This window comes from Aeromicrobium endophyticum (assembly GCF_003586285.1).
Taxonomy (GTDB): Bacteria; Actinomycetota; Actinomycetes; order Propionibacteriales; family Nocardioidaceae; genus Aeromicrobium; species Aeromicrobium endophyticum.
Genome location: NZ_QUBR01000002.1, coordinates 1,463,686 through 1,518,533, shown reverse-complemented (window position 1 = coordinate 1,518,533; position 54,848 = coordinate 1,463,686). Strand labels below are relative to the sequence as shown.

Sequence of the window (54,848 nt, the reverse complement as noted above, 5' to 3'; positions counted from 1 at the left end):
TCCTGATCACCCACGACCTGCAGGTGGCCTTCGACGTCTGCGACGAGATCCAGGTCGTGTACGCGGGCTCGGTGATCGAGCGGGCCCCGGCCGACGAGCTGTCCAGACGTCCCAGCCATCCCTACAGCCACGGCCTGATGCTGAGCGACCTGGCCGGTGATGCCTACATCGGCCGGCTGGTCTCGATCCCCGGGTCGGTGCCGCCGGCGGACTCCGTCCGCGAGCGGTGCGGCTTCGCCGATCGGTGCGAGTGGGCCCGCGACGAGTGCCGCCAGGAGCGCCCGCCACTTCGTCCGGTCGCCGCCGGGCACCAGTCGGCCTGCCTGCGGATCGAGGAGATCGGCGCCGAGCTCGCCGGTCGCCGCGCCCAGGTGCTGGCCCCCGTGGACCCGCCCGCGGTGCCCGACGCCGGTCCGCTGCTGCGCGTCGAAGGTCTCGGCAAGACGTACAGGACCTCGTCGATGATGGGTCGTGCGACGTCGTCCGTGGCGCTCGGCTCGGTGTCGTTGTCGATCGCTGCCGGCGAGTCGCTGGGCGTGGTGGGCGAGTCGGGATCCGGCAAGACGACGCTCGCCAGGTCGCTGCTCGGACTGGTGACGCCGGATGCGGGCTCGATCGAGCTCGCCGGGCGCCAGATCGCCGACTATCGTCGGCTCTCGCGAGTCGACCTCGCGGCAGTCCGCCACGACGTCCAGGTCGTCTTCCAGGACCCGTACGCGTCGCTCAACCCCATGCGGACCATCGGGTCGGCGCTGTCCGAGGCCTTGCAGTACCGGCGGGACGAGGCGCGGCCCACGTCCGTCCCCGCGCTGCTCGAACGCGTCGGCCTCCCGGGCTCGTACGCGTCGCGGCGACCGTCCGCCCTGTCCGGCGGTGAGCGTCAGCGCGTGGCGATCGCCCGCGCCATGGCCGTGGCGCCACGGCTCCTGATCTGCGACGAGCCGGTAGCGGCGCTCGACGTCTCCGTGCAGGCGCAGATCCTCGAGCTGCTGCGCGAGGTCCGACGGGACGAGGGCGTCGCGCTGTTGTTCATCACGCACGACCTCGCCGTGGTGCGTCAGGTGACGGACCGGGTCGTCGTCCTGTACCGGGGCGACATCGTCGAGCAGGGGCGGACGGCCGACGTCCTCGACGACCCGGAGCACGAGTACACGCGCACGCTCGTGGACTCGACGCCGGGCCGTCACGCGATCGACCCGCGGTAGCCGGTACCGCGGGTCGATCGCTACGTCTCAGACCGGGACGGGGGAGGGCGCCGTCGCGTAGCCGAACAGATCCTTGGGGTCGTCCGGCTGCGCGACGAGGTCGATCGTCGTGGAGAAGTCCGTGTGAGCCGTCGAGTCCCGGACGAACCGCAGAGCGGCGAAGTCCTCGATCGCGAAGCCGACCGAGTCGAACACCGTGATCTGCTCACGGCTCGTGCGCCCCGGGGCGTCGCCGACGAGCACGCGCCAGAACTCCGTCACGGGTGAGTCGGCGGGCAGTGCCTGGATCTCGCCCTCGACACGCGTCTGCGGCTCGTACTCCACGAACACGTCTGCGTGGGTGACGATGCGAGGGTCGAGCTCGGTCTTGCCGGGGCAGTCGCCGCCGATCGTGTTGACGTGCGCCCCTTGCGGGATCATGTCGAGGTCGAGCACCGTGGCACGGGTCTTGTCGGCCGTGCACGTGGTGATGACGTCAGAGCACTGGGCGGCCTCGCGGGCCGAGCCGGCGATCGTCACGTCGAAGCCACGCGGCTCGAGGTTGCGGGCGAGCTTGAGCATCGCCGCCGGATCGGTGTCCCAGATCCTCAGGTCCTCGATCCCCAGCGCGCCACGCATCGCCAGGGCCTGGAACTCGGCCTGGCTGCCCGTTCCGATGAGCGCCATGGTCGCGGACCCCGGTCGGGCCAAGGCCTTGGCGACCATGGCCGAGGTGGCAGCCGTGCGCAGGGCCGTCAGGATGGTCATCTCGGACATGAAGGTCGGGTACCCGTTGTGCACGTCGGCCAGCACGCCGAAGGCCGTCACGGTCTGGAACCCGCGCTCGGGATTGTCCGGGTGCCCGTTGACGTACTTGAAGCCGTAGGTCTCGTGATCGCTGGTCGGCATCAGCTCGATGACGCCGAAGGGGGTGTGGCTCGCGACTCGGGCCACCTTGTCGAAGCGCGGCCAGCGTCGGAAGTCGTCCTCGATGTACGTGCGCAGGCCCTCGAGAACGTTCTCGACCTGCATGCCGGCAACCCACCGGCGCATGCGGTGGACATCGACGAACTGGGTCATGCGGTGACCTCCTCGGCCGTGGCATCGAGTGCCAGCATCTGGATGGAGCCATCGGTGAGGCTGATCGCCATCACGGTGTCGGTAGGCAGGGGCGCCCACGACTCCTCGGACAGCCCGCTCGAGGCGACCAGCACCGTGCCGTCCTCGGTCCGCGACCAGCGCAGCGCGAAGTAGTCCTCGGCGTGCTCGTCGGGCAGCTCGAACTGGGCTGCCTCGACGAGGTCGATCTCGTCGAGGGCGCTGCGGGCGCTCGAGTGCACGACGATCATGTGCTCCGGCGTCAGCAGCATCGCGTTGAGGCTCGCCACGGGGAACTCCTGGCGGATGGTGCGTGCCGCCCGGGCGACCGCGGCGGGCACCGAGGCCTCGTGCGGGACGAGCTCGAGAATCAGTGCGAAGTACATCTCGCTGTCGGTCGCCCCGGTCAGGGCCGCGCGACTGCGGGGGGACAGCAGGGCGCGCATGGTGTCGATCGGCTTGAGGGCGCCATTGTGCTCGAACGTGATGTCGCCGGCCACGAACGGGTGGGTGTTGGTCTGCTCGACGCCGATGCCGACCGTGGCCCATCGCAGGTGGAGCATCGCGGCGTGGCGAGACGAGTCGAGCGCCGCCTGGAACGAGGCGTCCTGCTCGGCCGGCATCATCGACTTGACGACCTCTGGCCGTTCGCCGGGTCGGCCGATGCCGGCCCATCCCCAGCCGTCAGCGTGCAGCTGGGCCAGCGCGTGGAGGTCGGTGAGACCCCGGGCGCCGAGCGAGTCCGCCACACTGGACGCGCCAGGGGAGACAAAACCGAACATCCTGCACACGGACGAGCCGCCTCTCGCTAAGAAACTGTAGTAACACTTTTCGATCTCTGTCACAAAAGTGTAATGTATGTTTCGTTCGTAACCTAGTCCTCACACCCCGGGAGCGCGCGCATGCGGTCATCGCCACCATCAGCCGACCAGCGCGGAAGGACACTCGTCGTCGGCTCGCTGGTCGACTACGCAGGGGTCGCCCGCGCCAAGACGGTCCCGGCGGCCCGCACGGACGTCTTCGCCACGTCGGGGATCGGGGCGTCGCCCACGTGGGTGACCTTCTCGGCCGACAACACCGTCGTGTTCACCGACGACATCGGCGTCGCCGGCGACCTCAGGCTGAGGATCGACCCCGACGACCTGGTCGACATCGGTGACGGTCTGGCCTGGGCGCCGGCCGATCTGTGCGAGCAGGACGGCACGGCATCGCCCTTGTGTCCTCGCCGGGCGTTGCGCGCCGTCGCCGCGCAGGCGAACGAGCGCGGGCTCGAGACCTTGATGGGCACCGAGATCGAGTTCGTCGTCATCGATCCCGACCGGGGACCCTCGGCGGGCGCCGAGTGGGCCGCCTACGGCATGCGGTCGCTGACCCGTCACCGCGCCTTCCTGGCCGATCTCGCCGATGCGCTGACCGACGCAGGACTTGCACCGGAACAGCTGCACGCCGAGTTCGGCCACGACCAGTACGAGGTGTCGCTGCCTCCCGCTGCGCCGATCCGCATGGCCGACGCGGCGGTGCTCGCTCGCACCGTGATCGGTCTGGTGGCGGCGCGTCACTCGCTCGAGGTCTCGTTCTCGCCCCTGCCGTGGGTCGGTGCGGCGGCCAACGGGGCACATCTGCACCTGTCGCTGGCGCGCGACGGGCACAACATCTTCCACGGCGGGGACGGGCCGCACGGGCTCACCCCTGAGGGGGGCGCGGCGATCGGCGGTGTGCTGGGCGGTCTGCGCGACCTGCACGGCGTCTATGCCGGGTCGGTCGTCTCGTCGCAACGGCTGAAGGCAGGGTCCTGGTCAGGTGCCTCGGTCGGCTGGGGACTCGAGAACCGCGAGGCAGCGGTGCGTCTGCTGGCCGGGACCGCGGGCAACCCGCACGGCGCCAACATCGAGCTCAAGATCGTCGACGCGACGGCCAACATCTACCTCGCTGCTGCCGCCCTCCTCGGCTCCGCGCTCCGCGGGGTCGTCGAAGGTGCCCCGTTGCCGGACGAGCTCGCCGCCGATCCTCAGCAGTCGGGAGCGGCCACCTTGTCGCAGGATGCCGGCGAGGTCCTGGACGAGCTCGCCGCATCGACGTTCGCCGAGCAGCTGTTCGGGCCGATGGTGGTTGCCGGCCTGGTGGCCGTGCGCCGCCACGAGGTCGAGGTCTTCTGCGACGCCACGGCAGCCGAGATCGCCGAGACGCTCAAGATGGCGTGGTCATGACCTCCGGCACGGTCGACGTCTTCGCCGGGGTGGAGCACGAGGTGCCGTCGATGCTCCGCGAGGCGCTCACGGGGCTCGAGCTCGTCGACCATCACGTGCACGGCACCTACGCGGACGACATCACGCGCAACGTCTTCGAGCAGTCCATCAACGAGGGCTCGCCGGACCCCGTCCCCGCGTTCATGAGCATGTTCGACTCGCAGCTGGGCTTCGCGATACGTCGTTGGGTCGCTCCTCTGCTCGGCCTGGCACCGCACGCGTCGGCCGACCAGTACTGGACGAGGCGTGCGTCGATGTCGTCCCAGGAGCTCGACTCGCTGCTGCTGCCCGCTGCCCGCGTGACCGGGTGGATCGTCGACGAGAGCATCGGTCTCGACGCCCTGCGGTCGCCCGGCGACCTGGCGTCGGCATCGGGCGCGGACAGCAATCGGCTCGTGCGGTTGGAGAGACTGGCCGAGTCCGTCGCCGCGGAGTGCGCGGATCCTGCCGAGTTCGTCGACCGCGTCCGAGCAGCTGTGGCCGCAGAGTCGGCCGATGCGGCCGGCTTCAAGTCGATCGCCGCCTACCGCTGCGGTCTCGACATCGACTGGTCGCGCCCCTCCGACGACGCGGTCACGGCCGCCGTGTCGGCGTGGCTCCGCACGACGCCGGCCGACCGCCTGAGGACGGTCGATCCCGTCATCATCGCGTTCCTGGTGCACAGTGCCGTGGACCGTGGCCGCCCTCTCCAGCTGCACATCGGACTGGGCGATCGTGACCTGGATCTCGATCGCACCAACCCGCTGCACCTGTTGCCGCTGCTGCGCAGCACCGCCGAGAGCGGTTCGGCGGTGATGCTCCTGCACTGTTGGCCGTTCCACCGAGAGGCGGGTTACCTCGCGCAGGCGTTCGACCACGTGCACTTCGACATCGGGCTCGCCATCAACTTCGTCGGCGCCCAGTCGGCGCAGGTCGTGCGCGAGTCGTTCGAGGTGGCACCTTTCGCCAAGCAGCTGTACTCGTCGGACGCCTACGGGCTCCCCGAGCTGCACCTGCTCGGATCGGTGCTGTGGCGACGCTCGATGGGGCTCGCCCTCGGCGAGTGGGTCCGTCGTGGGGACTGGTCGGCGGACGATGCCGTCCGGGTCGCGCAGATGATCGGCGCCGAGAACGCACGCAGGGTCTACACCCTGAGGTGAGGACCGCCGCAGAAGCGGCCCAGCCGATCTTGTTCCGCACGACGCCCTCCCGATCGCCAGCCACCAAGGACTCGCCATGACTCAGAGCATCTCGCAGCACCTCCCGGACGAGGGGGCGGCCGGTACGGACGTGCTGCGGCAGGTCGCGGAGCGGGTGAGGTGGATCTCGACGGCCATCGTCGACGCGGCGAACCGAGGACGCCCCAACGAGTCGGGTGTCAAGGTGGGTGGGCATCAGGCGTCGAGTGCGTCGATGGTGGAGATCATGGTGTCGTTGTGGTTCTCGGAGCTGACGAGCATCGACCGGGTGTCGGTCAAGCCGCACGCGTCGCCGGTCCTCCACGCCATCAACTACCTGCTGGGCGACCTGGATGAGAAGTACCTGTCGACGTTGCGGGCGAAGGGTGGTCTGCAGTCGTATCCGAGCCGTCGCAAGGATCCGGACACGGTCGACTTCTCGACCGGCTCGGTCGGCATCGGCGCGACGGCGGCGTTGTGGGCGGCGATGTCGCACCGGTACGTGAGCTCGCACTTCCCGACTGCCCCTCCGGCAGGCCGGTTCGTGAGCCTGTTGGGCGACGCCGAGCTGGACGAGGGGGCGATTTGGGAGGCCGTCGCTGATCCGTCCGTCGCCCGGCTCGGCGAGCTGTTGTGGATCGTGGATCTCAACCGTCAGTCGTTGGACCGAGTCGTGCCCGACGTCCAGATCCATCGTCTGATGGGCATGTTCGAGGCGGCCGGATGGCAGGTGATCACCCTGAAGTGGGGTCGCGCGATCGCGGAGCTCTTCGGCCGGGGCGGAGGCGACGAGCTGCGGCGGCGCCTGGAGGACATGCCGAACGAGGAGTACCAGCGGCTGCTGCGCGTGGACTCGTCCGAGATCGCCGACCGCATCGTGGGGCAGCACGGGAGCGACCAGCTGAGGAAGCTGCTCGGTTCGCTGCCGACGGCCGAGCTGGCCCACGCCGTTCGCGACCTCGGTGGCCACGACATCGGGTTGCTGCTGGACACGTACCGGACGGTCGACTCGACCCGCCCGACGATCATCTTCGCCTACACCGTCAAGGGTCGCGGGCTCCCGACCGAGGGGCATCCCAACAACCACTCGGCGCTGCTGACCGGTGAGCAGATGCTGGAGCTGGCACGGGTCACGGGCACCGACCTCGACGATCCGTGGGCCACGTTCGCGGCCGGATCGCCGGCGGCGAGACTGTGCGACGCGCGAGGCTCCGACATGGCGCGCGCCCCTGTCGTCACGCAGCCGACGGGGCAGGTTCCGGTCCGGTTGGGACGTGCTCACAAGGCACCGGTCTCGACGCAAGCCGCTCTAGGTCGCTTCCTGGCGGACTTCAAGCGGTCGGCACCCGAGATCGCGGCCCGCGTCGTGACGTGCAGCCCCGATGTGGCGTCGTCGACGAACCTGGGCGGCTGGATCAACAAGACCGGGGTGTGGTCGGTGCAGGACCGGTTGGACTGGTTCGCCGACGACGCCGAGAGGGTGCTCAAGTGGTCGGAGGTCACCAGTGGCCAGCACATCGAGCTGGGGATCGCCGAGGTCAACCTCGTGAGCCTGTTGGGTGAGCTCGGCGCCACCTGGTCGCGCTGGGGCGAGCGGCTGATCCCCATCGCGACCCTCTACGACCCTTTCGTCTCTCGCGCACTCGAGCCCTGGTCGTACGGCATCTACGCGGGCGGTCAGTCGATCATCGTCGGCACCCCGTCGGGGGTGACGCTGGCCCCCGAGGGTGGGGCGCACCAGTCGATCACCACTCCGTCGATCGGGTTGGAGCAGCCCGAGTGCATCGCCTGGGAACCGGTGTTCGCCCAGGACCTGGAGTGGTGCATGCTCGCCGCGATGGCCCAGGTCGGCATCGAGGGCGGCACGTCGTCGTACTTCCGCCTCTCGACCCGCCCGGTCGACCAGGGGTTGTCGTCGCTGCCCGAGGACGACGTGATGCTGGAGCGCCGTCGCCGGCAGGCCGTCGCCGGTGGGTACCGCATCACGACCCACGACCCGGCCGACGAGCAGGTCACCCTGGTCGGGGTCGGCGCGATCCTTCCGGAGGTCATCGCGGCTGCGGATGCGTTGGCCGACCAGGGGATCACGGCGGGAGTGGTCTGCCTGACGAGCCCTGATCTGGTGTTCCGCTCGTTCAACCAGCGCGGAACCATCGGCCAGACCCGCGGCGACGACATCATCAGCACCCTGTTCCCCGCCGAGCACCCGACACCACTCGTGACCGTCCTGGACGGCCACCCGCACACGCTGTCGTTCCTCGCCGGAGCCCGCGGCGACCGCATCCGCTGCCTCGGAGTCACCGACTTCGGCCAGTCCACCGGCCTGGAGGACGCCTACCGACTCCACGGCATCGACCCCGGCGCGATCGCCGACGCAGCCCTCACCCTGATCGGCCGATGACGCGCGGCGCGGTCGAGCCACCCACCACGTGAGAGGGGTGGTCGCGGCCCGTCCAGGCCACGACCACCCCCATGGATCGACTAGCGGATGCGGATCTTCTTGAGCTTGCTGGTCTTCTTCTTGCCGTAACCCGTCTGCGTCACCTTGATCTTGCGGGTGCCGCTGGACAGGCTCTTGGACCTGATCGACCAGGTGCCGTTCGAGCGCACCTTCGCGCTGCCCAGCTTCTTGCCGGTGGAGCTGCGCAGCACCACCTTGGTCCTCGGGTAGGCGATTCCGGAGATCTTCGGCCGGTGGGTCCTGAACTTCTTGTTCGACCTCGTCGTGATGGCCGGCTTGGCCGACACGACGCGGAACGTCCGGGCGGACGACTGGGGCGACGTGGCCCGACCGGGCGCGGTCTGCGTGGCGGTCACGGTGTACGCGCCACGCTTCAGCGAGCGCGAGGTCACCGTGAAGGCCCCGGTCGAGCTCACGGTGGCCGAACCCAGCACGACGCCCTTGCTGGTGCGCACGGTGACGGACGCGCCGGCTGCGCCGGTGCCTCGGATCGCCGGACGCTTGCTCGTCACGTAGGTCCCCGGCGAGGTGAGCCTGGGGGCGCTGGTGCTGATGGCGTTGTCGACGTTGTTGACCACCGGAGTGGCCGATGCGCCGCCGAGACCGGCCTGCAGGGCCGCCACGATCTGGTTGACGAGGTCGGTCAGGGTGGCGGGGGAGAGCCCCGACCCGCCGGGCAGCGACGTCAGCAGGCTCGACACCTGGGCCTGCAGCGCCGAGGCGTCACCTGCTGCCAGCGCCTTCAGCAGCTGGTCGACCAGCGCTTGCGCCTGCGCCGGGTCCGGGGTCTGTCCGCCGATGCCCAGCAGACCGTTGACCAGGCTCTGGACGGTCGCCAGCAGGTCGGGGACCAGGTCGCCGAGCGGGTTGGAGTCTCCTGCCAGCCCGCTGAGCACCTGGCTCAGGGCTGCAGGGCTCAGCCCTGCGCTCTGCAGCTGCTGCGCGATGGCCGCGGCTGCCTCGGGCCGGTCGCCGGACGGCAGGCCCTGCAGCGCCGCCACGATGGCCGTGGCGAGGTCTTGGGGCGAGCCGGTGTTGCCCAGCAGGGCGTCCAGGGCGTCCTGGACGTCGATCAGCAGGCTGCCTCCGGGCCCGGTGCACAGGGGCAGGAGATCGCAGAGGTCGAGGGGCAGCGGACCCGCTTGCGCGAAGGCTGCTGTCTTGATGTCGGGGCGTGCTTCGGCCGGGCCCGAGGCCAGTCCGAGCCCGCCGACGACGAGTGCTGTTGTCAGTCCGGTGGCAAGGATTTTTTTCATGCCAGACCGTAACTCTGTGGTGTGCGTCACGTCCTCGAATTGAGAAGATAGATGCACCGTGCACCTGTTTCTCCGGGAGTCGTCGTGTGCAGCGGGCCGTGCAGACGAGCTCGAGGGGTGCCGCCCCTCAGCGGTACAGCCGTCCGCTCCCTAGGCTGGTGGTCCACCCCTCAGAAGGAGCACCACCGATGCAGGCACGCACACTCGGACGCACAGGACGAGACGTATCGGTCGTCGGCCTCGGCACCTGGCAGCTGGGCGCCGACTGGGGCGACGTGACGCACGAGGACGCCATCGCGGTGCTCGATGCCGCCGTCGACGAGGGCGTGACGTTCTTCGACACCGCCGATGTCTACGGCGACGGCCGCAGCGAGCAGATCATCGGCGAGTACCTGCGCAGCCGCCCCGAGATCGACGTGTTCGTGGCGACCAAGATGGGTCGCCGCGCCGAGCAGGACCCCGTCCACTTCACGATGGACAACTTCCGCACCTGGACCGACCGCTCGCGGGGCAACCTCGGCGTCGAGACCCTCGACCTGGTGCAGCTGCACTGCCCGCCAACTGCGGTGTTCTCCGACGACCGCGTCTTCGACGACCTCGACACCCTGGTCGACGAGAAGGTCATGGCCGCCTACGGCGTCAGCGTCGAGACGGTCGACGAGGCGCTGACGGCGATCGCCCGCCCGAACGTCGCCAGCGTGCAGATCATCCTCAACGCCTTCCGGCTCAAGCCGCTCGACGAGGTGCTGCCGGCCGCGCGCGAGGCCGGCGTCGGCATCATCGCCCGCGTGCCACTGGCGTCCGGGCTGCTGTCGGGCCGCTACACCGAGCAGACGACGTTCGCCGACGACGACCACCGCACGTACAACCGGTCGGGCGAGGCCTTCGACGTCGGCGAGACGTTCTCGGGCGTCGACTTCACCACGGGCGTCCAGGCCGCCCGCGAGTTCGGGCAGCTGGTGCCGCAGGACGTGCGTCCGGCCGAGGCGGCCATCGCATGGATCCTCGCGCAGGACGGCGTCACCGCCGCCATCCCCGGTGCCCGCAACGTCGAGCAGGCCCGCGGCAATGCGGCCGCTGCGGCGGTCGCGCTGCCCGACGGCTTCGACGCCGGGGTGCGCGACGTCTACGACCGGCTGCTGCGCGGCGACGTCCACCCCCGCTGGTAGCCCTCGTCGGCGGGCCCGGGGGAGGGCCGCGGCGGTACTCTGGCTGCTCCGACGACGAGGGGAGAGCGGTCATGATCCTCTCGTCGCCCGACCCAGCCGCTGACCCGTACGTCGCCTCGATGGTGCTGGCGCTGCAGCGCAGGTCGTACGCCGTCGAGGCCGACCTGATCGGCGACCAGCGCCTGCCCACGCTGCACGAGGACGAGCGTGCGCTCGCGGCCTGGCGCGGTCGCTGGCTGATGGCCTGGGACGGCGTCGAGCTCGTCGGGGCCGCCGCGTGGTCCGAGCACGACGACCACGTCGACATCGCGAAGATGATGGTCGGTCCGCAGACGATGCGTCGCGGCATCGGGTCGTCGCTGCTGCTCGGGGTGCTGGCGGCGTCGGAGGGGCCGGTGGTCGTGGCCACCGGGCGCGACAACGTCCCGGCCGTCAGGCTCTACGCCCAGCACGGCTTCAGCCGCGAGCGCGATGTCGAGGTGCCGCCCGGCATCTGGGTCAGCCAGCTCAGGCTCGAGCGCTAGGCCCCGGGCGCTAGGACTGCTCGATGCGCAGGGCGCCCCACGCGTCGTCGAGCAGGATCGACTCCTCGGCGTACCAGCCGTAGTCGGCGACGAGCTCTTGGATCGAGTCCTCGTCGACGCCGGCGTCGCGCAACGGGAAGGCGATCCACACCACGTCGATCGAGCCCAGCTGCGGCAGCACGTCGTCGAAGCTGTCGGCGAGCTGCGTGCGGTCGTCGGCGAAGACGATCGCCGCGTCGACCGACTCGGGCTCCTCCTCGTCGCGGGCCTCGATCATCTCGGCACCCTCGGGCATCGGGTCGAGCAACGAGGTCTCCTCGACCGTCGTGCCGATGATCCAGACCACGAAACCGTCGGAGATGCGCAGCTTCTCGGCGTTCGTCACGTCGGTGCTCATGCGCACATCCTAGGGGGTCGTGAGGAGGGGTCAGCTGCTCCGGCGGACGGCCGAGAGGTCGCGGATGTCCCGCTCGACCTGCAGGCCCTTGTGCTCGAACCGGGTGAGCGGACGCCCCTCGAACCGGGGGGCCCAGTCGCCGCTGAACGCGAAGTCGGCGCTGCCCGCGAGGACGTCCCGCATCTGGTCGGCGTACTCCTGCCAGTCGGTCGCGAGCCGCCAGGTGCCGCCGGGCTCGACGACGCGCGCCGCGAGCTCGGCGAAGGCCGGTGTCACCAGCCGTCGCTTGTTGTGCCGCTTCTTGTGCCACGGATCGGGGAACCACACCCGCAGCTCGTGCACCGAGGCCGGCGGCAGCATCGTGCCGAGGGCCTCGGCCGCGTTGACGATCATGAGCCGGACGTTCTCGACGCCGCGGTGCCGCATCGTCACCAGGGTCTGGGCGACGCCGGGCACGTAGACCTCGAGACCGAGGAAGTTCAGCTCGGGGTGCTGGTGGGCGGCGTGGACGATCGCCTCGCCGCGCCCGGTGCCGATCTCGACGACGAGAGGCGCGTCGCGGCCGAACAGCGCTGTGGTGTCGAGCACGTAGGACGGGTCGATCGAGGTGGTCGGTCCGTTGTCGGGGGCCTCGGCCACGTACGTCGCCGACAGCGCGTCCCACGCCGCCTGCTGGCGCTCGGAGAGTCGGCCTCCGCGGCGGGTGAACGACACGGGCTCGGTGCGGTAGGGGGCAGGTTCCACCCGCGCTAGCGTAGACGCGTGCAGATCGAGCCCGACACCAAGGACTGGACGTGGGTGCTCGAGCAGCCGTGCCCCGAGTGCGGCTTCGTCGCCGCTGACGTGGTTCCCGACGACGTGGCGGGTCGCGTGCGCGAGACGTTGCCCCGTTGGCGGGCCGTGCTCGAGCGTGGCGACGCGGGCGAGCGTCCCGACCCCGGTACGTGGTCGTCGGCCGAGTACGCGTGCCACGTGCGCGACGTCTTCACGGTGTTCGCGGGCCGGGTCGCCCTGATGCTCGAGCGTGACGATCCGACGTTCGACAACTGGGACCAGGACGCCACCGCCCTCGACGACGACTACGCCTCGCAGGCGCCGTCCGAGATCGCGCCGCAGCTCGACGTCGCCGGACGCCTGGTGGCGTGGACGTTCGAGGCCGTCCCCGCCGACGCCTGGGCACGGACCGGACGCCGCAGCAACGGCTCGGCCTTCACCGTGGTGACGCTCGCGCAGTACTTCCTGCACGACGTCGTCCACCACCTCCACGACGTCCGGGGCTGAGGTCCGCCGCGCCGCCACGTGGCGCGCACCACGCGGTACTGCGTATTGCGTGGTACTGTCCCATACATGGATGCGACCCAGCTGCTGAAGGGAGTCCTCGACGTCGCGGTGCTCGCCGTCGTCGAGGACGAGGACGGATACGGCTACGACGTCGTCCGACGGCTGCGCGCGGCCGGGCTCGAGGACGTCGGCGACGCGTCGGTGTACGGCACGCTGCGGCGGCTGTACTCGGCCGGGGCCCTGACGTCGTACGTCGTGCCGTCCGAGGAGGGGCCGCACCGCAAGTACTACGGCATCAACGCCCAGGGCCGAGCGACGCTCGAGCTGCAGCGCAAGGTCTGGGCCGAGTTCGCCACCACGATGAGCGATCTGCTCGGCACGTCCACCACAGGGGAGGCAGCATGACCACGTCCACCGTCGCGCCGGAGATCGTCGCATTCGCGTCGGAGGTGCGCGCTGCACTGTCCGACCTGTCACGCGAGGAGGTCGACGACCTCACCGACGGCCTCGAGGCAGACCTGGCCGAGTCGCTGGCCGAGGACCTGCGCCGGACCCTGCCCGATCCGGTCGCCTATGCCGCCGAGCTGCGGACGGCTGCCGGGCTGCCCGGGCGTGAGCCCTCTGACGCGAAGCGCGGCCTGCTCGTTGCGATGCAGGAGCTCACGGAGCGGATCGCGTCCGTCAGTGAGCGCAACCCGGCGATCGCATCGCTCGTGGAGTTCGCTGACGCCGTGCGGCCGGTGTGGTGGATCGTCCGGGCCTGGGCCACCACCTGGATGCTGGCCGCGTTCTTCGGCATGGAGCGGGGGTTCGGCTTTGAGGGGGCGTGGTGGGTCGTGATGCTCGGCCTCACGGTGCTCAGCATCCAGTGGGGCCGCGGCCGATGGGGTTTCCCGTCGCAGCGTGAGCTGGTGACCGTCGGCAACATCGTGGTCGCCGTGGTCATCGTGCCGATCTTCGGAGCCGCCTGGTCCTGGGGTGGCAGCGGAGGCGACTACGAAGCCGGCTTCGATGCCGGCAGCGACTCGGGCTACGGAGCCGACAGCCCCCTCTCGATGATGGGCAAGCCCGTCACCAACGTCTACGCCTATGACGCGGCGGGTCAGCCGCTCACCGGCGTCCAGCTGTTCGACCAGGACGGGCGCCCGCTCGATCCCTTCGACGTGTCGTCCGGAGACGGTCGACCGTGCGTCGATCGCGACGAGGTCGACTGCACGTCGCTGTTCGTCCCGGCGCAGCTCGTGACCGGCAAGAGCGTCTACAACGTCTTCCCGCTCGCTGCGATCGCTTCGGCGCTGGACGAGGACGCGCAGAACGCGCCCGCTCCGGGAGCTGTTGCGACTCCGTTGCCTGCGCCTTTCGCGGTGGTGCCGGCCGTGCAGCCGGCGGCTGCGCCGACACCGCAACCGGTTGCACCACTCAACGAGTAAACCGGGATCAAACAGGCTGTCGAATGCGTTGGATAGGGTAGAGCCAACGACTCCATCTCGGAGCCGATCCCACGGAGGGAAACCATGAAGAGCAGCAACCCTGTCTTCGCCCGCAGCGCCGAGTTCAACGGCCGCGGCGGCGCGATCGCCAACGACCCGTCCCAGTGGCAGGTCGACCTGAACGGATCGCCCACGCACACCCAGCCGGGCACCGGACGCATGACGATCGACTCGGTCGTCGAGAAGACCGCGATCACGCTGGGTCTGCTCACCGTGGCCGCCGCGGTCACGTGGTTCGCGATCGGCGACGTCATCGACCCGACCACCGGCGATGCCGTGATGGGCAAGGCCGCGACGTTCGCGATGGTCGGTGCGCTCGTCGGCTTCGTCCTGGCGATGGTCAACTCGTTCAAGAAGGTCGTCAGCCCCGCGCTGGTGCTGGCCTACGCGGTCTTCGAGGGCGTCTTCATCGGCGCCTTCTCGAAGGTCATCGCGGCCTACGTGGGCGAGACCTCGATCGTCTTCCAGGCGGTCCTCGGCACGGTCGTCGCCTTCGGCGGCACCCTCGCGGCCTACAAGTTCTTCAACATCCAGGTCACCGACAAGTTCCGCAAGATCATGATGATCTCGGGCTTCGCGATCGTCGGCGTGCTGCTGATCAACCTGGTGCTGAGCCTCACGGGCGTCTTCGAGTCCGGCGGTCTGCGCGGCTTCAACACCCTCGGCCTGCTGGTCTCCTGCGCGCTCGTCGTCTACGCGACCTTCTGCCTGATCCTCGACTTCGACTACGCCGAGAAGGGCATCGAGGCCGGCCTGCCCGAGCGCGAGTCCTGGCGCGTGGCCTTCGGCCTCACGGTCACGCTGGTCTGGATCTACATCGAGATCCTGCGCATCCTCGCGATCCTGCGTGGCGACTGATCACTCGCACTGCATGACGATGGCCGGTCCCCTCGGGGGCCGGCCATCGGTCGTTTCCGGGACGTCACACGAAGCGTGGCCCCTGGGCCTCGGTTCCTATGACGCAATGGACGGAGAGGCCGACGGTCAGCCGGCGCGGCGGCGGCGCAGCACCGTGGCCCAGCGCCCGCCCTGCCCGGCGTCCTGGACGACCTGGGTGCCGGCGTTCTCGGCCGCCTCGGCCGCGGCGTCGCGCACCGACATGAGGTCGCGCGGACGCTCGCTCGACACGGGGCCCGCATAGGCCAGCGTGCGAGCCTTCTCGCGCAGCGAGGCGGCGACGGCCGGCACCAGCACCGAGACCATGTTGGCGTATCCGGTCTCGGACGGGTGGAAGCGGTCGAGGCCGAACATGATGTCGCGGTTCTCGGTGAACAGGTTGCCCAGCAGGTCGCCCAGCGACACGGCACGGCCGCCAGCACCGACGACGGCCATGGTCTGCTTGCGGGCCAGGTTGCGGCTCCAGCGCTGGGCCACCGAGCGCAGCGGCTGCATGATGGGGCGCACCGATCCGAGGTCGGGAGTGGTGCCGACGACGACCTCGCAGTCGGCCTCGACGAGGTGCCGCACGACGTCGCCCAGCTGCCGTGCGGAGGTGCCAGGCGGCACCTGGTGGGTGACGTCGTTGGTGCCGATGACGATGACCGCCACGTGCGGGTCCCAGCCGTCGACCTCGGCGATCTGCTGCATCAGCTCGGACGTCTGCGCGCCCACGACGGCGCGACTTCGCACCTCGACGGGGGCGTCCATGACGTGCGCGAGCCCGATGCCGAGCATCGCCGGCGGGGTCGCGTCGGCGCGGGTCATCCCGTAGCCGACGGCTGCGGAGTCGCCGATCACGAGCAGACGGATGGGGCGGCCGGGCAGGTCGTCGCCGTAGACGCCGTCGGGCGAGGGCGGACGCTCGTCGGTCGTGCCGATGGCGCGACGTGCCAGCATCGCCTCGCCGATCAAGAATCCGTAGAAACCGGTGATGGTGGCCCCGCTGCCGATGAGTGCAGTGGCGGCAGCTCTGCGGGGACGGACCATAACCCGATTTTACGATGCCGCCGATGGCCGGACGGACGCGGACGCCCCGACGTGACATGTCTCTCCCCGCGCCTAGAGTGGCCCCGTGACCCAGACGACGCCCAATCTTCGCGACATCGGAGGTCGTCCCGCGGCCGACGGACGTCTCGTCGCCACCGGTCGGGTGCTGCGCAGCGCCGTCCCGCACCCCGACGACCAGCACCCCGACGGGCACAGCTGGCCGCCCTCGCTGGTCATCGACCTGCGATCGTCCACCGAGTCGCGGTCGTCCCACCCGCTCGAGGCAGCCGGCTCCCGCGTCGTCAACCTGCCGCTGCTGGCGGCGCTGCGTCCCGGGGTCGCTCCCGCCGAGAGCCTCGCGGTGCTCTACCGCATCGTGCTCGACACCGCGGCCCCCGAGCTGGTCGAGCTGGTGGGCGAGGTCTCCCGCGAGCCCGGCACGACGCTGATCCACTGCGCGGCCGGCAAGGACCGCACCGGCATCGCCATCGCGCTGCTGCTCCGGCTGGTGGGGGTCCCGCGCGACGAGGTGCTGCACGACTACCGCCTCACCGAGCACGCCCTCGCCGAGATCGACCGGCGCCTGCGCCCGCCCGCCTCCGCGGCCCCGCCGCCGGTGCACACCTACCCGCCGGGCTTCGCGCACGTCTCGCCCGAGGCGCTCGATGCGGTGCTCGACGTGTGGGACGCGCACGACGACGGGGTCGAGGGCTGGTTCGTCGCGGCAGGAGGATCGTCAGCGGCGATCGACCAGCTGCGTCGTACCCTCCTTGCATGACCGATGACCTGACGCTCGGCGCCCGCGAGGTGCCCCTCGGGGGTCTGCGCGGCCTCACCGTCCATCGCACGCTGCCGCAGAAGGGGTTCCCGACCGTCGGGGCCTGGTGCTTCGTCGACCACTTCGGTCCCACGGTCCACCCGATGGCGGTGCTGCCCCACCCGCACACGGGGCTGCAGACCGTCACGTGGCCGATCGCCGGCGAGATCCGTCATCGCGACAGCCTCGGCAGCGACGTCGTGCTCAAGCCCGGCGAGCTCAACCTGATGACGTCCGGCGACGGCGTCTCGCACTCGGAGTTCTCGGTGGGTGACCTCGACGCCCCGATGCACGGCATCCAGCTGTGGGTCGCGCTGCCGTCCGGCGTCCGCGAGGGGGCGGCCGGCTTCGAGCACCATCCCGATCTGCCGGTCGCCGAGGGCGACGGATGGACGGCGAAGGTGCTGCTCGGCGAGCTCGGCGGCGCCGTCTCGCCGGCCACGACCTACACGCCCATCGTCGGCGCCGAGCTCAAGGTCGCTGCCGGCCTGTCGACGATCCCGCTGCGGGCCGACTTCGAGCACGCGCTCCTGGCCGTCGACGGGCCCGTCGTGGTCGACGGCATCGAGGTCGACCATCGCGAGCTTCGCTATCTCGCGCCGGGACGCACGCAGGTGGGCGTCCAGGTGCCCACCGGCACGACGCTGCTGCTGATCGGCGGCGAGCCCTTCGACGAGGAGCTCGTCATGTGGTGGAACTTCATCGGCCGATCGCACGACGACATCGTGCTGGCGCGCGACGACTGGCAGGCGGCGGCCGAGCGGTTCGGCCACGTCGAGGGGCACGACGGCAAGGTCATCCCCGCGCCGCCGCTGCCCGACGTGCGGCTCACCCCCCGCCGACGCTCTGTGACGTAGCCCGACGATCTGCTACCGTCGATTTCGGATACCGAGGGTATCTCGGATCGAGAGGATCGGCATGACGCACTTCACCGGCAAGGTCGCCGTGGTCACCGGCGCAGCATCGGGCATCGGACGAGCCCTGGCGCTCGAGCTCGCGCGAAGGGGAGCGCGCCTCGCGATCAGCGACGTCGACGTCGCGGGCCTGGCTGAGACCGAGACGATGGTCGCGCAGCTGGGCGCCCAGGTGCGCGCCGACCACCTCGACGTCTCCCAGCGCGAGCTGGTGCTCGCCTATGCCGACGACGTCGCCGAGCACTTCGGGGTCGTGCACCTGGTGTTCAACAATGCCGGCATCGCCTTCACCGGCAGCATCGAGCAGATGTCCTTCAAGGACATCGACCGGGTCATGGACGTCGACTTCTGGGGCGTCGTCAGCGGCACCAAGGCCTTCCTGCCGCACCTCATCGCATCCGGCGATGGCCACGTGGTCAACATCTCGAGCATCTTCGGGCTCTTCGCCGTCCCCAAGCAGAGCGCCTACAACGCCGCCAAGTTCGCGGTGCGTGGCTTCACCGAGGCCCTGCGGCAGGAGATGGTCAACGACCATCGCCCGGTCAAGGTCACCTGCGTGCACCCCGGCGGCATCAAGACCAACATCGCCCGCAACAGCGAGCAGGTCGAGGGGCTCGACCACGACCGGTTGGCCTCGTCGTTCGACAAGCTGGCGCGCACCTCGCCCGAGAAGGCCGCCGACGTGATCCTGGCCGGCGTCGAGAAGGGCAAGGCGCGAGTGCTCATCGGCACCGACGCCAAGGCGCTCGACCTCCTCGTACGGGTCACGGGGTCGGGATATCAGCGCATCGTGGCGGCGGCCAGCAAGCGCGGCGGGCTCTAGGTCGGTCGGGACACGTCATGCGCAATGACTGGGGAGGCCAGAAGTTCCCCCACCCAGCGGGACGCAAGCCCATCGCCGGCGACGCCCTGGGGGCCGACCCGCTCAAGCCGCTGCAGAGCACGCTGCGACGGTCGGTGGGCCTCGGACCGATCTTCGAGCTCAAGATCTTCGACCAGAAGTTCGTCGTGGTCGCGGGCGCCGAGCTCGCCGCCGAGCTGGCGGACGAGTCGCGGTTCGAGAAGGCGTTGTCGCCGGCGCTCGTGGCCCTGCGCGAGTTCGCCGGGGCCGGCTTGTTCACGGCCTACAACGACGAGACCGACTGGGCCCTCGCGCACGACCTGCTGCGTCCGGCGTTCACCCGTGACGCCATGCGCAGCTACCACCCGATCATGCTGGCGGCCGCTCGCGAGCTGTTCGACCAGTGGGACGCGGCCACCGGGCCGGTCGACGTGTCCGCCGACATGACGAAGCTGACGATGGAGACCATCAGCCGCACGTCCTTCAGCACCGACTTCGGCTCGTTCACCCGCGACGAGCCGCACCCGTTCATCCCCGCGATGATCGCTGCGCTGCGGGCCGGGCAGCGCAAGGGGACGCTGAACTCGATGCCGGGAGCGGCCGTCATGGCCAAGCGCATCGACAAGCGCAACGCCCACCACCTGGCGTACGTCGACAACCTGCTCGACGAGATCATCAGCGCGCGGCGGGCCTCGCCGGACGTCGACGACCACGACCTGCTCGGCATCATGCTGCACACGCCCCACCCCGAGACGGGTGAGCGCCTCGACGACGTCAACATCCGTCACCAGATCCTGACCTTCCTCGTGGCAGGGCACGAGACCACGTCGGGTGCCCTGTCGTTCGCGCTCTACTACCTCTCGCGCGACCCGGCCCTGCTGGCGCGGGCGCACGAGGAGGTCGACACGATCCTCGGGCCCGACCGCGACGTCGAGCCGACCTTCGAGCAGGTGCCCAAGTTCAGGTTCTTGCGCCGCGTGCTCGACGAGGGTCTGCGCCTGTGGCCGACGGCTCCGGCCTACGCGCGCAGCCCGCGCGAGGTGACGACGCTCAGCTCGGGCCACGTCATGCGTCCGCAGGACTGGGCGCTCGTGCTGCTGCCGGCGGTGCACCGCGACCGGACGGTCTGGGGCGACACGGCCGACGAGTTCGACCCCGACCGGTTCCTGCCCGAGAACTCACGCGGACGGCCGACTCACACCTACAAGCCGTTCGGCACGGGGGAGCGGTCGTGCATCGGACGGCAGTTCGCCCTGCACGAGGCCATCTTGGTGCTGGCCCGCATGCTGCACCGCTACGAGCTGACGCACGACCCGTCGTACGAGCTGTCGATCACCGAGCGCCTGACTCTGATGCCCGAGGGCTTCGAGCTGGGGCTGAGGTTGCGCACGCCGTCGGCCGGCGGCGCGGCCAGCGCGCCCGGCGCCGGTGATCAGTCGGAGCCGAGCCGGACGTGCCCGGCATCGTCGAGCGACCAGTCGGGGTTGAACGCGACCTCCCAGGGGTGCCCGTCCGGGTCGGCGACGTACCCCGAGTAGCCGCCCCACACCTGCTCCTCGGCGGGCTTGGTGACGGTGCCGCCGGCGGCCTCGACGGCGGCGAGCACCTCGTCGACCTCGTCGTGCGAGCGGGTGTTGAACGCGATGCTGATGCCGCTGAACGTGGCGCCGGAGTCGGCGACGCGGGCATCGGCGGCCAGCTCGTCGCGCGACCACAGCGCGAGCACCAGGCCGTTGCTGAGCTGGTAGAAGGCCACCTCGTCCTGCGGATTTCCCTTCGTCCACCCGAGGCCGTGCTCGTAGAACCGTCGCGAGCGGTCGAGGTCGGCGACGCCGAGGGTGATCAGGCTGATGCGTTGCTCCATGGCCCGACGGTAGCGGCGGAGCCCGACACCGTCAGGCCCCGCCGAGTCGAACGCTCAGACGGCCGCGCGCAGCGAGTCGGCCAGGGGCGTCGTCGGACGTCCGATCAGGGCGCTGAGGTCGTTGCCCGGGACCTCGAGCTCGCCGTTCTTGATGGAGGCGTCGGTCGCGACCGTGAAGTCGACCCACATCTGCGGGACGCCGGCCTCGGCGAGCGCCGTGGCCTGCTCCTCGGGCGACACCTCCGCCACGGTGACGGCGGTGCCGAGCAGCTCGCTCAGGGTGGCAGCGAGGTCGGCCTGGGACCACGCCACGTCGCCGCCGAGCTCGTAGACGGGCTTGAGCGGCTGGTCGGACGTCAGCACCACGGCCGCCGCCTCGGCGAAGTCGGCGCGCGCGGCACTCGACACCTTGCCGTCGCCGGCGCTGGTCAGCACGGCGCCGGTGTGACGGGCCGCGTCGACGCTCGAGAGGTAGTTCTCGTGGTACCAGCCGTTGCGCAGCACGACGACGTCCAGCTCGGTCGTCGCGAGGTACTGCTCGGTCGCGAGGTGCTCGGGCGCGACGGGCAGCGTCGACGTGTCGACGGCGGGAGCGCTGGTGTAGGCGAGCAGCGAGACGCCCTGGGCCGAGGCCGCGTCGATGACGTTCGTGTGCTGGGCGGTGCGCTTGCCGAACTCGTTGCCCGAGATCAGCAGCAGCTTGTCGACGCCCTGGAGGGCCTCGGCGAGGGCCGCCGGGTCGTCGTAGCTCGCCAGCCGGACGGTCACGCCCTTGTCCTGCAGCGGCTGCGCCTTGGCGCTGTCGCGGACGATGGCGACGATCTCGGAGGCGGGGACGCGGGTCAGCAGCGAGTCGATGACGAGGGTGCCCAGCTGTCCGCTGGCGGCGGTGACGGCGATGGTCATGGGAGGTCCTTTCAGGCGCGGGCGGACGTTCCGCTCGGTCGACGCCAGCATACGCTAACGATTCGTAAGTACCAACTATTAGTTAGTGCTAACCAGGTGATAGCATGGGGGAGTCGTAGGAGGTGCCCGTGTCCAGCGAAGACGACCGCCCGTTCGACGTGATGGCTGGCGCCTGCCCGTCTCGCGCCGTGCTGGAGCACGTCACCAGCAAGTGGGGATCGCTGACGCTCGCGGCGCTGTCTCCCGAGCCGGCCCGCTTCGGCGAGCTGCGCCGCGCCATCGGCGGCATCAGCGAGAAGATGCTCTCGCAGACGCTCAAGTCGCTCGAGAGCGACGGCCTCGTCGACCGTCGGGTGCAGTCGACGCAGCCCCTGCACGTCGACTACGCGCTCACGCCGAGCGGCGAGACGGTCGCTCGCGCTGTCAAGGCACTCGTGCTGGCCGTGTACGACGTCATGCCCGAGGTGCTGCGCACGGCCGAGAGCGCCTGACCCTCCCCGGTCAGACGATGCCCGCCGCCTCGGCCGCGGCCCGGTAGGCGGCCGCCAGCGACGCCACGGTCTCGTGGGCGTTGAGCGCGCTGGGGTTGGGCACCACCCAGACCTGCGCGCCGCTCAGGACCCGCGTCTGGGGTCCTGGCTTCGCCTTCTTCTCGCCGTACGCGATGCGGTACGAGGTGATGCCGGCGAAGGCGACGACGCGCGGACGTCGGTCCTCGACGAGCTCCTCGAGCCTCACGCGTCCGGACAGCAGCTCGTCGTCTTCCAGCTCGTCGGCACGGGCTGACGACCGCGCGACGATGTTGGTGATGCCGACGCCGCGGTCGATCAGCAGCGGGGCGGCCAGCTCGGGCGTGAGGGCATCGTCGGGCAGGATGCCGGCGAGGCGCAGCGCAGGGTAGAAGCGGTTGCCCGGTCGCGCGAAGTGCATCCCGGTGGCCGCGCTCACGAGCCCGGGGTTGATGCCGACGAACAGCAGGCGCAGGTCGCCCGGCAGCAGGTCGGGGATCGTCCGTCCGGCGTACGACTCGAGCTCGGCTCGTGTGAAGGCCATGACCTCGACGCTAGCGGGGCGGGCCGATGAGGGCGATCGGGGAAGCGCGCTGTCACCGGGTGACGGCGAAGTTCCCCGGTCGCTACGATCAGGCGTGATCTTCCTGGTCGATGTGCTGATCGAGGTGGCGATCGCGCTGTTCGAGCCGTTCGATCGGTCGGGCCGTACTAGCTCGTTGTACACCGCGTACCGCGCGGCCTGGCGGCGGCGGATCAAAGATCGGGATCCCGATCTCGGCCTGCTCGTCGCGGAGATGAAGCGCCGTTCGGTGCCGGGTGCCTACGACCCGCTCGACTCGCCGCGCATCGCGCCGGCGGTCGAAGCCTGGCTGAGCGGCACGGAGCCCCGTGAGGCCCGGGCGACACTCGCGAGTACCTCGGGCAAGCGAAAGCGCTGATCGTCGCGTCCGTCGACCGCGATCGGGGACGTTCGTCCGTGGCGGGCGTGGACGAGCTCCGGCAGGGTGGTGCCCGTGGAGTCGACAGCAGGGCAGCCGCTGCCCGACTGGGCCGGCACCGCGCGCGAGACGTTCCTGACCAGCTGGGGGCTGGTCCCGCTGGTCGCGATCCTGAACCAGCTGGACCTGATCGACTCGCGATCAGGCTTCTGGCTGCTGGTGAGCATCGTCCTCGCCTTCGTCTGGACGGTCTCGGGCCTCACGTGGGCCGCCGGTGTCTACCGCAGACGCCGGCGCGATGAATCCTGACCGACCGCCAGCGAGCATGTGGGCACTCTCTGCTGCTTCGACGTAGGTCGACCAGCAGAAAGTGCCCACATGGTGCGGGTAGGGCTCAGACGTCGGCGGGCTCGTACGCGACGCCCGTCGCGTGCAGCGGGCAGTAGCCGAAGGGGTTCTTGACCAGGTACTGCTGGTGGTAGTCCTCGGCGTAGTAGTAGCGCTCGAGCGGCAGGATCGAGGTGGTGATCTCGCCGTAGCCGGCCGCGGTCATCGTGACCTGGTAGGCCTCGCGCGACGCCTCGGCCTCGGCCTGCTGCTCGGGCGTCGTGGTGAGGATGACCGAGCGGTACTGCGTGCCGCGGTCGTTGCCCTGACGCATGCCCTGCGTCGGGTCGTGGTTCTCCCAGAACGTCTTCAGCAGGTCGTGGAAGGTGAGCTTGGCCGGGTCCCAGATCACGCGGACGACCTCGGCGTGACCGGTACGGCCGGAGCAGACCTCGTCGTACGTGGGGTTGGCGGTCTGCCCGCCGGCATAGCCCACGGACGTCGACCAGACGCCGGGCACCTCCCAGAACGTCTTCTCCTCGCCCCAGAAGCAGCCGAGGCCGAAGACGGCGGACTCGTAGCCGTCGGGGACCTGCGTCTCGACGGGGGTGCCGAGCACCAGGTGGGTGCCGCCGACCTGGAACTGACGGCCCTCGCGGCCGGGGAGGGCCGACTCGGGCGTGGGGAGCTCGGACTTGCTGCGGCCGAAGATCATGGTGTTCCGCCTCTCGTGAGATGTGGGGGAGTGCTCAGGATCGTGCACGCTCGAGGGCGTCGGCGATCTCGCCGAAGCCGAGGCGTCGGGCATGCTGCTCAGCGGTGATCCCGTCGCGGTCGGCGATCGACACGTCTGAGCCATGCTGCACGAGAGAGTCAACAATCCGCTGCCAGGGTTCTGTTCCCTTGCCCAGGATCACGGCCTCGAGCAGCGCCGTCCACCCCAGGTCGTTGACGTGGTCGACGGCGATGTCGGTGCGATCGAGGACGAACTCGACGTACGCGTCGTGCCCGCGCTCGCTGGCCGGGATGTGCGACAACCCGCCGAAGCGGTTGCGGATCGTCAGGTCGGGGTCGGCCGCGAGCAGCACCTCGGCCATCGGCACGCTGCCGGTGACGCCCGTGACGAGCCACGGCGTGTCGTGACGGTCGTCGAGCGCGTCGGGGTCGGCACCTGCGGCGACCAGCACGCGGGCCGCGTCGACGTGGTCGCGCGCCGACGCGATGAGCAGTGCGGTGCGCTCGCGCTCGTCGCGGGTCTCGAGGTCGACGCCTGCCTCGACGAGCAGCGAGATCTTGTCGGCGTTGCCGCTTCCGGCCGCGAGCAGCAGCTGACGGTTGCGGAACGCATCGGAGCGATCGGCGTACGGATTCGGGGTGGGCGACGGCTCGGTCGACGGGGTGGCGGCCGGCGTGCTGGTGGCGGTGGCCGCAGACGGCTCGGGGGCCGAGTCGCCGCCGGAGCACGAGGCCAGGACGGCCGCGACCAGCGGCAGGGAGACAGCGGCGAGCAGGCGGGACATCATCACGTCATGACAACTCTCGGCGAGCACGGCGTGTTCCGCTGCGGATAGTGTGACCGTCGAGGAGAGTGGCCCAGTGAGCGAGAGATATCAGGTCCCGCCCGGCGTCGAGATCGCGACGGCGTGGGCATGGCGGCTGCTGGTGATCGCCGCGGCAGGTGCCGTCGGCATCTTCCTCCTGCGGTACTTCTCCGAGATCACGGTGCCCCTCGCGGTCGCGCTGCTCGGCACGGCGCTGACGATCAACGCCGTCAACTTCATCGAGTCCCGCGGGGTCCCGCGGCTGCTTGCGACGTTCGCGGTCGTGATCTTCATGCTCGTGGCCTTCTTCGGCATGCTGACACTCGTGGGTCAGCAGCTGTCGACCCAGGTCACCGATCTTCGTTCCAACGTCGTCGAGGGTATCTCGCAGGTGCAGGACTGGGCCAAGACCGGCCCGCTCAAGCTCACCGACAGCCAGATCCAGGGCTACGTCGACACGGCGAAAGAGTCGATCGCGTCCAGCGACACGTCGGTCGTCACCCGCGTCAGCGAGCTCGGCTCCACGCTGACGCACGTGCTGGCGGGCTTCTTCATCGCCTTGTTCTCGTCGTTCTTCTTCCTCTACGAGGGCGAGCGCATCTGGAGCTGGGTCGTCGCCCTGTTCCCACGCGCCGCCCGCGACCGCGTCGACTCCTCCGGCCACACCGCGTGGGCCTCGCTCGTCGCGTTCGTCCGCGCCACGGTGCTCGTGGCCCTCACGGATGCCATCGGCATCGCCCTCGGCGCCTGGGTGCTGGGCGTGCCGCTGACGCTGGCGATCGGCGTGCTGGTCTTCCTCGGTGCCTTCATCCCCATCATCGGCGCGCTGCTGTCGGGCATGGTGGCGGTGCTCGTGGCCCTGGTGGCGCAGGGCCCGTGGACGGCGCTGTTCATGCTGCTCGTCGTCGTCGCGATCCAGCAGCTCGAGTCGCACGTGCTGCAGCCCTTCTTGATGGGGCGCCTGGTGGCCGTCCACCCGCTGGCCATCATCATCGCGATCGCGGCCGGCGTCACCGTGGCCGGAGTCGTCGGCGCCCTCATCGCGGTGCCGCTCGCGGCCTGCCTCAATGGCGTGGTCAAGCACCTCGTCTCGACCGCGCAGGAGTACCAGGACGAGCCCGAGGACGACGTGCCCTTGGAGCCCGAACCGGCATGACGGACGTCCACGCCCTGTGCGCGGCGATGCCCGGTGCCACGCTGACGTTCCCGTTCAGCGAGGAGACCGCGGTCTACAAGGTCGGGGGCAAGATCTTCGCCCTCACCGGCGTCGACCGGGCGACCAGCATCAACCTCAAGGCCGAGCCGCAGGACGTCACGGGGCTGGTCGAGACGTACGACGCGATCAGCCGCGGCTATCACATGAACAAGAAGCACTGGATCACCGTGCAGCTCGACGGCGGTCTCCCGGAGGGCCTGCTCGAAGAGCTGATCGAGGACTCCTACGACCTGATCGTCGACAAGCTGCCGGCTCGCGACCGTCCCTGACGCAGGCCGCTGTCGAGGGTTGGGTCAGCCGTCGCCGAGGTCGGCGGTCAGGCGCAGGAGGTCGTCGCGCAGGCGCGCGCGGTCGTCCGGCGCCCACCCGGCCATCGCCTCGGTGACGAAGGCGCGGCGCTGGTCGAAGGTCGCCCGCAGGGCCGAGCGGCCCTCGTCGGTGACGTCGACGATGCTGGCCCGGCCGTCGGCAGGGTCCTGGTCGCGGCGGATGAGACCGTGCTCCTGCAGCTGGTGCACGTGGCGGCTGACGGTGGAGGCGTCGAGGCGCATCGACTCGGCCAGGTCGCCCACGCGCACCGCTCCGCGGCACGACAGGGAGTACAGGATCGCCGCCTGGGACGGGTCGACGGTGTCGCCGTCGATGCGCATCCGGAAGCGTCGGCCCATCGCCATCACCAGGCGCAGCACGGCGTCCTCGGCAGTCGTGGACTCCTGGACGGGTACTCGTTGCATGACGCAAGCATATATCAGTTGCGCCGCGCAACCAAATAGACGTCGACACTGACGGTCTAGGCTGGCCGCATGGATCTCAGCGATGTGAGGGCGGCGCGGGGACTGCTCGACGGCGTCATCGAGACGACGCCGATGGCGCACTCCCGGTGGTTGAGCTCGCGCACCGGCCAGGACGTCTTCCTGAAGGCCGAGAACCTGCAGCGCGCCGGGTCGTTCAAGATCCGCGGCGCCTACGTGCGCATCGCCCGGCTGACCCCCGAGGAGCGCGCCAGGGGAGTCGTCGCGGCGAGCGCCGGCAACCATGCGCAGGGCGTCGCGCTGGCCGCCTCGATGCTGGGCGCGAAGGCCACGATCTTCATGCCCGTCGGTGCCGCGCTGCCGAAGGTGGCCGCGACCGAGGGCTACGGCGCCGAGGTGCGGTTCCACGGCGCCGGCGTCACCGAGGCGCTCGTTCCGGCCCGCGAGTTCGCCGAGCGCACGGGTGCCGTGCTGATCCATCCCTTCGACCACGAGGACATCGTCGCCGGGCAGGGGACGCTCGGCCTCGAGGTGCTCGAGCAGTGCCCCGACGTGCGCACCATCCTCGTGCCTCTCGGCGGCGGAGGCCTCGCCGCCGGGGTCGCGCTGCTGCGCACCGAGCGACCCGACCTGCGCATCGTCGGCGTGCAGGCCGAGGACGCTGCGGCCTACCCGGGGTCGATCGCCGCCGGACGGCCCGTCGCCGAGACGATGGGCCCGACGATGGCCGACGGCATCGCCGTGGCCCAGCCCGGCGACATCCCCTTCGAGATCGTGTCATCGCTGCTCGACGAGGTCATCACCGTCAGCGAGGACGCCATGAGCACGGCGCTGGTGCACCTGCTCGAGCGCGCCAAGATGCTGGTCGAGCCGGCGGGGGCAGCAGCGGTCGCGGCCCTGCTCGAGCGCCCGACCGAGTTCGAGGGTCCCGTCGTGGCCGTGCTGTCGGGCGGCAACATCGACGCGCTGGTGCTGCTCGACGTCATCCGGCACGGTCTCATCGCGGCCGGGCGGTTCCTCAGCTTCCGGGCGCGCATCTCCGACCGCCCCGGTGAGCTCATGCGGCTGCTGGGCGACCTCGCGGCCATGCAGGTCAACGTGCTGGACGTCAGCCACGACCGGTCGTCCGAGACCCTGCCGGTACGGCACGTCGACGTCGACGTCCGCGTCGCCACCCGCGGTCCCGCGGCGCGCGCGAACGTCACGCAGAGGCTGGGCGAGCTCGGCTACCAGCTGCTCTGACGCCGCTCAACCGGCGGCGGAGGTCAGAACGGCTTGGCGGCGACGATCTCGACCGTCAGCTTCTTGCCGTTGGGCGTCTCGTAGGCCGCGGAGTCGCCGACCTTCTTGCCCAGGATCGCGGCGCCCAGCGGTGAGGTGGGGGAGTAGACGTCGATCTCGACGCTCGAGTCCATGCTGAGCAGCTCGCGCGACCCGAGCAGGAACTCCTCGGTGTCGGAGTCGCCCTCGAAGCGGATCGTGACGATCATGCCGGCCTCGACCATGCCGTCGTCGGCAGGCTTCTCGCCCACCTCGGCGCGGCGCAGCATGCTCTCGAGCTGGTCGATGCGGGCCTTGGTCTTGCCCTGCTCCTCGCGGGCGGCGTGGTAGCCGCCGTTCTCCTTGAGGTCGCCCTCGTCGCGCGCAGCGGCGATCTTGGTGGTGATGTCGGTCCAGACATCGCCCTTGAGGTGCTCGAGCTCCTGCTTCAGACGGTCGTACGCCTCCTGGGTCACCCAGATGGTGTCGGTATCTGCGGGCTGAGTCATGTGAGCTCTCCTTTACGTGCGGCACCCCGGGAAACCGCCCGGGGTGAACTGACGAGGCTAGCACTCAATCAGCGGGCACACACGTTCTCAGCACACCGTTGACGCCTCTGCGCTCGGTCTCGATCTCGATCGGCACGCGCACCTTCTCGCGGTTCGACGGGGGGATGTCGACGGTCTTCTCGCCGACGATGGAGTGGTCGGCAGCCTGGGAGTAGACGGTGCAGGTCACGGCGATCGGATCGGGACGGATGACATCGAGCTTGACCGTGACCTGGGTGTCGCTGACGACGTCGTAGCCCCACAGCCGTCCGGTGACGGGGTCCTTCTGGAACCCGACCCAGGCGGCGAAGGCGATGCCGAGGGTGATGCCGATCGCTGCGATCGCAGGCCAGAACCATCGGGGACGCTGGCGGGATCCGTAGCGAGAGCTGAGGTCGGTCACGTCGTCCAGTGTCTCAGGCGGCACCCAGGCGTGCCGTGCGGCCTCGGTGGACGGCAGGAACACCCGGACCTCGCGCCGTGTTCGCACAGGTGCAAGGATTTGCGCACGCCTTCGAAGGAGAACCGTGGCCGAGAAGCTCCGCCTCATGCACGTGCACGCCCACCCCGACGACGAGTCGAGCAAGGGTGCCGCGTCGACCGCCAAGTACGTCGCCGAGGGGGTGGACGTGCACGTCGTGACCTGCACCGGCGGCGAGCGGGGCTCGATCCTCAACCCCCAGTTCAAGCACCCGGGCATCGAGGACAACCCCGAGCTGATCACCGAGATCCGTCGCGAGGAGATGGACCGCGCCCGCGAGATCCTCGGCGTGACGCAGGACTGGCTCGGCTTCGTCGACTCCGGCTGGCCCGAGGGCGACCCGAAGCCGCCGCTGCCCGAGGGCTGCTTCGGCCTGGTGCCGGTCGAGGAGGGCGCCGAACCCCTCGTGCGCCTGATCCGTTCGTTCAAGCCGCACGTGCTGACGACGTACGACGAGAACGGCGGCTACCCGCACCCCGACCACATCATGTGCCACAAGGTCAGCGTCGAGGCGTACGAGGCCGCGGCCGACCCGACGCGCTACCCCGACGCCGGCGAGCCGTGGCAGGTCTCCAAGCTCTACTACCACCTGGGCTGGAGCTGGAAGAAGATGGAGGCCATCGCCCGGGCCTGCGAGGAGCACGGCATCGAGAACCCGTACGCCGAGCGGTTCAAGGACTGGGAGCGCAAGCCCGAGGACGAGGAGCGCCTGACGACACAGGTCGAGTGCGCCGAGTACTTCGAGGTGCGCGACGCCGCGCTGCTCGCGCACGCGACCCAGATCGACCCGGACGGGTGGTTCTTCTCGATCCCGCGCGAGATCCAGGCCGAGGCCTGGCCCAGCGAGGACTACCAGCTCGTCGACTCCAAGGTCGAGACGTCCCTGCCCGAGACCGACCTCTTCGCCGGCCTGCGCTGACCGCGTGAACGTCACCGTCGTCCTGGCCTTCGCCGCCAACGCGCTGGTGGCGCTGGCCAAGTCGGTCGCGGCCGTCCTGACGGGCTCGGCATCGATGGTGGCCGAGGCGGCCCACTCGTGGGCCGACACGGGCAACGAGGTCTTCCTGCTCGTCGCCGACCGCCGCTCGAAGCGTCGTCCCGACCGTCAGCACCCGCTGGGCTACGGCCGCGAGGCGTACGTCTGGTCGATGTTCGCGGCGGTCGGACTGTTCGTGGCCGGTGCGGTCGTGTCGATCACGCACGGCGTGCAGCAGCTGACCGCCGACGAGGCGGCCGAGAGCTACACGATCGCCTACGCGGTGCTGGGCATCGCGTTCGTGCTGGAGGGCATCTCGTTCGCCCAGGCCTTGCGGCAGGTGCGCGGCGAGGCCAGCCGGGTCGACGACTCGGTGCTGCAGCACGTCCTCGAGACGTCTGATCCCACGCTGCGGGCTGTCTTCGCCGAGGACGCCGCTGCGTTGACGGGGCTGGTCATCGCCGCCGCCGGCATCGGGTTGCACCAGGCCACCGGCTCGCCGGTGTACGACGCGATCGGCTCGATCCTGGTCGGCGTGCTGCTGGCCGTCGTCGCCTTCGTGCTGATCGACCGCAACCGACGCTTCCTGGTCGGGATGGAGGTCGCCCAGCCGGTGCGCGACGTCGTGCGCGAGCGCATCGCCGCGATGGACGAGGTGTCGAGCGTCGGCTACCTGCACGTGGAGTTCGTCGGCCCGCACCGCGTGTACGTCGTCGCGAGCGTCGACCTGGTCGGGGACGCGGTCGAGTCGAGCGTCGCCGACCGGCTGCGCGAGCTCGAGCACCGGCTCGAGCGCGAGGACGCCGTCGTCGAGGCGGTGCTGACGGTCTCGCGCCCGGGAGCACCGCCGGACGCTGACCTGCCCACTGCCTGACGTGCCGTGGGCGCCGGACGGGGCGCGCGAAGTTGCTTGACAGTGAGTGCCGTCACACTTAATGTACTAACTCGTACGTACACGAGTGAGGACATGACGGCATGACGCAGCGCTCCACCCTCCGCTTCCGCGTGGGGCTCCTGGGCGAGGGGATCGGCCAGTCCTTGACGCCCGCCATGCACGTGATGGAAGGCCGGCGGCTGGGCCTGGACTACTCCTACGAGCTCTTCGACATCGCGGGGGAGACCCTCGACGACCAGGGTCTCGAGTCGTTCGTCCGCGGGCTCGCGGCAGCAGGTTTCGCCGGGCTCAACGTCACTCACCCCTACAAGCAGCGTGTCCTGTCGTTCATCGACGGCCTCAGCCGTGACGCCCGCAGCATCGGGGCAGCGAACCTGCTCGTGTTCGGAGACGACGGCGTGACGGGGCACAACACCGACTGGACCGGCTTCAGCAGCTCGTTCATGAGTCGTCTGCGTCATGCGCCGCGTCGTTCGGTGCTGCAGCTCGGGTCGGGCGGCGCCGGTGCCGCCACGGCCTATGCTCTCCTGCGACTCGGTGTCGAGAGCCTCGTCATCAGCGACCTCGACCCGATGCGTGCCCGCAACCTGGTGGACCGGTACGCCCCCATGTTCCTGGGCCAGACGATCCGCATGGCGTCCGGCGACCTGGACGGCGAATGGTCCGAGTTCGACGGGGTCGTCCACGCCACACCCACCGGCATGGCGATGCATCCTGGCCTTCCCCTCGAGCCGTCGAGGCTGTCGCCGCAGGCATGGATCGCCGAGATCGTCTACCGGCCCGTCGAGACCGAGCTGGTGCGAGCGGGGCGGTCGTCGGGACGGGACGTCATCGACGGCTCCATGATGGCGGTCGGCCAGGCCATCGACAGCCTCCGGATCCTGACCGGCATGGAACCGGACCAGGCTCGCGTGCGCGCCGACCTGCTGGCCCTCCTGGAGGCCGAGGAGGCCGCCGCCACCGAATGACTCGGGACGCACGGGCCGCGGCCGGTGCGACTTTCCTTCGAGGCTCCCGCTCCGAAGGGCAACACTGAGACGACCAGGCGCTCCTGCGCCGGAACGAAGAAGGAACGACATCATGATCCGCTGGAAGACAACGACCGACCGCGCCGACCGTCGGGCGGGACGTTCATGGAAGATCGCCGCGCTCGCGTCGGCAGCCGTGCTCGTGACGGCCATGTCGGGCTGCGCGACGAGCTCGGACGGTGCGGGGTCCGGTGGCGACGGTGATGTCGTCGTCGGCTACTCCGGCTACACCCTGTCCAACCCCTACTTCACGGGACTCATCAAGGGTCTCGAGAAGGGCGCCACGTCGCACGGGTTCAAGCTGTTGCAGACCAACTCCAACGGTGACAACAACACCCAGGTCAACGACATCCAGAACCTGATCACCAAGGGCGCCAAGTACATCGTGATCAGCCCGGCCGACGCCTCGGCGATCGTCCCCGCGGTCAAGGCCGCGAAGGCTGCGGGAGCCACCGTCATCGCGATCAGCGACACGATCAAGTCCGACGACGTCCAGTTCACGGTCGCCATGAATCACGTCACGATCGGCGAGCAGAGCGCCCAGGGCATCGTCGACTTCCTCACGAAGAAGAACGGGTCACCGTCCGGCAAGATCCTCGACATCCAGGGGATCGCGGGAAGCTCGGCGGCGACCGACCGGGAGAAGGGCTTCAACAACATCATCAGCAAGTACCCCGACATCGACGTCGTGGCGCGCCAGGACGGGGGCTTCGACACCGACAAGACGTACCGCGTGATGACCGACCTGCTCCAGGCGCACAAGGGGGTCGAGGCCGTCTTCACGTCGAACGACAGCGAGGCCCAGGGTGCGACCAAGGCCATCGAGGCCGCAGGCCTGCTGACGAAGGTCGGAGAGCCCGGACACATCTTCGTCACGGGCAACGACGCGCCCGCTCCGGCGATCGCGGACATCCGCGCCGGTCGTCAGGACATGACGGTCAGCTCGAACCCCATCAAGCTGTCCGAGCTCGTGATGGACAAGATCGCCGAGATCGAGGCCGGCAAGGACGTCTCGGGATTCATCGAGTGGCCCGGCATGATCATCACGCCGGCCAACATCGACTCGGCGGAGGTCAAGGACTACGGAATCTGGGCTGATCAGGTTGGCTGACATGCCCATCGTCTCGGTCCAGGGAGTCTCGAAGCGATTCGGAGCGGTCACGGTCCTCGACGGCGTCGACTTCGCGTTCCGCGCCGGCGAGGTCACCGGCCTCGTCGGCGAGAACGGTGCCGGCAAGTCGACGCTGATCAAGATCCTCGCCGGTGCAGAGACCCCGACGGCCGGATCCGTCGTGCTGGGTGGCGAGCAGCTGCCCAGCACGACGGGGGACGTGATCGCTGCCGGCCTCAGCGTGATCTACCAGGAGCTGACCGACGTTCCGGACATGACACTGCTCGACAACGTCCTGCTCGGCAACCTGTCGAGCCGCGGGGGCCTCACCCGCAGGGGGGAGAATCGACGTCGCGCGAAGGCCGGCCTGAGCCGCGTGGGGCTGGGCGAGCTCGACCTGCGCACACCGATCCGCGACCTGACGATCTCCCAGCGCCAGCTGGCCGAGATCGCTCGCTGCCTCGTCCGCGACACACGGGTCCTGATCCTCGACGAGCCGACCTCGTCGCTGCCGGAGCGAGACGTCGAGACCCTGCTCTCGGTCGTGCGGACCCTGCGGGACGAGGGGATAGCGATCCTTTACGTGACCCACCACCTCGACGAGCTCTTCGACGTGGCGGATCGGGTCGTGGTGCTGCGCGACGGAAACCTCGTGGGCGATCAACCCATCGGACAGTGGGACGAGCCGTCCCTGGTCCGGTCGATGCTGGCCAAGGAGCTCGAGCAGGCATACCCGTGGCGGCCGCGAGACGTCGGCGAACCGGCGTTGGTCACTCGAGGGCTCGTGGCCCGTGGCGTCAAGGACACGTCGATCCATGCCGATCGCGGCGAGGTCGTCGGTCTGGTGGGCCTCGCCGGGTCGGGTCGAACCGAGCTCATGAAGGCCGTGGGAGGGGTCGCTCACGTCGTCTCGGGCGAGGTGAGCGTCGCGGGTCGCCGCGTGCGCACCGGCAGCATCGCCGCCGCGCGCTCCGCAGGGGTCGTCTACGTCCCGGAGGATCGCAAGGCCGAGGGACTCGTCCTCGACGCCTCCGTCCGGTCCAACATCGCGATGGGCGACTACGCACCGGTCTCGCGGCGCGGTCTGCTGAGGTCGGGCGTCATGACGCGCAGGGCGCAGGAGATCACGTCGAAGTACGACGTCAAGCTCGGTTCGGTCCATCAGGAGATCGGCAAGCTGTCGGGCGGCAACCAGCAGAAGGTCATCGTCGGACGGGTCAGCGAGATGTCGCCGCGGGTGGTGCTGTTCGACGATCCGACGCGCGGTGTCGACATCGGCGCGAAGTCCGGCATCTACGAGCACGTGTTCACGCTGGCCGAGAAGGGGTCGGCCGTGATGGTCTGCAGCTCGGACACCGACGAGGTGCTCGCAGTCGCCGATCGGGTCTACGTCCTGGCTGCCGGCCGGGTCGTCGGGGAGTTCGCCCGCGGCTCGTTCGACCGCGAGAAGATCCTGCACCTCGCGGCGGGCGGCAGCGCCGTGAGCGAGCCTCCCGCATGAGCCGCACCTCCCACCCCCAGCCCACCCCCCAGCCACAGGAGCGTCCCGTGTCCACCGCAACCCAGTCCTCGCCCTGGCGTCACCAGGTCGAGCGAGCCCTCAGCAGCAACATCGCGCCGATCGTGGCCGCGCTGATCATCGTCTCCGTGGCGCTGTCCTTCATGTCGGACGTCTTCCTGACGAGCAGCAACCTGACGAACATCGTCACGCAGAGCGCCGTCGTCGGCATCGCGGCCGTCGGGGCGACGTTCGTCATCATCACGAGCGGCATCGACCTCTCGGTGGGCGCGACGATGGCCCTGGCCGGGTTCCTCGGCGCACAGCTGGCTCACCACAGCGACAGCGGTTGGCTGGGCCTGCTGGCGGTCATGGGCGTGGCAGTCCTGGTGGGAGCCTTCAACGGCTTCTCGGTCGCGTGGCTGGGGCTCGCACCCTTCATCGTGACGCTGGCCGTCATGGGGATGGCACGCGGTCTGACCCTGCAGTTCAGCCAGGGCGAGTCGGTCTACGACCTGCCGTCGACGCTCAACTGGCTCGGCAGCGCCGACCTCGCTGGGCTCAAGGTGTCGGCGATCGTGACGGTGCTCCTGTTCCTCGTCGGCCACCTGCTGCTGTCGCGCACCACCTTCGGGCACCGTGTGTACGCGGTCGGCGGCAATGCCGATGCCGCACGACTCGCGGGCATCAACGTCAAGGGCGTCATCTTCTCGACCTACGTCATCGCCGCGGTCTGTGCGGGGGTCGCGGCCATCGTGCTGGTGGGTCGCCTCGACTCGGCGACGCCCAACGCCGCGACCGGCACGGAGCTGCAGGTCATCGCGGCCGTGGTCATCGGTGGAACGAGCCTGTTCGGCGGCAAGGGCAGCATGATCGGCACACTGGTCGGTGTGCTGCTCATCGGTGTCATCAACAACGGCCTCACGCTGCTCAACGTCTCGTCGTTCTGGGTGCAGTTCGTCCAGGGCGCACTGATCTTCCTCGCCGTGCTGCTCGACTCGTTCAACACCGGCAGGCTCAAGCGAGCTGCCACGTCGTGAGCGACCCGGTGGAGGGCTTTCGCGACTGGGGTGCCCGGCTGTCCAACTGGGGACGCTGGGGTGCGGGCGACGGTCGCGGGACCCTCAACTGGATCACGCCCGAGCGTGTCGCGGCAGCCGCACGACTGATCCAGGTGGGTGAGGTCGTCTCGCTCGGACTTCCCCTGGACGCCGACGGCCCGCAGCCCTCCGACGGCGTGCGTCCCAACCCCGTGCACGTGATGACCCGGACGCCTGACGTCGAGCCGGAGCCAGGTGGGTTCCAGTGGATGGACGACATGCTCACGATGGCGCCGCAGAGCGCGACCCAGCTCGACGCGTTGTCGCACGTGGCGTACGACGGCTTCCTCTACAACGGCGTGCCGGTGGACTCCATCGGCCCGGGAGGGGCCTCGGTGCACGGGGTCGAGGCGCTTCGCGAGGGCGTCCACGGACGAGGGCTCCTGGTCGACCTTCCGCGGCATCTGGGCGTGGACCGTCTGAGCGCCGACCACGCCGTCACGGTCGAGGAGCTCGACGACTGCCTCGCGCGACAGGGGCTCGAGCCGTCGCAGGGCGACACGCTGCTGGTGCGCACCGGGTGGCTCCGGACCCTGCGTGACCAGGGTCGCTCGGCGTACATGAGTCGCGAGCCGGGCCTGTCGCTGCCGGTCACGGCCTGGTTGTCCGAGCACCGCATCGCCTTCGTGGCCAGCGATAACTGGGGACTGGAGATCGCCCCGTCACAGAGCCCCGAGAGCATGCCGGTTCACTGCGTCCTGGTGCGCGACATGGGCATGGCGATCGGGGAGATGTTCGATCTCGAGGGGCTGGCAGATGCGTGCTCCCGGCACCAGCGATGGGAGTTCTTCTTCAGCGCGCACCCCTTGCAGATCACCGGTGGCACCGGGTCGCCCCTCGAGCCGAAGGCGATCTTCTGATGTCCACCGTGCTGCTGGTCAACGGCCCCAACCTCAACCTGCTCGGGGTGCGAGAGCCCGCGATCTACGGGCGCGACACTCTTCAGGACGTCGAGGACCTGGTGCGGAGCACGGCGGGCGAGCTCGGGCTGTCCGTCGACGCGGTGCAGAGCAATCACGAGGGTGTGCTCGTCGACGCCATCCATGCGGCACGCGACACGTGCAGTGCGATCGTCATCAATCCCGGCGCCTTCTCGCACACCTCCGTGGCGATCCGCGACGCCTTGGCCGGTGTCGACCTGCCGGTCGCCGAGGTGCACGTGACGAACATCCACCGTCGGGAGCCGTTCCGCCACCACTCGTACGTCTCCGGCATCGCCGAGCTGGTCGTGGTCGGGGCCGGTGTCCGCGGCTACGAGCTCGCTCTGCGCGGGCTCGCCGACATCATCTCGGCGCGGTGACGAGGGGAGTGGCCACCCAGGCGGCGATGACGTCGCCGATCATCGCGCGGTGATGCGGCCGCATCGACTCGTCGCCCATGTCGCGACCGAACAGGTGCCCGAAGGTGTGCTGGTTGGCGACCTGGAAGACGCAGTACGAGCTGATCATCATGTGGACGTCGATCCGGTCGACGTCGTGACGGATGGATCCGTCGTCCCGTCCCCGCGAGAGGATGTTGTCGATGAGGGCTGCCGCCGGGTTCGCGATCGAACGCAGCGCGTCGATGCGCCGGATGAACTCGCCGCGATGGATGTTCTCGATCGAGACCAGGCGGATGAACTCAGGGTGCTCCACGTGGTAGTCGTAGGTGAGCTCCGCGAGTCGGCGGATGGCCGCCACGGGCTCGAGACCGGTGACGTCAAGACCCTGCTCGGCCGCGCGGATGCCCTGGTAGGCGTTCTCCAGCACGGCGAGGTAAAGACCTTCCTTGCCGCCGAAGTAGTAGTAGATCATCCGCTTGGTCGTGCTCGTGCGCTCGGCGATCTCGTCGACACGAGCGCCTGAGTACCCGTCCTGGGCGAAGACCTCGGTCGCGATCTGGAGCAGCTCGGCCTTGGTGCGCTCGGGATCACGCTGGCGTTCTGGTCGCGAGGAGCCGCTGGGCCGGCTCGTGGTGGTCTTCCCCGTCGTCACGGTGCGAGCGTATCGCGCGGCGCGGTCGCGAGGGGGAGGCGCGACGAGTAAGGTATGAACTAGATAGTTCAAAGGAGGGCGCATGCGTCGGTCGATCGCCACGGTCTGCCTGAGCGGGAGCCTGGTCGACAAGATGCACGCGGCGTCCGCGGCCGGCTTCGACGGTATCGAGATGTTCGAGCCGGACCTGGTCTCCTCGGAGCTGAGCCCCGAGGAGGTCGTCGCGCTGGCGGCCCGTCTCGGTCTGACGCTCGACCTGTACCAGCCGTTTCGCGACTTCGAGGGCGTCGGCGAGGAGGCCCTCGTCGAGAACCTGAGGAGGGCCGAGGCCAAGTTCCGGCTGATGAACCGACTCGGCATCGACACGATGCTCGTGTGCAGCAACGTGGCCACCGCGACGATCGACTCCGACCAGGTGTCGGCGGACCAGCTGCGTCGCATGGGCGAGGTGGCGGCCGAGCATGGCGTCCGCATCGCCTTCGAGGCGCTCGCGTGGGGCCGTTTCGTCGACGACTACCGGCGGTCGTGGCGGATCGTCGAGCTGGCCGACCACCCCAACGTCGGAGTCTGCCTGGACTCGTTCCACATCCTCTCGAGAGGCCACGACCCCGCTGACATCGAGCGCATCCCGGGCGACAAGATCTTCTTCCTGCAGCTCGCGGACGCGCCTGCTCTGTCGATGGACGTGCTGTCGTGGAGCCGTCACCACCGGGTCTTCCCGGGGGAGGGGTCGTTCGACCTGCCGGCCTTCCTGGCCCACGTGCTGCGAGCCGGCTACGACGGGCCGTTGTCGCTCGAGGTCTTCAACGACACCTTCCGGCAGACCGACGTGGACCGCACCGCCGTGCACGCCTTGAGATCGCTGGTGTGGCTGGAGGATCAGTCCCAGCGCATCCTCGACGGGTCCGAGGGACTCCTGCCCTGCGTCGAGCCGCCGACGGGCTTCGACTTCGTCGAGGTCAAGGCGGAGGACACCAGCGACGTCGAGGTGATGCTCGGACAGCTCGGCTTCGCGTTCCGGGGGCGGCATCGGTCCAAGCCCGTCAGTCTCTGGACGTCCGGCGACGCGCGCATCGTGCTCAACGAGCAGCATGCGCGTGACACCGTCGCTCATCTCAGTGCCATCGGCTTCCTCGTGGCGGAGCCGGACGCCGCGGGTCGGCGAGCGCAGGAGCTGATGGCTCCCGTCGTCCATCGCCGCACGTACGCCACGGAGGTGCCGCTCCAAGCGGTCGAGGCGCCCGACGGCACCGAGATCTTCTTCGGCGGACCTCCCACCAGCGCGTGGATCGACGAGTTCCACGGTGGGACCGGGACCCCGGGAGAGCTGGTGACGGCCGTCGACCACGTCAACCTGGCGCAGCCATGGCAGGACTTCGACGAGGCGGTGCTGTTCTTCACCAGCGTCCTCGGTCTGGAAGCCGAGGACGCCGGCGTGGAGCTCGCGGGCCCTCGTGGCCTGGTGCGCAGCCGTGTGATGTCGTCGCCGCTCAGTGACGTGCGGCTACCGCTCAACGTCGTCCCGCCCGCGGACGAGCAGAGCCCGTCGTCACAGCACGTCGCTCTGCTGTGCTCCGACACCCGTGCGGCAGTTCGCAGGGCCCGGGCCGCCGGCCTCTCGATCCTGCCGGTGCCGGCCAACTACTACGACGATCTGCAGGCGCGCCTCGGCCTGGATGACGAGTTCCGCCGCGAGCTGGAAGCGCTGGGGGTCATGTACGAGCGCGACGCCACCGGCGAGTACTTCAACGCGTACACCCGCACGATCGGGCAGGTCTTCTTCGAGCTGGTCGAACGTCGGGACGGCTACTCCGGCTACGGGGCGAGCAACGCACCGGTCCGGATGGCGGCGCAGCGGCGCTGATCCGCGGCGGACCGCACCGTCCTGAGGGGCGGATTCGGTGCAATACCCCGCACATCCGGGGTGGCCCGACCGGCGTACGATGAGGCCATGAGCGCTTATGTCGTCCTGGCGAACCTCGCTGCCGCTGGCACGCGCGACAAGCCGCTCGACCCCAACGACGTCAAGCCCGGCTACGTCGCGCTCGGCATCGTCTGCATCCTCATCGTGGCGACGTTCTTCCTGTGCCGCTCGTTCCTGGTCCACGCCCGCAAGGCGCAGAGGCCGTGGGAGGGCGAGGACGCCGACTCGGGCGTCAAGCGCACCACCCCGCACGACCGCACGCGCTGAGTCACCCGGCGGATGTCGCTCCGGCGGGGCCGGAGCTGCGACAGGTGGGCACAGACGTTTTGGTGGGATCTTCCGATACTGGGACGGAGCACCGGTCGCCGGTGCCGCACCACGTCGTCGAGGAGATCGCATGACCATCACGTTCCGCGCCACCGAGCTCGACTCGGCCACCGACTACGACGAGTCTCTGCTCGCTCCTCCCAGTGCCCAGCCGATCAGCGGCGACATCACGGTGCGGGCCTTCGTGCCATTCACGTCCGACGACGGCCGCATCCTCTCGGGGTCGTGGGAGTCCGAGCCGGGGCAGGCGCGGTGGGAGTTCACCGACCGAGGTGAGTTCATCCAGGTGATCTCGGGACGGATGACGGTCGAGCAGGACGGAGAGGCCCCCGTCGAGCTCACCGCAGGGTCGGCGGCTGTCTTCCCGATCGGCTGGAAGGGCACCTGGACGGTCCACGAGACTCTCCGCAAGGTGTTCGTCGTCTACAACGCCTGAGCGACGGGCTGCGTCGCGGGCATCTGCGCGGCGACCCCTGGCTCCGCCTCCTAGGGTGGGTGGAGGCACATCGCCGGGTTCACCCGGGCGCAGCACCACGTAAGACGCGTCGTTCGGTGGACCGATCCACTCGTCAGGAGCAATCGGTATGCCGAATCGACTCGCGAACGCCACGTCGCCCTACCTGCAGCAGCACGCCGACAACCCCGTCGACTGGTGGGAGTGGAGCCCCGAGGCACTCGAGCTGGCGCGGACGCTCGACCGTCCGATCCTGCTGAGCGTGGGCTACGCGGCCTGCCACTGGTGCCACGTCATGGCGCACGAGTCGTTCGAGGACCCGGCCACGGCCGCCTACATGAACGATCACTTCGTCAACATCAAGGTCGACCGCGAGGAGCGCCCCGACATCGATGCGGTCTACATGCGCGCCACCCAGGCCATGACCGGTCAGGGGGGCTGGCCCATGACCTGCATCCTGACGCCTGCCGGTGAGCCGTTCTTCGCGGGCACGTACTTCCCGCCCGAGCCTCGGCAGGGCACGCCGGCGTTCACCCAGGTACTGCAGGCGCTGGCCGAGGCCTGGACGGACCGCCGCGACGAGGTCATCACCGTCAGCAAGGACGTCATGGCGCACCTCGACACCTCGATAGACCCCTCGGGGGGTGCACTGGCGGCCGACGACCTCGACGCTGCCGTGGCCGAGCTGGCCCGCGGCTACGACGCCGAGGCGGGCGGCTTCGGCACCAGCCCCAAGTTCCCGCCGTCGATGGTGCTGGAGTTCCTGCTGCGCCACCACGCGCGCACCGGCTCGCAGCAGTCGCTCGACCTGGTCGCGGGCACGTGCGAGGCGATGGCCCGTGGCGGCATGTACGACCAGCTGACGGGCGGCTTCGCGCGCTACAGCGTCGACCGCTTCTGGCGCGTGCCGCACTTCGAGAAGATGCTCTACGACAACGCCCAGCTGATGCGCGTCTACCTGCACTGGTGGCGCCAGAGCGGATCGCCGCTGGCCGAGCGCGTCGTGCGCGAGACCGGGCGGTTCCTGCTCGACGAGCTGCGCACCCCCGAGGGAGCCTTCGCCTCCGCGCTCGACGCCGACAGCGACGGTCACGAGGGCACGTTCTACGTCTTCAACCCCAACCAGCTCATGCGCCTGCTGGGCGTCGACGACGGCGCCTGGGCCGCTCAGCTGCTCGGCGTCACCGGGCCGGGGACGTTCGAGCGCGGCTTCTCGACCCTCCAGCTGCGCGCCGACCCCGACGACGCCGATCGGTGGGAGCGCGTGAGAGCCCAGCTCGTCGCCGCTCGCGCCGCTCGCACGCGTCCGGCGCGCGACGACAAGGTGGTCGCCTCGTGGAACGGTCTGGCGATCTCGGCGCTCGCCGAGGCGGGCGTGCTGCTCGACGAGCCCGACTTCACCGCCGCAGCCGTCGCGGCTGCCGAGGTGCTGCACGACGTGCACCTGGCCGACCGCTTCTCGCGCACCTCGCGCGACGGCGTGGCCGGCGCCAACACGGCCGTGCTCGAGGACCACGGCTCGGTCGCCGAGGCCTTCGTGTCCGTGCTGGGCGTCACCGGCGACGCCGTGTGGCTCGACCGCGCACGCACGCTGCTCGACCGGGTCGTCGACCACTTCGCCGACCCCGAGGGCGGCTTCTTCGACACCGCCGACGACGCCGAGGCGCTGGTCGTCCGGCCCAAGGACGCCTCCGACAACGCGTATCCGTCCGGCACGTCCGCCGCGGTGCACGCGCTGCTGGCCGTCGCCGCGATCACAGGTGAGCACCGCTACCGCGCTGCGGCCGAGGCGGGCATCGGGTCGGCTGCGGCCATCGCGACCGGTGCTCCGCGGTTCGCCGGCTGGACGCTCGCTGCCGCCGAGGCCGTGCTGGCCGGGCCCCTCGAGGTCGCCGTGGTGGGCGACGTCGAGCATCGCGCCGACCTGCACCGGGCGGCGCTCGGGCTGGTCTCGCCCGGGGCGGTGGTGGTCGCGGGCGACGTCGGCCTGGACGTCCCGCTGTTCGATCAGCGCGGCCTGGTCGACGGACGTGCCGCGGCCTACGTCTGCGAGGGCTTCGTGTGTCGGCAGCCCGTCACGACCGTCGACGGGCTGGTCGCCGTCGTCAGTGGGTGAGCAGCAGCTTGAGCCCGACGATCGCGACCGCCGTCACGGCGAGCGCCATCGACTCGAACCAGGTGTGCGCCGTGACGGCCCGGCCCTGCAACCGGCTCACCACGAAGGCGGTGCCGCCGAGACGGACCACCACCGACACCTCGGCGATCCGCAGCGCCACCGCCGGTGAGATCCAGCCGATCGCGCCCGCGCCCATCAGCAGCGCTGGGAGCGCAGCCGACGAGATGATCGGGAGGCTGTCGCGCAGCACGACACGCATCCGGGCGTGCTCGCCCTCGCGGACCGCCGACCCGAGGCGTTCGGCGAAGGCGTGCGCCACGAACGTCGAGACAGCCGTCCCGGCGACGATCGCCAGACCGGCGCCGTGATCGATGTCGTCGTTGGTCAGGAGCACCAGGGCCGCGAGCACCAGGATGTTGCCGTAGACGTAGGCCGAGATCCTGTCTGCCGCCTCGTCGGTCGAGGGCGGACGAGGCGTCCGGACCATCAGTGCTGCTGGTAGGCGAGCAGGCTGACGCCGATGTAGTGGACGATGAACGCCGCGATCGTGAAGGCGTGGAAGATCTCGTGGAAGCCGAAGTACGTCGGCGACGGGTTGGGCCACTTGAAGCCGTAGACCACCGCGCCGATCGAGTAGAGCACGCCGCCGGTCACCAGCAGCACGATCACCGCCGTCGACGCGTTGTCGACGAACTCGGGGAAGTAGATGACCGCGGCCCACCCGAGCAACAGGTACAGCGGCACGTAGAGCCAGCGCGGCGCACCGATCCAGAAGATCTTGAACAGGACACCGAGCAGCGCGCCGCCCCACACCAGCGAGAGCATGATCGTCGCGTGCGCCGGCGTCAGCAGCAGCAGCGAGAAGGGGGTGTAGGAGCCGGCGATCAGCAAGAAGATGTTGGCGTGGTCGAAGCGCTTCCAGAAGCCCTTGACCCGGTCGCTCCAGGTGCCGCGGTGGTAGACGGCGCTGACGCCGAACAGCATCATCGCGCTGACCATGAAGATCGCGACGCCGATGCGCACGAGGATGTCGTCGGAGATCACGAGCATCACGATGAAGGCGAAGAAGGCCAGTGGCACCGTGACCGCGTGCAGCCATCCGCGCAGCTTGGGCTTGATCTCGTCGACCGTCTCACGGAGCCTCTCGGTCGCCTCCTGCACGACGCCCTCGTGCTCGTGATTCGTCATGCTCAGAGAGTAGGGCACCGGGTTCAAGGCCCCCGTCGGGCGACCAGGACGACAACGGTCGGCGATACGCTCTCTCCATGGGAGTCAGCGATCTTGCGTACGGCATCTACGAACGCCGCCTCGCCAAGAGCCTCGATCCCGCTCGTCTGCCGCGCCACGTGGGCGCGATCGTCGACGGCAACCGGCGCTGGGCCAAGCGCGGGGGCGCCAAGTACGAGACCGGCTATCGCGCCGGTGCCGACAAGATCATCGAGTTCTCGCAGTGGTGTGACGACCTCGGCGTCGAGATCGTCACGCTGTGGCTGCTGTCGACCGACAACCTTCAACGCCCGGCCGAAGAGGTCGCGAGCATCCTGGCCGCCGTCGAGACCCTGATGCAGCAGATCGCCGACGAGCGACGCTGGCCGCTCGCCGTCATCGGCAACCTCGACATGCTGCCGCCCGAGTCGGCCGCCCGCATGAAGCAGCTCGCCGAGTCGACGCACGACATCGAGCAGATGCGCGTCAACATCTGCGTCGGCTACGGCGGGCGCCAAGAGCTCACCGACGCGATGCGCTCGCTGCTGCTCGACCAGGCCTCGAAGGGGCGCACGCTCGAGGACGTCGCGCAGACGCTCGAGGTCGACCAGATCGCCGAGCACCTCTACACCCGCGGACAGCCCGACCCCGACCTCGTGATCCGCACCTCGGGCGAGCAGCGCCTGTCGGGCTTCCTGCTGTGGCAGAGCGTCCACTCGGAGTTCTACTTCAGCGACGCCCTGTGGCCGTCGTTCCGCCACGTCGACTTCCTGCGCGCCATGCGCTCCTACGCCGCGAGGGAGCGCAGATTCGGCGCGTGAGACGCGCGGCTTCGCCGCTCCAGCGGTTCGTTCCTCACCGCTGCCGGGCTTCGCCCGGGCGCCTGCCTTCGCTCGCTGGCGCTCGCTCGGCTTGTGGTCACCACATCGCTTCCGCGGGTTGTAGCGGGTGCGGCTGGTGGGGTGGATGTTCACGCGGGCGTCATATTTGCTCCGCGTGTCTTCCCATTCTTCGCTGTTCGCGAGTCGTACGTTCGACGTGTGTTGACGCTCGCGCTTGAGCCTGGATCACCTACCCACGAGTAGGGCCGGCGCAGGCGCGCGCGGGCCCGTTGAGGAGACAGCTGTGGCCGCACCGCGCACGTCGTCAGAGTCATCGGACCTGGGCACGACCCCCACCCGCCGCACGTACGTGCTGGACACCAGTGTCCTGCTCGCGGACCCCAACGCCGTCCACCGCTTCCACGAGCACGAGGTGGTCATCCCGGTCGTCGTCATCACCGAGCTGGAGGGCAAGCGGCACGATCCCGAGCTCGGCTACTTCGCCCGCAGCGCCCTGCGCTTCCTCGACGACCTCCGCGTGCTCCACGGGACCCTCGACGTCCCGCTGCCGATCGGCGACGAGGGCGGCTCGATCCGGGTCGAGCTCAACCACACCGACGCCTCGTCGCTGCCGTCGGGCTTCCGGCTCGGCGACAACGACACGCGCATCCTGTCGGTCGCCAAGAACCTGTCCGACGAGGGACTCGACGTCACGATCGTCTCCAAGGACCTGCCGATGCGCGTCAAGGCCTCGGCCGTCGGCCTGGTCGCCGAGGAGTACCGCGCCGAGCTGGCCCTCGAGTCGGGCTGGACGGGCATGCGCGAGCTCGAGATCGACAGCCTCGACCTCGACGACCTCTACGAGGCGGGCACGCTCGACCTCCCGGAGGCCCGAGACCTGCCGTGTCACACGGGCCTGGTGCTGCTGTCCGACAAGGGCAGCGGGCTCGGGCGCGTCACCGCCGACAAGCAGGTGCAGCTGGTGCGCGGCGATCGCGACGCGTTCGGCATCCACGGACGCTCCGCGGAGCAGCGCATCGCCCTCGACCTGCTGCTCGATCCCGACATCGGCATCGTCTCGCTCGGTGGCCGCGCCGGCACCGGCAAGTCGGCGATGGCGCTGTGCGCCGGGCTCGAGGCGACGATGGAGCGCGGTCAGCACAAGAAGGTCGTCATCTTCCGGCCCCTCTACGCCGTGGGCGGCCAGGAGCTCGGCTACCTGCCGGGCAGCGAGTCCGAGAAGATGGGGCCGTGGGGCCAGGCGGTCTTCGACACCCTGGGCGCGGTCGCGTCGCCGGCGGTCATCGAGGAGATCCTTGACCGCGGGATGCTCGAGGTGCTGCCCCTCACGCACATCCGCGGACGCTCGCTGCACGACTCGTTCGTCATCGTCGACGAGGCGCAGTCGCTCGAGCGCAACGTGCTGCTGACGGTGCTGTCGCGCATCGGTGCCAACTCCAAGGTCGTCCTGACCCACGACGTGGCGCAGCGCGACAACCTGCGGGTGGGCCGGCACGACGGTGTCGTCGCGGTGGTCGAGAAGCTGAAGGGGCACCCGCTCTTCGCCCACGTCACGCTGACCCGCTCCGAGCGCTCGCCCGTGGCGGCGCTCGTCACCGAGATGCTCGAGGACGTCTCGCTCTGATCTGAGCCACGACGGACGCGGACCCGGACGCCGGGCCGCGTCCGTCGTCGCGTCGGTGCGGCTACTCCAGGTAGCTCTCGACGACCGCTGCCGGACGCTCGGCAGCGTCGTCGGGCGAGCCGCCCGTCTCGCGCAGGGCGCGACGCTGGCGGAGCAGGTCCCAGGCCTGGTCGAGCTGCACCTCGAGCGCCTTCAGGCGCGCGTGCTCGTCGTCCGGGGTGATCTGCGCGGACGCCAGCTGGTCGCGGAGGGACTTCTCCTCGGCCACCAGCTCGGCGATGTGCTCGTGGATGCCTCGATCGGTCGTCATCTGCGCATTGTACGACCGTATGTCGCGCAGGAAGCGCCCCTGGGCTGTGGCAAAGTTGCGCCCGTGAGGGCACCTGGGAGACCCGCTTCACGGTGGCAGCGCCGCGTGGCGGGTGTGGCCGCCGCCGCGATGACGTGCGCTCCCTTGGCTGCGTGCGGCGCCGCCGACAAGGCCGTTCCCTACCTACCGGTGATCACGTGGCAGGTGGGCCCCGACCGCGTCGACGCCGAGGCGCTCGCCCAGACCTGCAACGACCAGGCCGGCGGTGACTACCGCATCGAGGTCGAGCAGCTGCCGACCGACGTGTCGGAGCGGCACGCGCTGCTGACGCGCCGGCTCCTGGCCCACGACGACTCGATCGACCTGATGAGCCTCGACTCGGCGCTCACCACCGAGTTCGCCGAGGCAGGTTTCCTGGCCCCCATCCCCGCAGCCCAGGCATCGGCGCTGTCCGAGGGCGTCACCCCGGCTGCCCTCGCTGCCGCGAGCCACGACGGCAGGCTCGTCGTCGCGCCGTGGTTCCTCGACCCGCAGGTGCTGTGGTCGAAGGGCAGCACGGCCGAGCGGGCCGGGCTCGACACCACCAAGCCGATCAGCTGGGACGACCTCGTTGCCGGTGCCCAGCGCCTCGGCGTCACGATCGAGATCGAGGACCGCGACGGCAGCGGCCTGCCGGAGTGGGTCAATGGCCTGGTCGCCGGTGGCGGCGGCAGCCTCGTGAGCGGCACGGGTCGCGCGGCCCGCGCCGGTCTCGACTCCGCGGGAGGCCGCGAGGCCGCCTCGATCGTCGAGCTCTACCAGGGCGCAGGGGTCGGTCCTGGCCCCACAGCCGACGCCGTGACGCGCTTCGCGGGGGCCGGCGGCGGGTTCCTGGTCGCCCCGACCTCCGCGATCTCCGATCCGGCGCTGTCGGCGGTGCAGGCCGACATGCGCGTCGCCGGCTACCCGACCGTGGCCGATGCGAGCGTCGCGCCGCTGGCCGGCGTCGGTCTGGCCGTGCCGGCGCACGCCTCCGACCTCGACCAGCAGGCGGCCTTCACCGTGATCGAGTGCCTGACGTCGCCGACGTCGCTGCAGGCGCTGGCCACCGTGTCGCAGCACACCCCCAGTCGCATCGGCCTGCTCGACGACCCCGCCGTCGCCGGGGGCTTCCGCAGCGCCGAGGTGGCGCGGGCGTCGGCCACGACGGGCGTCACCGTGCCGGCCGTCGCCGCGTGGGCGAACGTCGTCGACGCGATCGACGAGACGTGGCGCCCGCTGGCCGGCGTGACCCAGGACGCCACCCCTCGCACGTCGCAGGCCGAGGTCCAGGCCGCCCTCGACGGGACGATCCGATGAGGGGCTGGCGCTGGCTCGCGCCGGCCGTCCTGGTGCTGCTGGTCGTCACGGTCTGGCCGATCGGGCGCGCCGTGTGGCTGTCGCTGACGAGGTCGACGCTGACGGGTGCGGGCGACCAGCGCTTCGTCGGCATCGACAACTACACCGACATCCTCTCGAGCCGCTCCTGGTGGCTCGCGGTCGCCGCGACGCTGGCCATCGTCGCGGTCGCCGTCGTGCTGCAGCTCGTCCTGGGGCTGGCGTTCGCCGTCGCGCTGCGCCGCCTCACCGTGGCGTGGCCCGTCACGCGGGTGCTGGTGCTGCTGCCGTTCGGCCTGCTCGCGATCGTCTCGGCGGTCGTGTGGCGCGATGCCGTCACCTCGGGCTTCGCCGTCGACTGGTTCGGTCTCGACGACGTCGGCCCGACCGGTGCCCTGGTCGCGACGACGGTCGGCGAGGTCTGGCGTGGCACCGGCATCACCGCCGTCATCCTGCTGGCGGGCCTGCTGCGGGTGCCGACGACCCTGATCACGTCCGCGATCGCCGACGGCGCGACCGCCCGTCAGCGCCTCACCCGTGTCGTCCTGCCCGCCATGGCCCCCGCGATCGCCGTCGCGACGACCTACCGTGCCCTCGACGCCCTGCGCATCCTCGAGGGTCCGCTGGTCACCGACGCGCCCGGTGCATCGGTGCGCACGGCCTCGTTCGTCGTGTGGGACACGACGTTCAGCTCGTTCGAGACCGGGCTCGGAGCGGCGATGTCGGTCGTCCTGCTCCTGCTGGCCGGCCTGCTGGCCGCCTTCCTGGTGCCGGTGCTGCGCGTGAGGAGAGTCGTGTGACGCCATCGGTGCGGTCCCGTCTGTGGGCGTCGGCGACCTCGTTCGCGCTCGGCTTCGGCGTGGGCAACTACGGGGTGCTGCAGGTGCCCAGACCCGACCAGTGGGTGTGGATCGCCGTGGCGGTCGTGCTGATGCTGACCGGTGCCGCGGGCGTGCTGTTCGCCGACACCTCGCGGGCCGTCTCGTTCTGGGCGATCCTCGGGGTCGAGGTGTTCGCCGTGTTCACGCTCGTCCCGCTGCTGTGGACCTTCACGGTGGCCACGACCCCCGAGGGCGCCACGGCCCGCACGCTCCTGCCGCAGGACATCAGCTGGTCAGCCTTCGACGGTGCGATCTCGTCTGGCACCCTGCGATCGGCAGCCACGACGTCCCTGCTGGTGGCGCTGGTCGCCACGGTCGTCGCCGTGGCGCTCGCCGTGCCGGCCGCCTACGCGCTGGTCCGCCTGCAGGTGCGAGCGCGACGCCTCGTCTACGGGCTCGTCGTCGCGGCGCTGCTGATGCCGGTGCTCGCCCTCGCTGGCCCGTTCGCCGACCAGCTGGTCTCCCTCGGCGCCTACGGATCGCGCCTGGCCCTGGTCGTCCCGATGCTGGTCGTGACGCTGCCGCTGGCCACCTGGCTGTGCGTCACGGTCATGCGCGACGTCCCGTGGACGCTGCTCGACGCCGTGCGCGCCGACGGGGCGACGCGCCCGCAGCAGCTGCGGCGCTTCGCCGTGCCGCACCTCGGCCCCGGGGTCGTCGCGGCGGCCCTGCTGGTGTTCGTGGCCGCGTGCAACGACTTCGCGCTCGGCGCGGGCCTGGCCCCCGACCGTCCCAGCCTCCCGCTCCCGGCCACGCTGCTGGTCGCCTCGCGCCAGGTCGACGGATCGAGCGCGGTCGCCGCCGCGGGCCTGCTGTGGCTGCTGATCCCGCTGATCGTCCTGCTCGTGCTCCCGCGCCGGATCAACCACCTCCTCGGAAGGTCCTACCGATGACATCCATCGAGCTCCGCCACCTGACGACCGACGGCCCCGGTGAGCGTCCGCTGCTCGACGACATCACCCTCACGGTGCCGTCGGGCTCGACGCTCGCGATCACGGGCCCGGCCGGCGCGGGCAAGAGCCGGCTGCTGCGCACCATCGTCGGGCTCGAGGAGCAGACCTCCGGAGACGTCCTCATCGACGACATCGTCGTCAACGCCGTCGACCCGCGGGGCCGCGACGTCTCGATGGTCTTCGAGGACTACGCGCTGCACCCGCACCTCGACGTCTTCGACAATCTGGCGTTCTCGTCGGTGCTGCGCAAGGGCGTCGACAAGGACGCCGTCTCCGACCGCATCCACGAGGTCGCCGAGCTGCTCGCGCTGACCGACCTGCTCGACCTGCGCCCGGCCGACCTCGACGAGCCGCAGCGGCAGCGAGTCGCCCTGGGACGCTCGCTGGTGCGCGACGCCACCGTGTACCTGTTCGACGCTCCCTTCACGGCCCAGTCCGAGCGCGTGCGTGCGCACGTCCGCTCCGTCACGATGCAGTGGCAGGCCGAGGCGTCCCGCACCTCGATCTTCACCACCAACCACGTCGAGGAGGCGCTCAGCACCGCCGATCGCGTCGCGGTGATGCACCAGGGCTTCATCCACCAGGTCGGCACGCCCCGCGAGCTATACGACCAGCCGGCCAACATGTTCGTCGCCGGCTTCCTCGGCTCGCCGCCGATGAACCTGGTACCGGCGATCCCGATGGGGCAGCAGCTCGTCATGCCGCTGGCCACGATGCTGATCGACGACGACCTGGCCGAGCGCATCGGCGAGCGCAGCGTCGTGGTGGCGGGCATCCGTCCCGAGCACTGCCTCGACGCGACCGGTCCCGGCGGGCCCGCTGTGAGCGACCGGGTCGAGTTCACGACGCGCATCGACGACATCGAGTGGCGGGGCAGCTCGCAGTTCGCCTACCTCGGCTACGACATCGAGCCCGAGATCGAGGCCGTGATGGGCGAGGTCGAGGAGCTGCTCGAGTTCGACCTGTTCCAGAGCTTCCTGGTCGCGCAGCTGCCGGCCGAGAGCGCTCTGCGGCCCGGCATGTCGATCCGCGTCGTCGTGCCCCGGCAGCGCATCCACGTGTTCGACCCCGAGACGGGCGAGAACCTGACGCTTCCCCGATGACGGCGACCCGCACGCAGCACCTCCTGGCCGCCGCGTTGGCGCTGGCCTCGGCCGTCGTCTACGGCGCCGTCTCGCTGGTGCGCTTCGACCGGTTCACGATCGCCTCGTTCGACAACGCGATCTTCGAGCAGGCGGTGAAGAGCTATGCCGGCTGGGGCGCCCCGATCGTCGACATCAAGGGGCCGGGCTTCAACATCCTGGGCGACCACTTCTCGCCCGTCACGGCCCTGATCGCGCCGTTCTACCGGCTGCTCCCGTCGGCGCAGACGATCCTGCTGGCGCAGGTCGTGCTGATCGCGGTGTCCGTCTACGTCATCGCCGTGCTGGCGACACGCACGCTCGGCACCCTCGTGGGCGCCGCGGTCGGCGTCGCGTACGCGCTGTCGTTCGGCATCCAGTCGGCCGTCGAGGCCGACTTCCACGAGGTCGCGTTCGCGGCGCCGCTCCTCGCCCTGGCCGGCGCGGCATACGTCGACCGCCGCTACGGACGCGTCGTCATGTGGTCGGTGCCGCTCCTGCTGGTCAAGGAGGACATGGGCCTGACGGTCGCCGCGATCGGCGTCGTGCTGTGGCTCGCGGGGGAGCGGCGTCGTGGTGCGGCGCTGGCTGCCGGGGCGATCCTGGCGATGGCGCTGGTGCTGCTGGTGATCGTGCCGGGCTTCAACGCCGGCGGCGCGTACGCGTACTCGGGCACGCTCGGGGGCGATCGCGGGGTCGTCGCGACGCTGCTCGACGCGTCCGACCGCAAGCTGGCCACCGCGGTCCTGACCGTCGCGATCACGGGGTTCGCGGCCCTGGCGTCGCCGTGGGTGCTGCTGGTGCTGCCGACGTTCGCGTGGCGGTTCGCGGGGGACGTCCCGTTCTACTGGGGCACCGAGTGGCACTACTCGCTGGTGCTGATGCCGATCGTGTTCGTCGCCATGATCGACGCGATGCACCGCCGCCCCGTGCTGCGGTGGGCCACGCCCGTGGGGCTGGTCGTGGGGGCGTTCATGATGGTGAGCTCGCCGGTGGCTGCACTGGCCGATCCGGCCACCTACGACGATCCGCCGCGCGCCGATGCCGCGCGCATGGCGATGTCGCTGGTGCCGACGGGTGCGTCGGTCGAGACCGACATCGGGCTGATCGGGCACCTGGTGACCGACCACACGGTTTACTGGCTCGGCACGAGCGGATCGGCCACGCCCCAGTACGTCCTGTTCGACGTCGACGCGGGCATCGGCTCGCCGCGCGACGTCGCCGCCTACGCCGAGCAGGCCCATGGCGGCACGTACGACGTCATCTACGACCGTGACGGCTACATCCTCGCCCAGCGCCGCTGACCCTGCCCCACCGCTGACGCGTGGGTTGCGCCCTGCCGACGCGTGGGTTGCGACGGGCGCAACCCACGCGTCAGGGGGGCGAAACCCGCGCGTCAGCGAGGGTGGGTCAGGGGTGGGTCATGCTCATGACGTCGAGCGCGGTGTCGAGATCGGCCTCGGTGACCTCGCCGCGCTCGACGAAGCCCATCTCGACGACGACCTGGCGGATGGTCTTCTTCTCCTTGACCGCCGTCTTGGCGACCTTGGCCGCGTTCTCGTAGCCGATGTAGCGGTTGAGCGGCGTGACGACGGACGGCGACGACTCGGCCAGCTCGAGGCAGCGCTCCTCGTTGGCGGTGATGCCGTCGATGCAGCGGTCGGCCAGCACGCGCGAGGCGTTGCCGAGCAGGCGCATCGACTCGAGGATGTTGCGCCCGATGACGGGCAGCATGACGTTGAGCTCGAACGAGCCCGACGCACCCGCCGTGGCGATCGTCGCGTCGTTGCCGATGACCTGCGCCGCGACCATCAGCGTGGCTTCGGGCAGCACGGGGTTGACCTTGCCGGGCATGATGCTCGAGCCCGGCTGCAGGTCGGGCAGCGCGATCTCGCCGAGACCCGTGCGCGGGCCGGAGCCCATCCAGCGCAGGTCGTTGCAGATCTTGGTGAGGCTGACGGCGATCGTGCGCAGCTGCCCCGACATCTCGACGAGGCCGTCGCGTGCGCTCTGGGCCTCGAAGTGGTCGACGGCCTCGGTGATCGGCAGGCCGGTGTTCTCGGCGAGGATCTCGATGACGCGCTGCGGGAAGCCGATGGGGGTGTTGATGCCCGTGCCCACGGCCGTGCCGCCCAGCGGTACCTCGGCGGTGTGCGGCAGCGCCGACTCGACCCGGGCGATGCCGCGGCGGATCTGGGCCGCGTAGCCGCCGAACTCCTGCCCGAGCGTGACGGGCGTGGCGTCCATGAGGTGCGTGCGTCCGGACTTGACGACGGACGCGAACTCGGTGGCCTTGGCCTCGAGCGACGTCGCGAGGTGGTCGAGCGCGGGGATCAGCTCGTGGGTGGCAGAGGCCGTGGCCGCGACGTGGATCGACGTCGGGAAGACGTCGTTGGACGACTGCGAGGCGTTGACGTGGTCGTTGGGGTGGACGTCCTTGCCGAGGGCCCGGGTGGCGAGGGTCGCGATGACCTCGTTGGTGTTCATGTTGCTGGACGTGCCGGAGCCGGTCTGGAACACGTCGATCGGGAAGTGCGCGTCGTGGGCGCCCGTGGCGACCTCGTCGGCCGCGGCGACGATGGCGTCGGCGACGTCCTGGTCGAGGATGCCGAGCTCGGCATTGGCCTTCGCGCACGCGGCCTTGATCTGGGCCAGCGCACGGATCTGCGCCGACTCGATGGGGGTGCCGGAGATCGGGAAGTTCTCGACGGCTCGCTGGGTCTGGGCCCGCCACAGGGCGTGCGCGGGGACCCGCACCTCACCCATCGTGTCGTGCTCGATGCGCCATTCGCTGCTGTTCTCGGTCATGTCGGCACGATAGCGCGGCCCCGCGGACGTCGACCGCCGAGGATCCAGTAGCGCTCGTCGCGACCTTGCAGGCGGACGTCGACGGGCTCGACGCGCACCTGCTCGAACCGGTCGTCGAGCCGTTGCCGCAGGGCCTCGGAGTCGGCCATCGACCAGATGCTCAGCAGGCCGTCGCCGGCGAGCCGCGAGGCGCACGTCGCGACGAACTCGTCCCGGTAGACGTGTGCGTTGACGTCGTGGACGAGGAAGTCGGGTCCGTTGTCGACGTCGAGCAGGATCGCGTCGAGCGAGCCGGTCGGCTGCGCCACGACGACGTCGCGGACGTCGCCGACCACGACCTCGAGCCGCGAGTCGTCGAGCAGGTCGGCCCCCGGGATCGTCGCGGCGCGCATCAGCTCGACGATCTCGCCGTGCAGCTCGGCCACCACGACCCGCTCGACGTCGGGCGAGTCGAGCAGCTCGCGCGTCGTGAACCCCAGCCCGAGCCCGCCCACGAGGACCGACCGGGCACCGCCGTCGAGGGCCGAGCGGGCCAGCAGCCGCTCGGAGGACGTCTCGAGGTCGTCCATCACGAAGACGCCGTTGACCCGCAGCTCGAGGGCACCGTCGTCGCGCCGCCGCACCACCACCTCGTCCATGCGACCAGCCTAGGTCGGCCGCGCCTCACCCGAACGAGAAGGCGTAGACCTCCAGGTCGCCCTCGTAGCGGATCGTGAGCGTCTCGGGCCCGGACGTCCGTGAGGTGTGCACCGGCAGGAGACGAGCGCGCCCGCGCACCTGGACGCGCCGGGTCAGGCCGGCGGACGTCGTGACGGTCAGCGTGCCGTCGCCCGACACCAGCTGGTACGCCGCGCGACCGCGGTAGGCGACCCGCGCGACGGCGCCCGCGCGGGGCGTCAGCTGCTCGGTGCGAGTGCGCCACACGCCCCCGAGGCTGAAGGTCCCCTCGGGCTGGCCCGAGGGGAGGCGGAAGCGGGTGTCGTCGCCGACGGCCTCGTCCGACTCCCCGTCGACCCGCCGGCCCTTCGCGTCGGCCAGGTCGATCTGCGGGGTCGTGCCGGGCTCGGCGTCCTGCCCGTCGTCCAACGTGCCGACCGGACCGGGCAGGTCGGCCCGCGGATCGCGCTCCCCGAGCAGGGCGCGGACCTGCCGCTCGACCCGCCGGTGGCCACCCTCGCCGAACGAGATGGCCCGCACCGTCCCGCCGGCATCGACGAGGTAGGAGGCCGGCACCACCCG

At 70.2% G+C, this 54,848-nt stretch carries 60 protein-coding genes (2 of these 60 only partly in view); 39 read left to right on the top strand and 21 right to left on the bottom strand.

Annotated features, from left to right (window positions below; translation table 11 throughout):
- A protein-coding gene (locus DX116_RS17940; RefSeq protein WP_119705541.1) for a dipeptide ABC transporter ATP-binding protein crosses the window boundary here: on the top strand, nt 1–1,205 show its 3' portion. It extends 652 nt beyond the left edge of the window; the window shows 1,205 of its 1,857 coding nt (coding positions 653–1,857); its start codon lies off the left edge, out of view; it ends in the stop codon at nt 1,203–1,205.
- 27 nt (nt 1,206–1,232) lie between these two features.
- On the opposite strand, the gene DX116_RS17935 is transcribed toward DX116_RS17940, so the two are convergent.
- Both DX116_RS17935 and DX116_RS17930 read right to left on the bottom strand, forming a co-directional pair.
- A complete protein-coding gene (locus DX116_RS17935) occupies nt 1,233–2,264 on the bottom strand; it encodes an ornithine cyclodeaminase (RefSeq protein WP_119705540.1) in 1,032 nt (343 codons plus the stop codon).
- Complete coding sequence (locus tag DX116_RS17930) at nt 2,261–3,064, bottom strand: class II glutamine amidotransferase (protein ID WP_119705539.1); 804 nt, start codon at nt 3,062–3,064, stop codon at nt 2,261–2,263. The genes DX116_RS17935 and DX116_RS17930 overlap by 4 nt, the downstream gene beginning before the upstream one ends.
- Before the next feature lie 120 nt (nt 3,065–3,184).
- Between DX116_RS17930 and DX116_RS17925 the strand changes: the two genes are divergently transcribed.
- From DX116_RS17925 to DX116_RS17915, 3 genes are all read left to right on the top strand, one after another.
- Nucleotides 3,185–4,489, top strand: coding sequence for a type I glutamate--ammonia ligase (locus tag DX116_RS17925; RefSeq protein ID WP_119705538.1), 1,305 nt, complete (start codon nt 3,185–3,187; stop codon nt 4,487–4,489).
- Nucleotides 4,486–5,667 carry an amidohydrolase family protein gene (locus DX116_RS17920; RefSeq protein WP_119705724.1) on the top strand — a complete coding sequence of 394 codons (1,182 nt, stop codon included), beginning with the start codon at nt 4,486–4,488 and terminating at the stop codon, nt 5,665–5,667. Before DX116_RS17925 ends, DX116_RS17920 begins: the two co-directional genes overlap by 4 nt.
- 76 nt (nt 5,668–5,743) lie before the next feature.
- Nucleotides 5,744–8,086, top strand: a complete 2,343-nt coding sequence (locus DX116_RS17915; protein WP_119705537.1) for a transketolase-like TK C-terminal-containing protein — start codon at nt 5,744–5,746, stop codon at nt 8,084–8,086.
- 80 nt (nt 8,087–8,166) lie between these two features.
- Here the strand turns inward: DX116_RS17915 and DX116_RS17910 are convergent, their stop codons facing one another.
- The gene (locus DX116_RS17910) at nt 8,167–9,402 is read right to left on the bottom strand and encodes an Ig-like domain-containing protein (protein ID WP_119705536.1); all 1,236 of its coding nucleotides are present in this window, start codon (nt 9,400–9,402) and stop codon (nt 8,167–8,169) included.
- A gap of 188 nt (nt 9,403–9,590) precedes the next feature.
- Here DX116_RS17910 and DX116_RS17905 point away from each other — a divergent pair, with 188 nt between their 5' ends.
- Both DX116_RS17905 and DX116_RS17900 read left to right on the top strand, forming a co-directional pair.
- Entirely contained in the window at nt 9,591–10,571 is a 981-nt protein-coding gene (locus DX116_RS17905) for an aldo/keto reductase (RefSeq protein ID WP_119705535.1), read from the top strand.
- Between the two features lie 71 nt (nt 10,572–10,642).
- Nucleotides 10,643–11,095: a GNAT family N-acetyltransferase gene (locus DX116_RS17900; protein WP_119705534.1), complete on the top strand. Its 453-nt coding sequence runs from the start codon at nt 10,643–10,645 to the stop codon at nt 11,093–11,095.
- Between the two features lie 10 nt (nt 11,096–11,105).
- On the opposite strand, the gene DX116_RS17895 is transcribed toward DX116_RS17900, so the two are convergent.
- Both DX116_RS17895 and trmB read right to left on the bottom strand, forming a co-directional pair.
- The gene (locus DX116_RS17895) at nt 11,106–11,492 is read right to left on the bottom strand and encodes a DUF3052 family protein (RefSeq protein ID WP_119705533.1); all 387 of its coding nucleotides are present in this window, start codon (nt 11,490–11,492) and stop codon (nt 11,106–11,108) included.
- Between the two features lie 30 nt (nt 11,493–11,522).
- Nucleotides 11,523–12,236, bottom strand: coding sequence for a tRNA (guanosine(46)-N7)-methyltransferase TrmB (trmB, locus tag DX116_RS17890; RefSeq protein ID WP_233556884.1), 714 nt, complete (start codon nt 12,234–12,236; stop codon nt 11,523–11,525).
- An 18-nt stretch (nt 12,237–12,254) separates the two neighbouring features.
- Between trmB and DX116_RS17885 the strand changes: the two genes are divergently transcribed.
- From DX116_RS17885 to DX116_RS17870, 4 genes are all read left to right on the top strand, one after another.
- Nucleotides 12,255–12,773: a DinB family protein gene (locus tag DX116_RS17885; RefSeq protein ID WP_119705722.1), complete on the top strand. Its 519-nt coding sequence runs from the start codon at nt 12,255–12,257 to the stop codon at nt 12,771–12,773.
- A gap of 66 nt (nt 12,774–12,839) precedes the next feature.
- On the top strand, nt 12,840–13,178 hold the full coding sequence (locus DX116_RS17880) for a PadR family transcriptional regulator (protein WP_119705532.1): 339 nt from the start codon (nt 12,840–12,842) through the stop codon (nt 13,176–13,178).
- On the top strand, nt 13,175–14,203 hold the full coding sequence (locus DX116_RS17875; RefSeq protein WP_119705531.1) for a hypothetical protein: 1,029 nt from the start codon (nt 13,175–13,177) through the stop codon (nt 14,201–14,203). Before DX116_RS17880 ends, DX116_RS17875 begins: the two co-directional genes overlap by 4 nt.
- A gap of 84 nt (nt 14,204–14,287) precedes the next feature.
- Complete coding sequence (locus tag DX116_RS17870) at nt 14,288–15,121, top strand: Bax inhibitor-1/YccA family protein (RefSeq protein ID WP_119705530.1); 834 nt, start codon at nt 14,288–14,290, stop codon at nt 15,119–15,121.
- 126 nt (nt 15,122–15,247) lie between these two features.
- Here the strand turns inward: DX116_RS17870 and DX116_RS17865 are convergent, their stop codons facing one another.
- The gene (locus tag DX116_RS17865) at nt 15,248–16,189 is read right to left on the bottom strand and encodes an SGNH/GDSL hydrolase family protein (RefSeq protein WP_119705529.1); all 942 of its coding nucleotides are present in this window, start codon (nt 16,187–16,189) and stop codon (nt 15,248–15,250) included.
- An 85-nt stretch (nt 16,190–16,274) separates the two neighbouring features.
- Here DX116_RS17865 and DX116_RS17860 point away from each other — a divergent pair, with 85 nt between their 5' ends.
- The 4 genes from DX116_RS17860 to DX116_RS17845 all read left to right on the top strand — a co-directional run bounded on the left by DX116_RS17860 (nt 16,275) and on the right by DX116_RS17845 (nt 20,299).
- Nucleotides 16,275–16,967: a tyrosine-protein phosphatase gene (locus tag DX116_RS17860; RefSeq protein ID WP_119705528.1), complete on the top strand. Its 693-nt coding sequence runs from the start codon at nt 16,275–16,277 to the stop codon at nt 16,965–16,967.
- The gene (locus DX116_RS17855) at nt 16,964–17,863 is read left to right on the top strand and encodes a pirin family protein (protein WP_119705527.1); all 900 of its coding nucleotides are present in this window, start codon (nt 16,964–16,966) and stop codon (nt 17,861–17,863) included. Before DX116_RS17860 ends, DX116_RS17855 begins: the two co-directional genes overlap by 4 nt.
- A 61-nt stretch (nt 17,864–17,924) precedes the next feature.
- A complete protein-coding gene (locus tag DX116_RS17850) occupies nt 17,925–18,743 on the top strand; it encodes an SDR family NAD(P)-dependent oxidoreductase (RefSeq protein WP_119705526.1) in 819 nt (272 codons plus the stop codon).
- 17 nt (nt 18,744–18,760) lie between these two features.
- A complete protein-coding gene (locus DX116_RS17845) occupies nt 18,761–20,299 on the top strand; it encodes a cytochrome P450 (RefSeq protein WP_119705525.1) in 1,539 nt (512 codons plus the stop codon).
- Here DX116_RS17845 and DX116_RS17840 read toward each other — a convergent pair.
- Nucleotides 20,194–20,625, bottom strand: a complete 432-nt coding sequence (locus tag DX116_RS17840; RefSeq protein ID WP_119705524.1) for a VOC family protein — start codon at nt 20,623–20,625, stop codon at nt 20,194–20,196. The genes DX116_RS17845 and DX116_RS17840 overlap by 106 nt on opposite strands.
- A 54-nt stretch (nt 20,626–20,679) precedes the next feature.
- Nucleotides 20,680–21,531, bottom strand: coding sequence for an SDR family oxidoreductase (locus tag DX116_RS17835; protein ID WP_119705523.1), 852 nt, complete (start codon nt 21,529–21,531; stop codon nt 20,680–20,682).
- 128 nt (nt 21,532–21,659) lie between these two features.
- Between DX116_RS17835 and DX116_RS17830 the strand changes: the two genes are divergently transcribed.
- On the top strand, nt 21,660–22,022 hold the full coding sequence (locus tag DX116_RS17830) for a winged helix-turn-helix transcriptional regulator (protein WP_233556882.1): 363 nt from the start codon (nt 21,660–21,662) through the stop codon (nt 22,020–22,022).
- A 10-nt stretch (nt 22,023–22,032) separates the two neighbouring features.
- Here the strand turns inward: DX116_RS17830 and DX116_RS17825 are convergent, their stop codons facing one another.
- Nucleotides 22,033–22,584: a mismatch-specific DNA-glycosylase gene (locus DX116_RS17825; RefSeq protein WP_119705522.1), complete on the bottom strand. Its 552-nt coding sequence runs from the start codon at nt 22,582–22,584 to the stop codon at nt 22,033–22,035.
- Nucleotides 22,585–22,678: 94 nt separating this feature from the next.
- Between DX116_RS17825 and DX116_RS17820 the strand changes: the two genes are divergently transcribed.
- Together DX116_RS17820 and DX116_RS17815 are read left to right on the top strand one after the other, a co-directional pair.
- Nucleotides 22,679–22,981 (top strand): hypothetical protein, encoded by a 303-nt coding sequence (locus DX116_RS17820; RefSeq protein WP_119705521.1) that lies wholly within the window; start codon nt 22,679–22,681, stop codon nt 22,979–22,981.
- A gap of 75 nt (nt 22,982–23,056) precedes the next feature.
- The gene (locus DX116_RS17815) at nt 23,057–23,290 is read left to right on the top strand and encodes a hypothetical protein (RefSeq protein WP_147393710.1); all 234 of its coding nucleotides are present in this window, start codon (nt 23,057–23,059) and stop codon (nt 23,288–23,290) included.
- An 85-nt stretch (nt 23,291–23,375) separates the two neighbouring features.
- Here the strand turns inward: DX116_RS17815 and msrA are convergent, their stop codons facing one another.
- Nucleotides 23,376–24,023 (bottom strand): peptide-methionine (S)-S-oxide reductase MsrA, encoded by a 648-nt coding sequence (gene msrA / locus DX116_RS17810; RefSeq protein ID WP_119705519.1) that lies wholly within the window; start codon nt 24,021–24,023, stop codon nt 23,376–23,378.
- A gap of 34 nt (nt 24,024–24,057) precedes the next feature.
- Nucleotides 24,058–24,828, bottom strand: a complete 771-nt coding sequence (locus DX116_RS17805) for an ankyrin repeat domain-containing protein (protein ID WP_199716118.1) — start codon at nt 24,826–24,828, stop codon at nt 24,058–24,060.
- A 76-nt stretch (nt 24,829–24,904) separates the two neighbouring features.
- Between DX116_RS17805 and DX116_RS17800 the strand changes: the two genes are divergently transcribed.
- Both DX116_RS17800 and DX116_RS17795 read left to right on the top strand, forming a co-directional pair.
- On the top strand, nt 24,905–26,005 hold the full coding sequence (locus DX116_RS17800) for an AI-2E family transporter (protein ID WP_119705518.1): 1,101 nt from the start codon (nt 24,905–24,907) through the stop codon (nt 26,003–26,005).
- A complete protein-coding gene (locus DX116_RS17795) occupies nt 26,002–26,334 on the top strand; it encodes an MmcQ/YjbR family DNA-binding protein (RefSeq protein ID WP_119705517.1) in 333 nt (110 codons plus the stop codon). Before DX116_RS17800 ends, DX116_RS17795 begins: the two co-directional genes overlap by 4 nt.
- Nucleotides 26,335–26,358: 24 nt before the next feature.
- Here the strand turns inward: DX116_RS17795 and DX116_RS17790 are convergent, their stop codons facing one another.
- Nucleotides 26,359–26,799: a MarR family winged helix-turn-helix transcriptional regulator gene (locus tag DX116_RS17790; protein WP_119705516.1), complete on the bottom strand. Its 441-nt coding sequence runs from the start codon at nt 26,797–26,799 to the stop codon at nt 26,359–26,361.
- Between the two features lie 69 nt (nt 26,800–26,868).
- Here DX116_RS17790 and ilvA point away from each other — a divergent pair, with 69 nt between their 5' ends.
- The gene (gene ilvA, locus DX116_RS17785) at nt 26,869–28,059 is read left to right on the top strand and encodes a threonine ammonia-lyase (protein ID WP_119705515.1); all 1,191 of its coding nucleotides are present in this window, start codon (nt 26,869–26,871) and stop codon (nt 28,057–28,059) included.
- Between the two features lie 23 nt (nt 28,060–28,082).
- On the opposite strand, the gene greA is transcribed toward ilvA, so the two are convergent.
- Both greA and DX116_RS17775 read right to left on the bottom strand, forming a co-directional pair.
- The gene (gene greA / locus DX116_RS17780) at nt 28,083–28,586 is read right to left on the bottom strand and encodes a transcription elongation factor GreA (protein WP_119705514.1); all 504 of its coding nucleotides are present in this window, start codon (nt 28,584–28,586) and stop codon (nt 28,083–28,085) included.
- 64 nt (nt 28,587–28,650) lie between these two features.
- Nucleotides 28,651–29,028, bottom strand: coding sequence for a DUF4307 domain-containing protein (locus tag DX116_RS17775; protein ID WP_158592028.1), 378 nt, complete (start codon nt 29,026–29,028; stop codon nt 28,651–28,653).
- A gap of 124 nt (nt 29,029–29,152) precedes the next feature.
- Between DX116_RS17775 and mca the strand changes: the two genes are divergently transcribed.
- From mca to aroQ, 8 genes are all read left to right on the top strand, one after another.
- Entirely contained in the window at nt 29,153–30,025 is an 873-nt protein-coding gene (gene mca, locus DX116_RS17770; RefSeq protein WP_119705512.1) for a mycothiol conjugate amidase Mca, read from the top strand.
- 4 nt (nt 30,026–30,029) lie between these two features.
- The gene (locus DX116_RS17765; protein ID WP_119705511.1) at nt 30,030–30,956 is read left to right on the top strand and encodes a cation diffusion facilitator family transporter; all 927 of its coding nucleotides are present in this window, start codon (nt 30,030–30,032) and stop codon (nt 30,954–30,956) included.
- Between the two features lie 101 nt (nt 30,957–31,057).
- Nucleotides 31,058–31,945: a shikimate dehydrogenase gene (locus DX116_RS17760; protein ID WP_119705510.1), complete on the top strand. Its 888-nt coding sequence runs from the start codon at nt 31,058–31,060 to the stop codon at nt 31,943–31,945.
- 112 nt (nt 31,946–32,057) lie between these two features.
- The gene (locus DX116_RS17755) at nt 32,058–33,116 is read left to right on the top strand and encodes a sugar ABC transporter substrate-binding protein (RefSeq protein ID WP_119705509.1); all 1,059 of its coding nucleotides are present in this window, start codon (nt 32,058–32,060) and stop codon (nt 33,114–33,116) included.
- 1 nt (nt 33,117) lies between these two features.
- Entirely contained in the window at nt 33,118–34,617 is a 1,500-nt protein-coding gene (locus tag DX116_RS17750; protein WP_119705508.1) for a sugar ABC transporter ATP-binding protein, read from the top strand.
- A gap of 47 nt (nt 34,618–34,664) precedes the next feature.
- Nucleotides 34,665–35,654, top strand: a complete 990-nt coding sequence (locus DX116_RS17745) for an ABC transporter permease (RefSeq protein WP_199716117.1) — start codon at nt 34,665–34,667, stop codon at nt 35,652–35,654.
- The gene (locus tag DX116_RS17740; protein WP_119705506.1) at nt 35,651–36,574 is read left to right on the top strand and encodes a cyclase family protein; all 924 of its coding nucleotides are present in this window, start codon (nt 35,651–35,653) and stop codon (nt 36,572–36,574) included. The genes DX116_RS17745 and DX116_RS17740 overlap by 4 nt, the downstream gene beginning before the upstream one ends.
- Nucleotides 36,574–37,014, top strand: coding sequence for a type II 3-dehydroquinate dehydratase (gene aroQ, locus DX116_RS17735; protein ID WP_119705505.1), 441 nt, complete (start codon nt 36,574–36,576; stop codon nt 37,012–37,014). Before DX116_RS17740 ends, aroQ begins: the two co-directional genes overlap by 1 nt.
- On the opposite strand, the gene DX116_RS17730 is transcribed toward aroQ, so the two are convergent.
- The gene (locus DX116_RS17730; RefSeq protein ID WP_233556880.1) at nt 36,998–37,687 is read right to left on the bottom strand and encodes a TetR family transcriptional regulator; all 690 of its coding nucleotides are present in this window, start codon (nt 37,685–37,687) and stop codon (nt 36,998–37,000) included. The two genes, aroQ and DX116_RS17730, sit on opposite strands and share 17 nt — an antisense overlap.
- A gap of 82 nt (nt 37,688–37,769) precedes the next feature.
- Here DX116_RS17730 and DX116_RS17725 point away from each other — a divergent pair, with 82 nt between their 5' ends.
- The 4 genes from DX116_RS17725 (at nt 37,770) to DX116_RS17710 (ending at nt 42,508) form a co-directional block, all read left to right on the top strand.
- A complete protein-coding gene (locus tag DX116_RS17725; RefSeq protein WP_119705503.1) occupies nt 37,770–39,551 on the top strand; it encodes a bifunctional sugar phosphate isomerase/epimerase/4-hydroxyphenylpyruvate dioxygenase family protein in 1,782 nt (593 codons plus the stop codon).
- 87 nt (nt 39,552–39,638) lie between these two features.
- Nucleotides 39,639–39,878: a hypothetical protein gene (locus DX116_RS17720; protein WP_119705502.1), complete on the top strand. Its 240-nt coding sequence runs from the start codon at nt 39,639–39,641 to the stop codon at nt 39,876–39,878.
- Nucleotides 39,879–40,008: 130 nt separating this feature from the next.
- Complete coding sequence (locus DX116_RS17715) at nt 40,009–40,374, top strand: cupin domain-containing protein (RefSeq protein ID WP_119705501.1); 366 nt, start codon at nt 40,009–40,011, stop codon at nt 40,372–40,374.
- 148 nt (nt 40,375–40,522) lie between these two features.
- The gene (locus tag DX116_RS17710) at nt 40,523–42,508 is read left to right on the top strand and encodes a thioredoxin domain-containing protein (protein ID WP_119705500.1); all 1,986 of its coding nucleotides are present in this window, start codon (nt 40,523–40,525) and stop codon (nt 42,506–42,508) included.
- Here the strand turns inward: DX116_RS17710 and DX116_RS17705 are convergent.
- Complete coding sequence (locus DX116_RS17705) at nt 42,498–42,995, bottom strand: hypothetical protein (protein ID WP_119705499.1); 498 nt, start codon at nt 42,993–42,995, stop codon at nt 42,498–42,500. The two genes, DX116_RS17710 and DX116_RS17705, sit on opposite strands and share 11 nt — an antisense overlap.
- On the bottom strand, nt 42,995–43,696 hold the full coding sequence (gene trhA, locus DX116_RS17700) for a PAQR family membrane homeostasis protein TrhA (protein WP_119705498.1): 702 nt from the start codon (nt 43,694–43,696) through the stop codon (nt 42,995–42,997). Before trhA ends, DX116_RS17705 begins: the two co-directional genes overlap by 1 nt.
- A gap of 77 nt (nt 43,697–43,773) precedes the next feature.
- On the opposite strand from trhA, the gene DX116_RS17695 reads away from it, so the two are divergent.
- Nucleotides 43,774–44,535: an isoprenyl transferase gene (locus DX116_RS17695; protein ID WP_119705497.1), complete on the top strand. Its 762-nt coding sequence runs from the start codon at nt 43,774–43,776 to the stop codon at nt 44,533–44,535.
- A 304-nt stretch (nt 44,536–44,839) separates the two neighbouring features.
- Nucleotides 44,840–46,180: a PhoH family protein gene (locus DX116_RS17690; RefSeq protein WP_119705496.1), complete on the top strand. Its 1,341-nt coding sequence runs from the start codon at nt 44,840–44,842 to the stop codon at nt 46,178–46,180.
- A gap of 61 nt (nt 46,181–46,241) precedes the next feature.
- Here DX116_RS17690 and DX116_RS17685 read toward each other — a convergent pair whose 3' ends face one another.
- Entirely contained in the window at nt 46,242–46,490 is a 249-nt protein-coding gene (locus DX116_RS17685; RefSeq protein ID WP_119705495.1) for a DUF2630 family protein, read from the bottom strand.
- Between the two features lie 105 nt (nt 46,491–46,595).
- Here DX116_RS17685 and DX116_RS17680 point away from each other — a divergent pair, with 105 nt between their 5' ends.
- Genes DX116_RS17680 through DX116_RS17660 form a run of 5 tightly spaced genes read left to right on the top strand, consistent with a single transcriptional unit; the run spans nt 46,596 to nt 52,105 of the window.
- Complete coding sequence (locus DX116_RS17680) at nt 46,596–47,828, top strand: extracellular solute-binding protein (RefSeq protein ID WP_147393708.1); 1,233 nt, start codon at nt 46,596–46,598, stop codon at nt 47,826–47,828.
- Complete coding sequence (locus tag DX116_RS17675) at nt 47,825–48,646, top strand: carbohydrate ABC transporter permease (RefSeq protein ID WP_119705493.1); 822 nt, start codon at nt 47,825–47,827, stop codon at nt 48,644–48,646. Before DX116_RS17680 ends, DX116_RS17675 begins: the two co-directional genes overlap by 4 nt.
- Nucleotides 48,643–49,620, top strand: coding sequence for an ABC transporter permease subunit (locus DX116_RS17670; protein ID WP_119705492.1), 978 nt, complete (start codon nt 48,643–48,645; stop codon nt 49,618–49,620). The genes DX116_RS17675 and DX116_RS17670 overlap by 4 nt, the downstream gene beginning before the upstream one ends.
- Nucleotides 49,617–50,783 carry an ABC transporter ATP-binding protein gene (locus DX116_RS17665; protein WP_119705491.1) on the top strand — a complete coding sequence of 389 codons (1,167 nt, stop codon included), beginning with the start codon at nt 49,617–49,619 and terminating at the stop codon, nt 50,781–50,783. The genes DX116_RS17670 and DX116_RS17665 overlap by 4 nt, the downstream gene beginning before the upstream one ends.
- Nucleotides 50,780–52,105: a DUF2079 domain-containing protein gene (locus DX116_RS17660; RefSeq protein WP_119705490.1), complete on the top strand. Its 1,326-nt coding sequence runs from the start codon at nt 50,780–50,782 to the stop codon at nt 52,103–52,105. The genes DX116_RS17665 and DX116_RS17660 overlap by 4 nt, the downstream gene beginning before the upstream one ends.
- 106 nt (nt 52,106–52,211) lie before the next feature.
- Here the strand turns inward: DX116_RS17660 and DX116_RS17655 are convergent, their stop codons facing one another.
- The 3 genes in view from DX116_RS17655 to DX116_RS17645 are tightly spaced (at most 25 nt apart) and all read right to left on the bottom strand, a layout consistent with a single transcriptional unit that may run on beyond the window.
- Nucleotides 52,212–53,609, bottom strand: a complete 1,398-nt coding sequence (locus DX116_RS17655; protein WP_119705489.1) for a class II fumarate hydratase — start codon at nt 53,607–53,609, stop codon at nt 52,212–52,214.
- A complete protein-coding gene (locus DX116_RS17650; protein ID WP_119705488.1) occupies nt 53,606–54,247 on the bottom strand; it encodes a spermine/spermidine synthase domain-containing protein in 642 nt (213 codons plus the stop codon). Before DX116_RS17650 ends, DX116_RS17655 begins: the two co-directional genes overlap by 4 nt.
- 25 nt (nt 54,248–54,272) lie before the next feature.
- A protein-coding gene (locus DX116_RS17645) for a redoxin domain-containing protein (protein ID WP_158592027.1) crosses the window boundary here: on the bottom strand, nt 54,273–54,848 show its 3' end. The gene runs 591 nt beyond the window's last position; 576 of the gene's 1,167 nt are visible here — the last part of the coding sequence; the start codon falls outside the window, past its right edge; the stop codon is at nt 54,273–54,275.

Coding starts and splice junctions, on each gene's coding strand:
- DX116_RS17935 (WP_119705540.1), bottom strand. CDS start 2,264: ATGACCCAGTTCGTCGATGTCCACCGCATGCGCCGGTGGGTTGCCGGC.
- DX116_RS17930 (WP_119705539.1), bottom strand. CDS start 3,064: ATGTTCGGTTTTGTCTCCCCTGGCGCGTCCAGTGTGGCGGACTCGCTC.
- DX116_RS17925 (WP_119705538.1), top strand. CDS start 3,185: ATGCGGTCATCGCCACCATCAGCCGACCAGCGCGGAAGGACACTCGTC.
- DX116_RS17920 (WP_119705724.1), top strand. CDS start 4,486: ATGACCTCCGGCACGGTCGACGTCTTCGCCGGGGTGGAGCACGAGGTG.
- DX116_RS17915 (WP_119705537.1), top strand. CDS start 5,744: ATGACTCAGAGCATCTCGCAGCACCTCCCGGACGAGGGGGCGGCCGGT.
- DX116_RS17910 (WP_119705536.1), bottom strand. CDS start 9,402: ATGAAAAAAATCCTTGCCACCGGACTGACAACAGCACTCGTCGTCGGC.
- DX116_RS17905 (WP_119705535.1), top strand. CDS start 9,591: ATGCAGGCACGCACACTCGGACGCACAGGACGAGACGTATCGGTCGTC.
- DX116_RS17900 (WP_119705534.1), top strand. CDS start 10,643: ATGATCCTCTCGTCGCCCGACCCAGCCGCTGACCCGTACGTCGCCTCG.
- DX116_RS17895 (WP_119705533.1), bottom strand. CDS start 11,492: ATGAGCACCGACGTGACGAACGCCGAGAAGCTGCGCATCTCCGACGGT.
- DX116_RS17880 (WP_119705532.1), top strand. CDS start 12,840: ATGGATGCGACCCAGCTGCTGAAGGGAGTCCTCGACGTCGCGGTGCTC.
- DX116_RS17875 (WP_119705531.1), top strand. CDS start 13,175: ATGACCACGTCCACCGTCGCGCCGGAGATCGTCGCATTCGCGTCGGAG.
- DX116_RS17870 (WP_119705530.1), top strand. CDS start 14,288: ATGAAGAGCAGCAACCCTGTCTTCGCCCGCAGCGCCGAGTTCAACGGC.
- DX116_RS17865 (WP_119705529.1), bottom strand. CDS start 16,189: ATGGTCCGTCCCCGCAGAGCTGCCGCCACTGCACTCATCGGCAGCGGG.
- DX116_RS17855 (WP_119705527.1), top strand. CDS start 16,964: ATGACCGATGACCTGACGCTCGGCGCCCGCGAGGTGCCCCTCGGGGGT.
- DX116_RS17850 (WP_119705526.1), top strand. CDS start 17,925: ATGACGCACTTCACCGGCAAGGTCGCCGTGGTCACCGGCGCAGCATCG.
- DX116_RS17845 (WP_119705525.1), top strand. CDS start 18,761: ATGCGCAATGACTGGGGAGGCCAGAAGTTCCCCCACCCAGCGGGACGC.
- DX116_RS17840 (WP_119705524.1), bottom strand. CDS start 20,625: ATGGAGCAACGCATCAGCCTGATCACCCTCGGCGTCGCCGACCTCGAC.
- DX116_RS17835 (WP_119705523.1), bottom strand. CDS start 21,531: ATGACCATCGCCGTCACCGCCGCCAGCGGACAGCTGGGCACCCTCGTC.
- DX116_RS17825 (WP_119705522.1), bottom strand. CDS start 22,584: ATGGCCTTCACACGAGCCGAGCTCGAGTCGTACGCCGGACGGACGATC.
- msrA (WP_119705519.1), bottom strand. CDS start 24,023: ATGATCTTCGGCCGCAGCAAGTCCGAGCTCCCCACGCCCGAGTCGGCC.
- DX116_RS17805 (WP_199716118.1), bottom strand. CDS start 24,828: ATGTCCCGCCTGCTCGCCGCTGTCTCCCTGCCGCTGGTCGCGGCCGTC.
- DX116_RS17795 (WP_119705517.1), top strand. CDS start 26,002: ATGACGGACGTCCACGCCCTGTGCGCGGCGATGCCCGGTGCCACGCTG.
- DX116_RS17790 (WP_119705516.1), bottom strand. CDS start 26,799: ATGCAACGAGTACCCGTCCAGGAGTCCACGACTGCCGAGGACGCCGTG.
- ilvA (WP_119705515.1), top strand. CDS start 26,869: ATGGATCTCAGCGATGTGAGGGCGGCGCGGGGACTGCTCGACGGCGTC.
- greA (WP_119705514.1), bottom strand. CDS start 28,586: ATGACTCAGCCCGCAGATACCGACACCATCTGGGTGACCCAGGAGGCG.
- DX116_RS17760 (WP_119705510.1), top strand. CDS start 31,058: ATGACGCAGCGCTCCACCCTCCGCTTCCGCGTGGGGCTCCTGGGCGAG.
- DX116_RS17755 (WP_119705509.1), top strand. CDS start 32,058: ATGATCCGCTGGAAGACAACGACCGACCGCGCCGACCGTCGGGCGGGA.
- DX116_RS17750 (WP_119705508.1), top strand. CDS start 33,118: ATGCCCATCGTCTCGGTCCAGGGAGTCTCGAAGCGATTCGGAGCGGTC.
- aroQ (WP_119705505.1), top strand. CDS start 36,574: ATGTCCACCGTGCTGCTGGTCAACGGCCCCAACCTCAACCTGCTCGGG.
- DX116_RS17725 (WP_119705503.1), top strand. CDS start 37,770: ATGCGTCGGTCGATCGCCACGGTCTGCCTGAGCGGGAGCCTGGTCGAC.
- DX116_RS17720 (WP_119705502.1), top strand. CDS start 39,639: ATGAGCGCTTATGTCGTCCTGGCGAACCTCGCTGCCGCTGGCACGCGC.
- DX116_RS17715 (WP_119705501.1), top strand. CDS start 40,009: ATGACCATCACGTTCCGCGCCACCGAGCTCGACTCGGCCACCGACTAC.
- DX116_RS17710 (WP_119705500.1), top strand. CDS start 40,523: ATGCCGAATCGACTCGCGAACGCCACGTCGCCCTACCTGCAGCAGCAC.
- DX116_RS17705 (WP_119705499.1), bottom strand. CDS start 42,995: ATGGTCCGGACGCCTCGTCCGCCCTCGACCGACGAGGCGGCAGACAGG.
- trhA (WP_119705498.1), bottom strand. CDS start 43,696: ATGACGAATCACGAGCACGAGGGCGTCGTGCAGGAGGCGACCGAGAGG.
- DX116_RS17695 (WP_119705497.1), top strand. CDS start 43,774: ATGGGAGTCAGCGATCTTGCGTACGGCATCTACGAACGCCGCCTCGCC.
- DX116_RS17685 (WP_119705495.1), bottom strand. CDS start 46,490: ATGACGACCGATCGAGGCATCCACGAGCACATCGCCGAGCTGGTGGCC.
- DX116_RS17675 (WP_119705493.1), top strand. CDS start 47,825: ATGAGGGGCTGGCGCTGGCTCGCGCCGGCCGTCCTGGTGCTGCTGGTC.
- DX116_RS17665 (WP_119705491.1), top strand. CDS start 49,617: ATGACATCCATCGAGCTCCGCCACCTGACGACCGACGGCCCCGGTGAG.
- DX116_RS17660 (WP_119705490.1), top strand. CDS start 50,780: ATGACGGCGACCCGCACGCAGCACCTCCTGGCCGCCGCGTTGGCGCTG.
- DX116_RS17655 (WP_119705489.1), bottom strand. CDS start 53,609: ATGACCGAGAACAGCAGCGAATGGCGCATCGAGCACGACACGATGGGT.
- DX116_RS17650 (WP_119705488.1), bottom strand. CDS start 54,247: ATGGACGAGGTGGTGGTGCGGCGGCGCGACGACGGTGCCCTCGAGCTG.